The organism is Planomonospora alba, assembly GCF_039534085.1.
GTDB classification, from domain to species: Bacteria; Actinomycetota; Actinomycetes; order Streptosporangiales; family Streptosporangiaceae; genus Planomonospora_B; species Planomonospora_B alba.
Map to the genome: position 1 here is coordinate 1 of NZ_BAAAUT010000017.1, position 55,184 is coordinate 55,184.

General features: G+C 74.7%; 55 protein-coding genes (1 of these 55 running past the window's edge). 31 read left to right on the top strand and 24 right to left on the bottom strand.

Annotation, left to right across the window (positions count from 1 at the left end):
• The first annotated feature begins 56 nt into the window (after positions 1-56).
• Both ABD823_RS12360 and ABD823_RS12365 read left to right on the top strand, forming a co-directional pair.
• Positions 57-395 carry a type 2 periplasmic-binding domain-containing protein gene (locus tag ABD823_RS12360; RefSeq protein ID WP_344859151.1) on the top strand — a complete coding sequence of 113 codons (339 nt, stop codon included), beginning with the start codon at positions 57-59 and terminating at the stop codon, positions 393-395.
• Positions 396-688: 293 nt separating this feature from the next.
• A complete protein-coding gene (locus ABD823_RS12365; RefSeq protein ID WP_344858949.1) occupies positions 689-1,879 on the top strand; it encodes a coiled-coil domain-containing protein in 1,191 nt (396 codons plus the stop codon).
• 210 nt (positions 1,880-2,089) lie between these two features.
• Here the strand turns inward: ABD823_RS12365 and ABD823_RS12370 are convergent, their stop codons facing one another.
• On the bottom strand, positions 2,090-3,682 hold the full coding sequence (locus ABD823_RS12370; RefSeq protein ID WP_344858951.1) for an MFS transporter: 1,593 nt from the start codon (positions 3,680-3,682) through the stop codon (positions 2,090-2,092).
• A 309-nt stretch (positions 3,683-3,991) separates the two neighbouring features.
• Between ABD823_RS12370 and ABD823_RS12375 the strand changes: the two genes are divergently transcribed.
• Positions 3,992-4,585, top strand: a complete 594-nt coding sequence (locus ABD823_RS12375) for a helix-turn-helix domain-containing protein (protein ID WP_344858952.1) — start codon at positions 3,992-3,994, stop codon at positions 4,583-4,585.
• Between the two features lie 219 nt (positions 4,586-4,804).
• On the opposite strand, the gene ABD823_RS12380 is transcribed toward ABD823_RS12375, so the two are convergent.
• Entirely contained in the window at positions 4,805-5,500 is a 696-nt protein-coding gene (locus ABD823_RS12380; RefSeq protein WP_344858954.1) for a TetR/AcrR family transcriptional regulator, read from the bottom strand.
• Between the two features lie 109 nt (positions 5,501-5,609).
• On the opposite strand from ABD823_RS12380, the gene ABD823_RS12385 reads away from it, so the two are divergent.
• Both ABD823_RS12385 and ABD823_RS12390 read left to right on the top strand, forming a co-directional pair.
• Entirely contained in the window at positions 5,610-6,344 is a 735-nt protein-coding gene (locus ABD823_RS12385) for an SDR family oxidoreductase (RefSeq protein WP_344858956.1), read from the top strand.
• Between the two features lie 127 nt (positions 6,345-6,471).
• On the top strand, positions 6,472-6,678 hold the full coding sequence (locus ABD823_RS12390) for a tautomerase family protein (RefSeq protein ID WP_344858958.1): 207 nt from the start codon (positions 6,472-6,474) through the stop codon (positions 6,676-6,678).
• A 65-nt stretch (positions 6,679-6,743) separates the two neighbouring features.
• Here ABD823_RS12390 and ABD823_RS12395 read toward each other — a convergent pair whose 3' ends face one another.
• The gene (locus ABD823_RS12395; protein WP_344858960.1) at positions 6,744-7,208 is read right to left on the bottom strand and encodes a pyridoxamine 5'-phosphate oxidase family protein; all 465 of its coding nucleotides are present in this window, start codon (positions 7,206-7,208) and stop codon (positions 6,744-6,746) included.
• Here ABD823_RS12395 and ABD823_RS12400 point away from each other — a divergent pair.
• The gene (locus ABD823_RS12400) at positions 7,207-7,689 is read left to right on the top strand and encodes a MarR family winged helix-turn-helix transcriptional regulator (protein WP_344858962.1); all 483 of its coding nucleotides are present in this window, start codon (positions 7,207-7,209) and stop codon (positions 7,687-7,689) included. The two genes, ABD823_RS12395 and ABD823_RS12400, sit on opposite strands and share 2 nt — an antisense overlap.
• A gap of 243 nt (positions 7,690-7,932) precedes the next feature.
• On the opposite strand, the gene ABD823_RS12405 is transcribed toward ABD823_RS12400, so the two are convergent.
• Entirely contained in the window at positions 7,933-8,367 is a 435-nt protein-coding gene (locus ABD823_RS12405) for a hypothetical protein (RefSeq protein WP_344858963.1), read from the bottom strand.
• Positions 8,368-8,609: 242 nt separating this feature from the next.
• Here ABD823_RS12405 and ABD823_RS12410 point away from each other — a divergent pair, with 242 nt between their 5' ends.
• Positions 8,610-10,364 (top strand): GAF domain-containing sensor histidine kinase, encoded by a 1,755-nt coding sequence (locus tag ABD823_RS12410; protein WP_344858965.1) that lies wholly within the window; start codon positions 8,610-8,612, stop codon positions 10,362-10,364.
• A gap of 5 nt (positions 10,365-10,369) precedes the next feature.
• Here ABD823_RS12410 and ABD823_RS12415 read toward each other — a convergent pair whose 3' ends face one another.
• A complete protein-coding gene (locus ABD823_RS12415) occupies positions 10,370-11,182 on the bottom strand; it encodes a neutral zinc metallopeptidase (RefSeq protein ID WP_344858967.1) in 813 nt (270 codons plus the stop codon).
• Positions 11,183-11,286: 104 nt separating this feature from the next.
• Here ABD823_RS12415 and ABD823_RS12420 point away from each other — a divergent pair, with 104 nt between their 5' ends.
• Complete coding sequence (locus ABD823_RS12420; RefSeq protein ID WP_344858969.1) at positions 11,287-12,012, top strand: MerR family transcriptional regulator; 726 nt, start codon at positions 11,287-11,289, stop codon at positions 12,010-12,012.
• 187 nt (positions 12,013-12,199) lie between these two features.
• On the top strand, positions 12,200-13,240 hold the full coding sequence (locus tag ABD823_RS12425) for a sensor histidine kinase (protein WP_344859153.1): 1,041 nt from the start codon (positions 12,200-12,202) through the stop codon (positions 13,238-13,240).
• A gap of 305 nt (positions 13,241-13,545) precedes the next feature.
• Here the strand turns inward: ABD823_RS12425 and ABD823_RS12430 are convergent, their stop codons facing one another.
• Positions 13,546-13,959 (bottom strand): pyridoxamine 5'-phosphate oxidase family protein, encoded by a 414-nt coding sequence (locus tag ABD823_RS12430; protein WP_344858971.1) that lies wholly within the window; start codon positions 13,957-13,959, stop codon positions 13,546-13,548.
• A 291-nt stretch (positions 13,960-14,250) separates the two neighbouring features.
• On the opposite strand from ABD823_RS12430, the gene ABD823_RS12435 reads away from it, so the two are divergent.
• From ABD823_RS12435 to ABD823_RS12450, 4 genes are all read left to right on the top strand, one after another.
• On the top strand, positions 14,251-16,566 hold the full coding sequence (locus ABD823_RS12435; RefSeq protein ID WP_344858973.1) for a phosphoketolase family protein: 2,316 nt from the start codon (positions 14,251-14,253) through the stop codon (positions 16,564-16,566).
• Positions 16,567-16,765: 199 nt separating this feature from the next.
• Complete coding sequence (locus tag ABD823_RS12440; RefSeq protein WP_344858975.1) at positions 16,766-17,149, top strand: spore germination protein GerW family protein; 384 nt, start codon at positions 16,766-16,768, stop codon at positions 17,147-17,149.
• A gap of 355 nt (positions 17,150-17,504) precedes the next feature.
• The gene (locus tag ABD823_RS12445; protein WP_344858977.1) at positions 17,505-18,194 is read left to right on the top strand and encodes an alpha/beta hydrolase; all 690 of its coding nucleotides are present in this window, start codon (positions 17,505-17,507) and stop codon (positions 18,192-18,194) included.
• 66 nt (positions 18,195-18,260) lie between these two features.
• A complete protein-coding gene (locus tag ABD823_RS12450) occupies positions 18,261-18,515 on the top strand; it encodes a hypothetical protein (RefSeq protein ID WP_344858979.1) in 255 nt (84 codons plus the stop codon).
• Positions 18,516-18,714: 199 nt separating this feature from the next.
• Here the strand turns inward: ABD823_RS12450 and ABD823_RS12455 are convergent, their stop codons facing one another.
• Positions 18,715-19,383, bottom strand: a complete 669-nt coding sequence (locus ABD823_RS12455; RefSeq protein ID WP_344858981.1) for a class I SAM-dependent methyltransferase — start codon at positions 19,381-19,383, stop codon at positions 18,715-18,717.
• A 113-nt stretch (positions 19,384-19,496) separates the two neighbouring features.
• Between ABD823_RS12455 and ABD823_RS12460 the strand changes: the two genes are divergently transcribed.
• The gene (locus tag ABD823_RS12460) at positions 19,497-20,024 is read left to right on the top strand and encodes a DinB family protein (RefSeq protein WP_344858983.1); all 528 of its coding nucleotides are present in this window, start codon (positions 19,497-19,499) and stop codon (positions 20,022-20,024) included.
• A gap of 372 nt (positions 20,025-20,396) precedes the next feature.
• Here ABD823_RS12460 and ABD823_RS12465 read toward each other — a convergent pair whose 3' ends face one another.
• Together ABD823_RS12465 and ABD823_RS12470 are read right to left on the bottom strand one after the other, a co-directional pair.
• Entirely contained in the window at positions 20,397-20,756 is a 360-nt protein-coding gene (locus tag ABD823_RS12465; protein WP_344858985.1) for a hypothetical protein, read from the bottom strand.
• A gap of 215 nt (positions 20,757-20,971) precedes the next feature.
• Complete coding sequence (locus ABD823_RS12470) at positions 20,972-22,228, bottom strand: alpha/beta fold hydrolase (protein WP_344858987.1); 1,257 nt, start codon at positions 22,226-22,228, stop codon at positions 20,972-20,974.
• Between the two features lie 191 nt (positions 22,229-22,419).
• Between ABD823_RS12470 and ABD823_RS12475 the strand changes: the two genes are divergently transcribed.
• Complete coding sequence (locus tag ABD823_RS12475; RefSeq protein ID WP_344859155.1) at positions 22,420-23,424, top strand: tyrosine-type recombinase/integrase; 1,005 nt, start codon at positions 22,420-22,422, stop codon at positions 23,422-23,424.
• A gap of 46 nt (positions 23,425-23,470) precedes the next feature.
• On the opposite strand, the gene ABD823_RS12480 is transcribed toward ABD823_RS12475, so the two are convergent.
• Positions 23,471-23,725: a hypothetical protein gene (locus ABD823_RS12480; protein ID WP_344858989.1), complete on the bottom strand. Its 255-nt coding sequence runs from the start codon at positions 23,723-23,725 to the stop codon at positions 23,471-23,473.
• Between the two features lie 104 nt (positions 23,726-23,829).
• Between ABD823_RS12480 and ABD823_RS34620 the strand changes: the two genes are divergently transcribed.
• Genes ABD823_RS34620 through ABD823_RS12495 form a run of 4 tightly spaced genes read left to right on the top strand, consistent with a single transcriptional unit; the run spans position 23,830 to position 26,559 of the window.
• On the top strand, positions 23,830-24,012 hold the full coding sequence (locus ABD823_RS34620) for a DUF6203 family protein (RefSeq protein ID WP_425566600.1): 183 nt from the start codon (positions 23,830-23,832) through the stop codon (positions 24,010-24,012).
• 43 nt (positions 24,013-24,055) lie between these two features.
• Positions 24,056-24,976 carry an ABC transporter ATP-binding protein gene (locus ABD823_RS12485; RefSeq protein WP_344858991.1) on the top strand — a complete coding sequence of 307 codons (921 nt, stop codon included), beginning with the start codon at positions 24,056-24,058 and terminating at the stop codon, positions 24,974-24,976.
• An 18-nt stretch (positions 24,977-24,994) separates the two neighbouring features.
• Entirely contained in the window at positions 24,995-25,738 is a 744-nt protein-coding gene (locus ABD823_RS12490) for an ABC transporter permease (RefSeq protein ID WP_344858993.1), read from the top strand.
• 2 nt (positions 25,739-25,740) lie between these two features.
• Positions 25,741-26,559, top strand: coding sequence for an ABC transporter permease (locus ABD823_RS12495; RefSeq protein WP_344858995.1), 819 nt, complete (start codon positions 25,741-25,743; stop codon positions 26,557-26,559).
• A gap of 280 nt (positions 26,560-26,839) precedes the next feature.
• Here the strand turns inward: ABD823_RS12495 and ABD823_RS12500 are convergent, their stop codons facing one another.
• Positions 26,840-27,766 carry a zinc-binding dehydrogenase gene (locus tag ABD823_RS12500; protein ID WP_344858997.1) on the bottom strand — a complete coding sequence of 309 codons (927 nt, stop codon included), beginning with the start codon at positions 27,764-27,766 and terminating at the stop codon, positions 26,840-26,842.
• An 89-nt stretch (positions 27,767-27,855) separates the two neighbouring features.
• On the opposite strand from ABD823_RS12500, the gene ABD823_RS12505 reads away from it, so the two are divergent.
• Positions 27,856-28,515: a TetR family transcriptional regulator gene (locus ABD823_RS12505; protein ID WP_344858999.1), complete on the top strand. Its 660-nt coding sequence runs from the start codon at positions 27,856-27,858 to the stop codon at positions 28,513-28,515.
• Between the two features lie 144 nt (positions 28,516-28,659).
• Here the strand turns inward: ABD823_RS12505 and ABD823_RS12510 are convergent, their stop codons facing one another.
• Together ABD823_RS12510 and ABD823_RS12515 are read right to left on the bottom strand one after the other, a co-directional pair.
• Complete coding sequence (locus ABD823_RS12510; protein ID WP_344859001.1) at positions 28,660-28,980, bottom strand: DUF952 domain-containing protein; 321 nt, start codon at positions 28,978-28,980, stop codon at positions 28,660-28,662.
• Positions 28,977-29,576 carry a GNAT family N-acetyltransferase gene (locus ABD823_RS12515; protein WP_344859003.1) on the bottom strand — a complete coding sequence of 200 codons (600 nt, stop codon included), beginning with the start codon at positions 29,574-29,576 and terminating at the stop codon, positions 28,977-28,979. The genes ABD823_RS12510 and ABD823_RS12515 overlap by 4 nt, the downstream gene beginning before the upstream one ends.
• Positions 29,577-29,667: 91 nt before the next feature.
• Here ABD823_RS12515 and ABD823_RS12520 point away from each other — a divergent pair, with 91 nt between their 5' ends.
• On the top strand, positions 29,668-30,624 hold the full coding sequence (locus tag ABD823_RS12520) for a radical SAM protein (protein ID WP_344859005.1): 957 nt from the start codon (positions 29,668-29,670) through the stop codon (positions 30,622-30,624).
• Positions 30,625-30,838: 214 nt separating this feature from the next.
• Here the strand turns inward: ABD823_RS12520 and ABD823_RS12525 are convergent, their stop codons facing one another.
• On the bottom strand, positions 30,839-32,056 hold the full coding sequence (locus tag ABD823_RS12525) for a L,D-transpeptidase (protein WP_425566601.1): 1,218 nt from the start codon (positions 32,054-32,056) through the stop codon (positions 30,839-30,841).
• A 552-nt stretch (positions 32,057-32,608) separates the two neighbouring features.
• The gene (locus tag ABD823_RS12530) at positions 32,609-32,794 is read right to left on the bottom strand and encodes a hypothetical protein (protein WP_344859009.1); all 186 of its coding nucleotides are present in this window, start codon (positions 32,792-32,794) and stop codon (positions 32,609-32,611) included.
• A gap of 129 nt (positions 32,795-32,923) precedes the next feature.
• On the opposite strand from ABD823_RS12530, the gene ABD823_RS12535 reads away from it, so the two are divergent.
• Complete coding sequence (locus tag ABD823_RS12535; protein ID WP_344859157.1) at positions 32,924-33,382, top strand: MarR family winged helix-turn-helix transcriptional regulator; 459 nt, start codon at positions 32,924-32,926, stop codon at positions 33,380-33,382.
• Here the strand turns inward: ABD823_RS12535 and ABD823_RS12540 are convergent.
• Positions 33,369-34,157, bottom strand: a complete 789-nt coding sequence (locus ABD823_RS12540; RefSeq protein WP_344859011.1) for an SDR family NAD(P)-dependent oxidoreductase — start codon at positions 34,155-34,157, stop codon at positions 33,369-33,371. The two genes, ABD823_RS12535 and ABD823_RS12540, sit on opposite strands and share 14 nt — an antisense overlap.
• A gap of 109 nt (positions 34,158-34,266) precedes the next feature.
• Between ABD823_RS12540 and ABD823_RS12545 the strand changes: the two genes are divergently transcribed.
• Positions 34,267-34,842, top strand: a complete 576-nt coding sequence (locus ABD823_RS12545) for a TetR/AcrR family transcriptional regulator (protein ID WP_344859013.1) — start codon at positions 34,267-34,269, stop codon at positions 34,840-34,842.
• A gap of 14 nt (positions 34,843-34,856) precedes the next feature.
• Here ABD823_RS12545 and recD2 read toward each other — a convergent pair whose 3' ends face one another.
• Positions 34,857-37,076, bottom strand: a complete 2,220-nt coding sequence (recD2, locus tag ABD823_RS12550; RefSeq protein WP_344859015.1) for an SF1B family DNA helicase RecD2 — start codon at positions 37,074-37,076, stop codon at positions 34,857-34,859.
• Between the two features lie 127 nt (positions 37,077-37,203).
• A complete protein-coding gene (locus ABD823_RS12555) occupies positions 37,204-37,704 on the bottom strand; it encodes a winged helix-turn-helix transcriptional regulator (RefSeq protein ID WP_344859016.1) in 501 nt (166 codons plus the stop codon).
• 75 nt (positions 37,705-37,779) lie between these two features.
• On the opposite strand from ABD823_RS12555, the gene ABD823_RS12560 reads away from it, so the two are divergent.
• The 4 genes from ABD823_RS12560 to ABD823_RS12575 all read left to right on the top strand — a co-directional run bounded on the left by ABD823_RS12560 (position 37,780) and on the right by ABD823_RS12575 (position 42,437).
• Positions 37,780-38,376 carry a dihydrofolate reductase family protein gene (locus tag ABD823_RS12560; RefSeq protein ID WP_344859018.1) on the top strand — a complete coding sequence of 199 codons (597 nt, stop codon included), beginning with the start codon at positions 37,780-37,782 and terminating at the stop codon, positions 38,374-38,376.
• Positions 38,370-39,209, top strand: a complete 840-nt coding sequence (locus tag ABD823_RS12565) for an MBL fold metallo-hydrolase (RefSeq protein ID WP_344859019.1) — start codon at positions 38,370-38,372, stop codon at positions 39,207-39,209. The genes ABD823_RS12560 and ABD823_RS12565 overlap by 7 nt, the downstream gene beginning before the upstream one ends.
• A 272-nt stretch (positions 39,210-39,481) precedes the next feature.
• Positions 39,482-41,044 carry a hypothetical protein gene (locus ABD823_RS12570; protein ID WP_344859021.1) on the top strand — a complete coding sequence of 521 codons (1,563 nt, stop codon included), beginning with the start codon at positions 39,482-39,484 and terminating at the stop codon, positions 41,042-41,044.
• Between the two features lie 196 nt (positions 41,045-41,240).
• Positions 41,241-42,437, top strand: coding sequence for an NAD(P)/FAD-dependent oxidoreductase (locus ABD823_RS12575; RefSeq protein ID WP_344859023.1), 1,197 nt, complete (start codon positions 41,241-41,243; stop codon positions 42,435-42,437).
• Positions 42,438-42,494: 57 nt separating this feature from the next.
• On the opposite strand, the gene ABD823_RS12580 is transcribed toward ABD823_RS12575, so the two are convergent.
• Genes ABD823_RS12580 through ABD823_RS12600 form a run of 5 tightly spaced genes read right to left on the bottom strand, consistent with a single transcriptional unit; the run spans position 42,495 to position 47,169 of the window.
• Positions 42,495-43,100 (bottom strand): CbiQ family ECF transporter T component, encoded by a 606-nt coding sequence (locus ABD823_RS12580; RefSeq protein WP_344859025.1) that lies wholly within the window; start codon positions 43,098-43,100, stop codon positions 42,495-42,497.
• Positions 43,097-43,771 (bottom strand): energy-coupling factor ABC transporter ATP-binding protein, encoded by a 675-nt coding sequence (locus ABD823_RS12585; protein ID WP_344859027.1) that lies wholly within the window; start codon positions 43,769-43,771, stop codon positions 43,097-43,099. Before ABD823_RS12585 ends, ABD823_RS12580 begins: the two co-directional genes overlap by 4 nt.
• Positions 43,772-44,956: a thiolase family protein gene (locus ABD823_RS12590; protein WP_344859029.1), complete on the bottom strand. Its 1,185-nt coding sequence runs from the start codon at positions 44,954-44,956 to the stop codon at positions 43,772-43,774.
• A 1-nt stretch (position 44,957) separates the two neighbouring features.
• A complete protein-coding gene (locus tag ABD823_RS12595) occupies positions 44,958-46,448 on the bottom strand; it encodes an AMP-binding protein (protein ID WP_344859030.1) in 1,491 nt (496 codons plus the stop codon).
• Positions 46,449-46,455: 7 nt separating this feature from the next.
• Complete coding sequence (locus ABD823_RS12600; protein ID WP_344859032.1) at positions 46,456-47,169, bottom strand: biotin transporter BioY; 714 nt, start codon at positions 47,167-47,169, stop codon at positions 46,456-46,458.
• 240 nt (positions 47,170-47,409) lie between these two features.
• Between ABD823_RS12600 and ABD823_RS12605 the strand changes: the two genes are divergently transcribed.
• Entirely contained in the window at positions 47,410-49,782 is a 2,373-nt protein-coding gene (locus tag ABD823_RS12605; RefSeq protein ID WP_344859033.1) for a HelD family protein, read from the top strand.
• A gap of 69 nt (positions 49,783-49,851) precedes the next feature.
• Complete coding sequence (locus ABD823_RS12610) at positions 49,852-51,207, top strand: serine hydrolase domain-containing protein (RefSeq protein WP_344859035.1); 1,356 nt, start codon at positions 49,852-49,854, stop codon at positions 51,205-51,207.
• Here ABD823_RS12610 and ABD823_RS12615 read toward each other — a convergent pair.
• Positions 51,150-52,148: a LysR family transcriptional regulator gene (locus ABD823_RS12615; RefSeq protein ID WP_344859037.1), complete on the bottom strand. Its 999-nt coding sequence runs from the start codon at positions 52,146-52,148 to the stop codon at positions 51,150-51,152. The genes ABD823_RS12610 and ABD823_RS12615 overlap by 58 nt on opposite strands.
• Positions 52,149-52,225: 77 nt before the next feature.
• On the opposite strand from ABD823_RS12615, the gene ABD823_RS12620 reads away from it, so the two are divergent.
• Complete coding sequence (locus tag ABD823_RS12620; protein ID WP_344859039.1) at positions 52,226-52,933, top strand: CTP synthase C-terminal region-related (seleno)protein; 708 nt, start codon at positions 52,226-52,228, stop codon at positions 52,931-52,933.
• Positions 52,934-53,168: 235 nt separating this feature from the next.
• Positions 53,169-55,184, top strand: the 5' portion of a protein-coding gene (locus tag ABD823_RS12625; RefSeq protein WP_344859040.1) for a penicillin acylase family protein. Its footprint extends 393 nt past the window's final position; 2,016 of the gene's 2,409 nt are visible here — the first part of the coding sequence; the start codon lies at positions 53,169-53,171; its stop codon lies beyond the right edge, outside the window.

Below are 55,184 nucleotides of genomic sequence, written 5' to 3' on the forward strand. Positions count from 1 at the left end.
TGCTGCCGCGTAGCCGCAAGCCCTGATGTGTCTATCGAACCGGGGCAACTCCAGACCTGGCCGACGAGATCGTCATCGGCGGTGCCAAACCCGACTACTGGCGGCAGGCCCTCGTCCCCAGCCACACCCCCGGCGGGCGGCCGATCCGCGTGGGGCCGGCCGTCACCGCCGAGAGCGAACTGCTGCCGATCCTGTCCAACGGCGAAGCCGTCGCGCTCGTACACTCCCATGCCAGCCGTTACCACTCCCGGCCCGACATCGTCTACGTACCGATTCGCGACGCACCTCCAGCACGGTGGGCGCTGCTGTGGCGCACCGCCACCGAAACCGACCTGATCCGCTCCTTCGCTCACACCGCCCGCCAGGTCGGACCCAGCGTCGCCGGACACGAGTGACCTGCGGACAGCCGCCGGCGTGGTGTTCACCGTGCTGGCGGCGCTGCCGGGGCGGTGGCCGTGAAGGATCCCGATCACAGGAAACCGTCGGCGACCTGCGCATTGACACCTCATGCAGAGTCCTAGACATCCTGGTGCAGAGTCGCACTGACGCCTCGGTCGGACCGGTGGCCCGCCACCTTCCAACTTGCGGGAATTGTCATTCCCGGTAGTTGGTGAACACTTCCAGCGGCGCAACAGACCAGATTTGTTTATTTTTATTTTCCAGAAAAAAATAATGCTAGGCTGAGCCCATGACGGAGCAGACGGCTGCGGTCAGGCCGTGCAAGCACTGCGGGCGCCCGGTCGAGCAGCGGCCGGGGCGGGGACGGCCACGCTCCTACTGCCCGGACGGCGACTGCCAGGCCGCGGCCAAGCGGGAGCGGGAGCTGCGCCGGGCGACCCCGGGGCTGGAGGGGGCGCTGGCCCGGGCGGAGGAGTTCTACGAGCGCATGGAGAAGGGCATGGCGGCGGCCATCGCCCCGCTGGCCCAGGTGCTCGCCGAGGAGCTGAGCCCGGCCGGGGTGGAGGCGCGGATCAGCGCGGTGCAGGCCGAGGCGCACACCAGGGTGGCGATCGCGCGCACCGAACGGGAGCAGGCGTTCGAGCAGGTACGGCTCGCCCGCGAGGCCGCCGAGCACGCCCGCCGGGAGCGCGACGCGATGGCCGCGCAGGCGGCCGAGGCCCTGGCCGAGCGCGACACCGCGCTGCGCGACGCCGAGACCGCGCGCGAGCAGGCGCTGGCCGCGCTGCGCGAGGCGGCCGGCACCGAGCGCATGGCCAGGAAGGCCGAGGCGCAGGCGCGGCGCAGGGCCGAGCAGGCCGAGGCGGCGCGGGACGCGGCGGTGCGGGAGATGGCCGAGCGGGTGGAGGCCGCAGAGGCCGAGCGCGACGAGGCGCTGGCGCGGGCCGTACAGGACCGGGAGCGGGCGGAGCGGGCGCTGGCCGAGCGCGACGAGGCGCGCGCCGCGGCGGAGCGGGCGAGCGAAGCGAGGACCGAGGCCGAGCAGGCCGCCGCCGCCGCGGCGGCGCAGGCCGAGGCCGCCGCCGCCGAGCGGGACAGAGCCCTGGCCCGCGCCGACGAGCAGGCCCGGGCACGGGCCCAGGCGGAGATGCACGCGGTCGAGGCGCGCACCGCCCAGGCGCAGGCGCAGGCGCAGGCCGTACAGGTCGAGGCGGACGCGGCCGCGCGGGTCGCCGCGGCGGAGGAGTCGGCCGCCCGCCGGGTCGCCGCCGCCGAGCAGGAGGGGCGGGCGCTCCGGCAGGACGCCGAGCGGATGCGGGCCGAGCGTGACGAGGCACGCCTGGAGCTGCTGCTGGAGCGGTCGCGCGTGGCCGATCTGCGCCAGCAGCTGGAGGCCGCGCGGGCCGAGGCGGCCGGGCTGAGGGAACGGGCGGTCGCCGCCGAGCTGCGCGCCGCGCCGCCGCCGGAGACGCCGGGGTGACCGTCCGGTTCCCGGCGTCCCGGCCCGGTGCCGGCCGTGCCCGGCCGGCGGATCGGCGCAGCCGGCCTCGGCGCGGCAGGCTCCGGGGCTTTTCCGCGCCGGGTACGGGGGGCGACGGAGAGGACGGCGGCGGAAGAGCGATCGGAGCGCTCCGCGTCGCCGCGTGTCCCGGGCGCCCGCGGAGGGCGGCCGTTGCCCGGTGCCGTGCGGTCAGCGGGCGGTGACGGCCTCAGTGGCTTCCGCCTCGTCCTCGATCGCGGCAGGCGTGTTCTCGGGGCCGCGGAAGGCGATGTAGACGAGCAGGACGCCCATGACGGCGGCGCCCGCCCACATGGCCTGCCGCCAGCCGTCGACGAAGGACTGCTGGGCCGCGTGGAGCAGGTCCTGCGCGTGCAGGCCGGCGCCGCCCGCCGCTGCGACGGCGTTGGCCACGCCTTCCCGCGCGGTGTCGGCGGCCTCCTGGGGGACACCGTGCAGCCTGTCGTCGATGGCGCCGCGGTAGCCGGCGGACACGAGCGCGCCGAGCAGGGCGACGCCGAGCGCGGTGCCGAACTCGCGGGTGACGTCGTTGAGTGCGGAGGCGACGCCCTGCTTCCCGCGCGGCAGGGAGGCGGTGATCGCCTCCGTGGACGGGGTCATCGACAGGCCCATGCCGACGCCCATGGAGAGCAGGCCGGGCAGGACGGACGGGTAGCCGCCGCCGACGGAGGCGAACAGGGCCATGAGCGCCATGCCGACGCCGGACAGCGCGATGCCCGCCACCGCGGTCGAGCGAGCGCCGATACGCGCGGCCGGCCTGGGGGCCAGGCCGGAGGCCGTCATCATCATGACGGCCATGGGCATCATCGCCGTCGTGGACAGCAGGCCCGACCAGCCGAGTACGGCCTGCAGGAACGGGAAGAGGACCACGCCGATGCCCGCCTGGATACCGAAGACCACCAGCAGCGTGATCGAGCCGCCGGCCAGTCCGCGCTCCCGGAACAGCCGCACGTCCAGCAGCGAGGCGTCGCGGCGGTGCAGCTCCCAGGCCACGAAGCCGACGGCGGCCACGAGGCCGACGGCGAGGCCGAACAGCGTCGCGGGGGCGGTCCAGCCGCGTTCGGGGCCTTCCTGCAGGGCGAAGATGAGGCCGACCACGGCGACGGCGGAGACCACTGCGCCGATGGTGTCGAATCGGTGGGCCGAGGTCTGGCGGGAGTCGGGAACCGACTTCAGCGTCATGGCCAGGGCCACGAGGACCAGCACCGCCGGCAGGACGAACAGCCGGCGCCAGTCGGCGACGTCGACGAGGAGCGCGGAGAGGAACATCCCCAGGACGCCGCCGCCGCCGGCGATGCCGGTCCACACGCCGATCGCCTTGCCGCGCTGCTCTTCCGGGAAGGTGGAGGTGATGACGGCGAGCGTGATCGGCATGATCATGGCGGCGCCCACGCCGCCCGCCACGCGGGAGGCGAGCATCACCTCCGCCGTCGGAGCCAGGCCCGCGACGACGGTGGCGACGCCGAAGACGCTCAGTCCGGTGACGAGCACGGGCTTGCGGCCCAGGCGGTCGCCGACGGCGCCGAGCGGCAGCAGCAGTGCGGCCAGGGCGAGGGTGTAGCCGTTGATGATCCACAGGACCGTGCTCTGGGAGGCGTCGAATTCCACGGCCATGTGGGTCTGCGCGACGTTCAGCCCGGTCACCGAGGCGATGACCGCCATCAGGGCGATGGAGACGGTGATCAGGATCGTGCGCAGCCGGCGCGCGTCGGGGACGTCCCCGCCATCGGCCTGCGCGGCCTGTACGGGCTCGTTCGTACTCATGGGATTCCTCTCGAAATGGGCGTGCCGAGTCGGCGCCGGAGCATGGCCGGCCGCCGGGTGAAGGGGGGCGGGGCCCGGGCCGCCGCACACGTCGAGGCAGCGGCGGCTTCAGAGCGCCCGGGCCCCCGGCGCGGGCCCGCGTCCGGGCCGCCACAGCCGGGACGCGTCGACGGCCCCGCCGGGTGGTGCGTCGCTCGCGTGCGGAGAAGCCGTCGCAGTCGTGGCCTCCTGCCTTTCCCGGCCGGGCGTCGCGGACCGTCCGGACACGACGTTAAGCCGTGTTTGCGACTGAGGCATACGATGTTGCTCATGACGCAAGAAGATGGAGACCTGGACAGCCTCGTACGCAAACGCATCCGCGCCCTGCGGGTGGCGCAGGGCTGGTCCCTGGAGGAGCTGGCCTCCCGTGCCCGCATCAGCCAGTCCTCGCTGAGCCGCATCGAGAACGGCCGGCGCCGCCTGGCACTGGACCAGCTGGTCACCCTCGCCCGCGCCCTGGACACCACGCTGGATCAACTCGTGGAGACCGCCGCCGACGACGTCGTCACCAGCCCGGTGATCGACGGCGCCCGCGGCCGGATGCACTGGACCGTCAAGGCCGACCCCGGGATGAGCGTGGTGCGCCAGCGCATGACCGGGCCGCCCCCCGAGAACCCGGCGCGCATGCGCGCCCACCCGGGACGCGAATGGCTCGTCGTCCTGTCCGGCACGGCGGTCCTCATGCTCGGTCACCGCCGCTTCCGCCTCGAGACCAACCAGGCCGCCGAGTTCCCCACGATGATGCCGCACGCGATCGGCGCCGAAGGCGGGCCCTGCGAGATCCTGGGCATCTTCGACCGCGACGCCCGCCGCGGTCACCAGCGCGACGACGACGGCGACGACGCCCAGGGCGCTCCCGGGTGACGGCGCGGGCCGCGCCGCGGCCTGCGCAAGCGCGTCCGCGCCGCGGCCGGCCGCCTGCACGCCGGACGCGTGCCCCACCGCGGCGCCGGCCGTGCCCGACGCCGGCAGCCGCCGGCGTCACCGTCGGGAGCGGAGGCGCCACCACCGTCGGCATCGCAGGCTCCCGCAACCAAGCGATCGGCCGCTACGTCCTCGGCGTCCCGCGGCGCATCCGGCGGATCAGGGCTGTGCGATGCGTTCGAGCCATCGCTGCAGGAGAGCGGTTTCGGCCGGTTCGAGGGCGTCGGTGCCGCCGAGCTGGAGTTGTGCGCGCAGGCGCAGCGCGGCGGTCCGCAGAGGATCGGCGTCCTGCCGGGCGGACGTCTCGGTCAGCACGTGCGAGAACACGGCGTCGCGCATGCGGTGGGACAGCGCGGGGTCCTCGAACAGAGCGGGTCTGGCGATGTGGTCCAGCGCGGTCCCGATGTTCGCCGACAAGATCAGCTGAGCGGCGGTCCGCGGTTCGAGCTTCAGCGCGCCCACCGCCGCGCACCGGGTGAGCGCCGCCACCAGCAGGTCCATCACGCGATCTCGCGCCGTCGAGTGCGACCACGGCCGCGGAGTGAACATCAGCTGGTAGAGGGCGGGGTTCGCCCGCGCGAACGCCATGTGGCCGTCCCAGCCGGCGTGCAGGTCGGCGACCGGGTCGCCGGTCTGCTCCTGGGCGGCCTTGAGCGCGGCGTACCGCTCGTACCCGTGGTCGGCGACGGCGTCGAGCAGCCCGCGCTTGTCACCGAACAAGCGGTAGAGCACGGGCTGGCTCACGCCGACAGCCTCGCAGACCGCGCGCGTGGCGATCTCGTGGTCGGAGGAGGACGCCAGTTGCCGCTCCGCGGCCTCGATCATCGCCGCGCGGAGCGTGTCCGTCTCTGCCATGCGATCGATGATAGCGCCACCCGATAGCGGCGATACGAATCTGTGCTACCGTCGTCTTGTAGCGCCGATACGGCAGATCCATATCGGCGATAGGGGAGAGGAGTCCTCCATGAGTGATCAGCGCGTGGCCGTCGTCAGCGGCGGCTCGCGGGGGATAGGCAGGGCGATCGCGGTGGCGCTGGCGGCACGCGGCTGCGCGGTCGCGGTGGGGTTCCACGGATCGGCCTCCGCCGCGGCACAGGTGGTCGAGGAGATCACGGCGTCCGGGGGCCGGGCGGTACCGCTCCGGGCCGACGTGGCCGACGAGGGCGCCGTCGCGGAGATGTTCGACGCGGCGGAGAAGTCCTTCGGCGGAGTCGACGTGGTCGTCAACTCGGCGGGGCGGCTGTCGCTGTCCCCGATCGCCGACCTCGACCTGGACGAGCTGGACGCCCTGCACCGCACCAACATCCGCGGCGCGTTCGTGATGGCCCGGGAGGCCGCGCGCCGCCTGCGCGCCGGGGGCGCCCTCGTCAACCTGTCCACCTCCGTGGTCGGCCTGCAGTTCCCCGGCTACGGGGCGTACGCCGCGAGCAAGGGCGCCGTCGAGGCGATGACGCTGGTGCTCGCCCGCGAGCTGCGGGGACGGGACATCACGGTCAACGCCGTCGCGCCCGGACCGACCGCCACCGAACTGTTCCTGGACGGCAAGGACGAGGCGACGATCGAGCGGCTCGCCAAACAGCCGCCGCTGGAGCGGCTCGGCACCCCCGAGGACATCGCCGAGGTCGTCTCCTTCCTGGCGAGCCCGGCCGGACACTGGATCAACGGACAGGTCGTGCGCGCGAACGGCGGGATCGTCTGATCGCCGCACGGCGGGCCGTCGCCGTCGCCGGCGCCTCCGGGCCGGGCCCTACCGGTGCGCGGGCGCCGAGGGGCTGCCGTCCTCGGCCGCCTCACTCCGAATCACCATCGCACGAAAGGTAGTCATCATGCCGTTCGCCAACCTCAAGGTCCCCGCCGACACCCTGACCCCCGAATCCAAGAAGAAGCTCATCGACGCCGTCACCGACGCCTACGCCGAGGTGTACGGCGAGCGCGCCAGGGCGACCACTCTGGTCCTCCTCGAGGAGGTCCCCGACGGCGGCTGGGGCCTCGGCGGCGGCGTCCTCACCGCTGAGATGCTCGGCCGCAGCTGACCCGCCCGGAGGGCCGGGCGGGTCAGCTGCCCGGCCCAGCCCGGCGCGGACACCGCCGCCGCCGGTCAGGCGGGGCGCCGCCACGCCGCCTTGAGCGTGCTGAGCCGCCAGGGCGTCATCTTGAGCACGGTGATGCGCGCGTCCCGGTGGTCCTCGCCGCCCAGGATGCGCGGGTCGTAGCCGAGCGGCTCGTCCGCGTTCGCGAACAGGTCCCACACCTTCTTCCTCGTCGCCTCGTCATCGGCGAAGGCGGCCTCGCACTCGGCCACCGCCACCTCGTGGGCCGGATCCCAGTACGAGCACGACACGTACGGATGCTGCGACAGGTGCGCCACCTTGAGCGGGGTGGGACGGGTGAGGACCCATCCGACGACGCCGTCGCCGGTCCGCTCCCAGTACGGATGCATGACACGGGAGCGCGGCCGGCCGCGGCCGTCCACGGTGGCGAGGGAGCACCACACGATGCGGTGGGCGATTCCCACGAACTCCTCGAGCAGGTCGGCGGGCGGGACGGGAGAATTCACAACCATGGTTGTTAATTCTCGCACGGAGACGCTCGATCTGTCCCTGGTGGCCCTGTTCGCCGGCTGGGCCATGACGGACGAGGTGCGGCGCCGCATGGCCGACGACGGCTTCGGCGGCCTGCGCTTCAACGACGGCGTGGTCATCCAGCACCTCCTGCAGGCGCCGCTGTCCGTCACCGCCCTGGCCGAGCGCATGGGCGTCACCCAGCAGGCGGCGTCCAAGGCCGCCGGTGACATGGAGCGCCGCGGCCTGCTCACCCGTGAGCCCGCTCCCGGCGACGCCCGCACCCGCCTGCTTCGCCTGACACCGCACGCCGCGGCCGCCGTCGAGGCGGCCCGCGCCCACCGCGCCACGCTGGAGGCCGAGCTCGCCGAGCGGTTCGGCGCGGACCGGATCGCCGAGACCCGCGCGGTGCTCGCGGCCGTCCTGGCCCACCTCGACCGCGATGACGCCGTCCGCAACCGCAGGGTCCGCCCGCCCGCCTGACCTGCGGCCCGCCCCACGTCCGGGGCGGCATGGGCGTCGTCGGCGGCACGGTCTTCGCCGTGGGCGTGCCCTTCGCCGAGCCGGTTCCCGCCGCACCGCCGCTGCGCCCGGCGGCGGGGTTCGAGGCGGCGGCCGAAGGCCGGCGACGTCGAGGAGGCCGTACCCGCGCGCCGCGGTCCGCCGCCTCGCACGCGGGGGAGTCCCCGGCCGAGGCGGCCGGGGACTCCGGAGGCCGTTGGCCGCCTACTCGACGGTGACGGTGACGATGGGCCCGGTGGTGATGTCGCCGGTCTCGACGTCGCCGACGGTGATGGCGCCGGGCACCTCGGTCTCGGGCGCCTCGGTGCCGGGCTCCCCCGTCCCGGGCTCCCCCGTCCCGGGCTCCCCCGTCCCGGGCTCCCCCGTCCCGGGCGTCTCCGTCTCGTCCTCGCCGTTCTCGTCCTCGCCGGCGGCCGACGGGACCATGCTCGGGAAGGCCGGAGCGGTCGGGGCGGCCGGAGCCTGGGGCGGGATGAGGGCCGTGGCGGGGCCGGATTCGCACTGGCAGGTGACCCAGCCGCCGGTTCCGGGCAGGGCCGGGAGGTTGGGGTCGGGCTGGGCCGAGGCGGGGGTGCTGGTCAGCAGCAACCCGAAGCCGGTCAGTGCGGCGGCCGCGATCGGCCGGAGGTGACGGGACATGACGGTTCCCTTCTCTGACGGACGGTTTACACCGTTTATCCCATTTGTCCTTTCCGTCCCTGCCTTCCCGCTGCCGTCACCGGTCAAAACAGCCCACCCGGCACGCCCCGTACCGGTGCCGCCGGGACGCCCTGCCGCACCGGGCGTCCCGGCCGGTGCGGCAGGGCGCGGAAACCGCCCGACCGGCCGGCCGCCTCTCCCCGGAGCCAACGAGGTCCCGGCCGAGGTGCGAGACTCCCGGTATGACCGACAGGCAACGGCACGCCCTCAGCCCGCACATGCGCCTGGACGACCTGCTGGCGGAGCTGCAGAGCCGCCTGGAGGCGGTGTTGGCCACCCGCGACCGGGTGCACGCGCTGCTGGAGGCCGTGGTCTCGGTGGGCAGCGACCTCGATCTGGAGACCGTGCTGCGCCGCATCGTGGAGACCGCCGCCACCCTCGTCGACGCCGGCTACGGAGCGCTGGGCGTGATCGGGGAGGAGCGCGCGCTGGTGCAGTTCGTCCCCGTCGGGCTGAGCGAGGAGGAGATCGCCCGCATCGAGCACTGGCCGCACGGCAAGGGCCTGCTCGGCCTGCTCATCAGGGAGCCGAGACCGCTGCGCCTGGCCGACATCGCCGACCACCCCGCCTCCTACGGATTCCCGCCCGGCCACCCGCCGATGGGCTCCTTCCTGGGCGTGCCGGTCCGGGTGCGCGAGGAGGTCTTCGGCAACCTCTACCTGACCGAGAAGCGCGGCGGCGGGCAGTTCGACGAGGACGACGAGGCGATCGTCGTCGCGCTGGCCGCCGCGGCGGGCGTGGCGATCGAGAACGCCCGCCTGTACGAGGACACCCGGCGGCGCGAGACCTGGCTGCAGGCCTCCTCGGAGATCACCACCAGCCTGCTGTCGGGGACCGGCCCCCAGGAGGTCCTCACCCGGGTGGCGCGCCGGGCACGCGAGATGGCCGACGCCGACATCGTGGCCGTCATGCTCCCCGACGGCACCCGCGAGACGCTCCGGGTGACGGTGGCCGACGGCGAGGCCGCCGACCTGCTGGCCGACCACCGGGTGGCCGTGACCGGCTCGCTGTCCGGGGACGCCTTCCTGCGCGGGGAGCCCCTGATGTCCACCGACCTGTCCGACACCGACATGCTGACCGTGACCGCCGAGCACCTGGCCGTCGGCCCGGTGGCCGCCGTGCCCCTGGGCGCCGCGGGGGTCGTGCGCGGCGTGCTCAAGCTCGGCAAGCGCATCGGCCGCCTGCCGTTCAGCCAGGCCGACCTGCGCACGCTGCACGCCTTCGCCGGGCAGGCGGCCCTGGCCCTGGAGCTGGCCGAGGCCCGCCGCGACGCCGAACTGCTCGGCCTGCTGGAAGACCGCGACCGCATCGCCAAGGACCTGCACGACGTCGTCATCCAGCGGCTGTTCGCCGTGGCGATGACGCTGATGGCCACGGTGCGGAAGGTGGACCGGCCCGAGGCCGCCGGCCGCCTGCAGCACGCCATCGACGAACTGGACCAGACCATCCGGCAGATCCGCTCGACGATCTTCGCGCTGCAGACGCCCCGCGACACCGCCGAGCCCAGCCTCCGGGCGCGGATCGTGGAGCTGGTGGAGAGCTCACGCGGGCACCTGGGCTTCATGCCGGGCCTGCGCATGGAGGGCCCGCTCGACGCCGAGGTCCCCGCACCGGCCGCCGAGCACCTGCTGGCGGTCCTGCGCGAGGCGCTGACCAACATCCTGCGCCACGCCAAGGCCACCCGGGCCGAGGTCGCGGCGGAGGCCGCCGGCGGACGGCTGACCCTGACGATCAGCGACAACGGCGTCGGGCTGCCCGCCGGCACCGGGCGCGGCGGCCTGCGCGGCCTGGCGGAGCGCGCCGCCGGCCTGGGCGGATCCTTCCAGGCGGTGTCGCCGCCGGAGGGCGGGACCCGGCTGGAGTGGAGCGTGCCGCTCGGCGGGCCCGCCCCCGGTCCCGCCCGCCGACAGTCCGAGGGCGGGCCCGGGGAAGGCTGAGCGCCTCAGGACACCCAGGACCGTTTCGCGCTCCAGGTGTCGCAGGCCGACGGCGACAGCGCGCCGTAGCCGCGGGTGAACCAGCGCAGCCGGTCGGCGCCGTCGCCGTGCGTGACGGTGCCGTGGAGGCGGTCGGCCTCGTCGTCGCCGCTGCGGCGGATCGCCTCCGACAGCGCAGCCCAGTCCCGCCCGGTGCGGGGCAGCGAGTGCCGCACGCTGCCCAGGAACACCCCGGCCAGGCAATCCGCCTGCAGCTCGTAGCGGCGCTTGAGCTCGGTCAGCAGGGCGCCGCGGGCACGGGCGGCGCGCCTTTCGTAGGCGGCCCGGATCCCCGTGAGGCTCTGCAGGTGGTGGCCGTACTCGTGGGCCGCCTGCTTGAACGGGTACAGGTCGGTCCGGTCCTCGATCCACGGGCCGGTGAGCGGGAAGACCAGCGTGCCCTGCTCCGTGCAGTAGAAGGCGTCCGCGTGCGGCCACCTCTGCCCGCACACCCGCGCCACCGGCTCGTCGTAGAAGCGCACCCGCGGCGCGCGGAACCGCAGCCCGGCCCGGGCCAGATGGGCCGACCACGACCTGTTCAGGCACGCCACGGCCGCCGTCAGGTATTCGCGCGCGCGGGGGATCCCCCCATCGGTGATCGGCGGCTCCGAGCACTCCACGGCCGCCAGCCTGCCGGTCCTCACCAGCGGCGTGCCCGGCGGCTTCTCCGGCGGAGCGGCCTGCGCGGCGGCGCCGTACGGCGGAGCGGCCAGGCACACGGCCGCCGCGAGGATCCCGAGGACCCGGCGGGAACCGCCGGCGGGCAGGAGGATGCGCATGGTCGGACAGCTTAGAGCCGTCCGGCCGCGGGCCCGCACCTGGTAAAGATTGTCGCGGACGGCCCGCAGGCCGCCGGGGGCGAGGACGGAAGGGGCGGGCGAGGGTGGGCCGTACGGACAGGGCGCTGCGCCCGGTCGACCTGGCGCGGCTGGTGGGCATCTCGGCCCAGCAGGTCCGCAACTACGCCGACACCGGCGTCCTGCCGCCGGCCCCGCGCACCCCGAACGGGTACCGCAGGTTCGACGACCGGCACCGCCGGGCCCTGCTCGCCTACCGGGCCCTGGCCCGCGGATACGGGTCGGACACCGCCAGGTCGATCATGCAGGCCGTGCACACCGGGGACCTGCCCGGCGCGCTGGCGCTGGTCGACGCCGGCCACGCCGCGCTGCACGAGCAGCGCCTGGCCCTGCGCGCGGCGGGCGAGGCACTCGAGGCGGTGGCCGGGCAGGTTCCAGGCCCCCCGTCGCCGCGTGCGGGTCTGCGCATCGGAGAACTCGCCGCCCACCTGGGCGTGCGCGCCTCCGCGCTGCGTGTGTGGGAGGCCGCCGGGCTGCTGGCCCCGGGGCGCGAGCCCGGCACCGGCTACCGCCGGTTCGGCCCGGCCGAGGTCCGGGACGCACGGATGATCGCCATGCTCCGGCAGTCCCGCCACTCCCTGGAGCGCATCCGGCCCGTCCTGGAGGGCCTGCGCCGCACCGGCAGCACCGAGGCGCTGCGCGCAGCCATCGCCGAGCGCGGGGCCGAGCTGACCCGGCGGGCGGCGGCGATGCTGGAGGGCTCGGCCCGCCTGCACCACTACGTCACGGCCGAGGACCCGACCGCCCGGTGAGCGGGCGCTCACGGCACGGGCGCCATGGTCTCCAGGACGGCGCGGCGCAGGGTGAAGCACGATGCCGTCTCCCACCGGACGGCGGGCGCCCGTTTCCTCCGCCGCAGGAGGGAATGACCTGTCACCGGGGGAGCGAACCGATGGACGATGGAGCGCGAGCGTGAACGGCAGGCCGCTGATTCCGCACATGCGGCTGGACGACCTGCTGGCGGAGCTGCAGGAGCACCTGGAGACGGTGCTCGCCGCCCGCGACCGGATCCACGCGCTGCTGGAGGCCGTGGTCTCCATCGGCAGCGACCTCGACCTGGAGACCGTGCTGCGCCGCATCACCGAGGCGGCGACCGCGCTGGTCGACGCCCGCTACGGGGCGCTGGGCGTGATCGGCGAGGGCGGCACGCTGGAGCGCTTCATCCCGGTGGGCCTCACCGAGGAGGAGATCGCGAAGATCGAGCACTGGCCGCACGGCAAGGGCCTGCTCGGCCTGCTCATCGAGGACCCGCGGCCGCTGCGCCTGGCCGACCTGGCCGACCACCCCGCCTCCTACGGCTTCCCCGAGGGCCACCCGCCGATGCACTCCTTCCTCGGCGTGCCGGTCCGGGTGCGCGAGGAGGTCTTCGGCAACCTCTACCTGACCGGGAAGCGCGGCGGCGGCGAGTTCGACGAGGAGGAAGAGACCATGGTCGGCGCGCTGGCCACCGCGGCCGTCGTGGCGATCGAGAACGCCCGCCTGTACGAGCAGACCCGGCGGCGCGAGGCCGAGCTGGAGGCGTTCGCCGACATCGTCGCCCACGACCTGAAGAGCCCGCTCAGCGCGGTGCGCGGGTTCACCGAGCTGGCGCACGAGCAGCTCTCCGGCCAGCCCGGCCACGACCGGCAGGTGGGCCGCCTGGAACGGGCGCTGGCCGCCACCGACCGCATGAAGCACCTGATCGACGACCTGCTCGCCTACTCCACCGCCCGCGACGCCGTACTGCGGCCCGTCGAGGTCGACCTGGGCGCGCTGGTGCGCGGGATCGCCGACGAGCACGTGACCGCCGCCTCCGCGGGACCGGACACCCCCGTCCCGCAGGTGAGCGTCGGACCGCTGCCCGCCGTCCGGGCCGACCCGGTCCTGGTCCACCGGCTGTTCGCCAACCTGATCGGCAACGCGGTCACCTACACCCGGCCGGGCCAGGCCGCGCAGATCACCGTCACCCTGCCCGCCGCCCGGCCGCGGGCCCCGGCCTGACCGGGAACCCCCGGGGACCCGCGCCTTGCGGGCCCCGGTCACGGGCGCGGCCCCAGCCAGACCGCCTTCATGGGCGAGACGCTGCGCGCCCCGCTGATGACCGCCCACCGGGCCTGGCGGATCACCACCCTGTGGGGACCACCCGCCCACGCCGCGCTGCGACGTCTCATCGCGGCCCATCACTGATCGGTAGGCGCTCCAGCAGGCGTCCGTCACCCGTCGCGGACGCGGAACAAGCCACCCGCAGGTCCGCATCGCGCGGCAGCGGCGGACGAGCCCGCACCCCCGGCACCCGGCCGGGGCACTCAGCCGGGCTGCGTGAGCCGGCGCCCGGAGACCTGCTCGGTGGTGATGGCGATGAAGTGGTCACGGCTGCCCGGCGCCCACGGCGCCAGCGGCAGCGCCGCCAACCGCTCGATCTCCACCGGCTCCTCCACGGCCCGCGCGTGCCCCACCACGGTCACCGACCACCCGGTGCGCCCGGCGGGGTCGAACTCGTCGACCTCGAACGCCACGACGGTGCGGCGCGTGGCGGCGGCCAGCTTGGAACCGACCGTCGTGCGGATGACGATGTCCTCTCCGTCCAGGCAGAAGTTGACCGGCTGCACCGCCGGCAGGGCACGGTCGGTGAAGACGATCCGCCCGATCGGACGGGAGGCCAGCAGGCGGACGCACTCCTCGCGGGAGAGCACCTGCAGGCCGGCCGAGTCGAGTTTCATACCGTCCAGCCTGACGGAGCGCTCACCTGCACGGTTAGGGGCGAAAGTCACCTCGTCCCACGCCATCGGGCCCCACCGCGCTCGCGCCGGTTCCCGCGGTGCCACCACCGCGCTCACATCCTGCCGCCGCCGTGCCGCCGCCGTGCCCGGCAGGCTCCGGCGCGGCCGCCAGGCGGCTCCCGCCGGGCGGCCGCAACCGCCGAAAGCACCGGGGACACGGGCCGCAATCCTTGATCACCCGAGGACCTCGGCCCCTATATGATCAAGTGAAAAGCGGGAACTGTCATCCGCATGGAGAAACTGCAGCGAATCGACGCCTACTGGCGAGCCGCCAACTACCTGTCCGTCGGGCAGATCTACCTGCTGGACAACCCCCTGCTGACCGATCCGCTCGCGCCCGAGCACATCAAACCCCGCCTCCTCGGACACTGGGGCACCACACCCGGACTGAACTTCTGCTTCGCCCACCTCAACCGCGTCATCACCGAGCGCGACCAAGAGATGATCTACATCGCCGGCCCCGGGCACGGCGGCCCCGCCGCGGTCGCACACGCCTGGCTGGAAGGCTCCTACACCGAAAAATACCCCGACATCACCCAGGACGCCGACGGCATGCGCAAGCTGTTCCGGCAGTTCTCCTTCCCCGGCGGCGTCCCCAGCCACGTCGCCCCCGAGACCCCTGGATCCATCCACGAGGGCGGCGAACTCGGCTACGCCCTCGCCCACGCCTACGGCGCCGCCTTCGACAACCCCGGCCTCGCCGTCGCCTGCATCATCGGAGACGGCGAGGCCGAGACCGGCCCCCTGGCCGCCAGCTGGCACTCCAACAAGTTCCTCGACCCCTACCATGACGGCGTCGTCCTGCCGATCCTCCACCTGAACGGCTACAAGATCGCCAACCCGACGGTGCTGGCCCGCATCCCCGAAGACGAACTCGTCAAACTCATGGAGGGCTACGGCTACCGCCCGCACATCGTCGCCGGCGACGACCCCGCCACCATGCACGAGCTGATGGCCCGCACCCTCGATGTCGTCTTCGACCAGATCGCCGAATTCAAGAACGGCCAGGCCGAGCACCTGCCGATGATCATCCTGCGCACGCCCAAGGGCTGGACCGGCCCCCGCGAGGTCGACGGCAAACCCGTCGAGGGCACCTGGCGCTCCCACCAGGTGCCGATGGGCGACGTCCGCGGCAACGACGACTACCGGCGGCTGCTGGAGCAGTGGATGCGCTCCTACCGGCCCGAGGAACTGTTCGACACCGACGGCCGCCCCGTGCCCGAGATCCTGCAGACCGTACCCGAAGGCCCGCGCCGGATGAGCGCCAGCCCGCACGCCAACGGCGGCGAGATCCTGCGCCCGCTGGCCCTGCCCGACTTCCGCGACTACGCCGTCGAGGTCAAGGCCCCCGCCACCCAGCACAGCGAACCCACTCGCGTGCTCGGCGCGTTCCTGCGCGACACCATCACCGCCAACCCGCACAACTTCCGGCTGATGGGCCCCGACGAGACCGCATCCAACCGCCTGTCGGCCGTCTTCGAGACCACCGGCCGCGCCTGGAACGCCGAGACCCTGCCCACCGACGAGGACCTGGCCCCCGGCGGACGCGTCATGGAGGTCCTCAGCGAGCACCTGTGCCAGGGCTGGCTGGAGGGCTACCTGCTGACCGGCCGACACGGCCTGTTCAACTGCTACGAGGCGTTCATCCACATCGTCGACGCCATGTTCAACCAGCACGCCAAATGGCTGGACGCCTGCCACGACATCCCCTGGCGCCGCCCCGTCCCCTCACTCAACTACCTGCTGTCGTCGCACGTGTGGCGCCAGGACCACAACGGCTTCAGCCACCAGGACCCCGGCTTCCTCGACGTCGTGGTCAACAAGAAGGCCAAGGTCGTGCGCGTCTACCTGCCGCCGGACGCCAACACCCTGCTGTCGGTCGGCGACCACTGCCTGCGCTCGCGCGACTACGTCAACGTCATCGTCGCCGGCAAGCAGCCCGTGCTCGACCTGTTCAGCATGGACGAGGCCATCGCGCACTGCACCCGAGGCCTGGGCATCATCGAGTGGGCCAGCAACGACGCGGACACCGACCCCGACGTGGTGCTCGCCTGCGCCGGAGACGTGCCCACCCTGGAGACCCTGGCCGCCGCCTCGCTGCTGCGCCGGTACCTGCCCGACCTGAAGGTCCGCGTCATCAACGTCGTCGACCTCATGCGCCTGCAACCGGACACCGAGCACCCGCACGGCCTGTCCGACGCCCACTTCGACGCCCTGTTCACCCCTGACAAACCCGTCATCTTCGACTTCCACGGCTACCCGTGGCTCATCCACCGCCTCACCTACCGACGCCGCGGCCACCACAACATCCACGTGCGCGGCTACAAGGAGGAGGGCACCACCACCACACCGTTCGACATGGCCATGCTCAACGACATCGACCGCTTCCACCTCGTCATGGACGTCATCGACCGGGTGCCCGGCCTGAGCACCAGCGCCGCCCACCTGCGCCAGCAGATGTCCGACGCCCGCCTGCGCGCCCGCGCCTACACCCGCGAGCACGGCGAGGACCTGCCCGAGATCCGCGACTGGACCTGGACCCACTGACCCGGGACCGCAGTCCCCGGCGCCCCCGCCCGGCCGCAGCAGACCCCTACGAGCCGGGCGCGCCCATGCCCGGCCCCCGTCGGCGTCCTCCGGTACGGCCCGCCGCACGCCACCGGCCCCACGAGGCATGATCGTGGGGACAGCAGCACCGGACCGCCGCCCTCCGGGCGGCCCCCGACCAGCCGGGAGGACCACCACGATGGACATCACGAAACTGGCCGAGCAGGCCCGCGACATCACCGCCGCCAGCCGCGTGTTCGGCGAGCCCATCACCCGCGACGGCGTCACGGTCATCCCCGTCGCCAAGATCGCCGGAGGCGGGGGAGGAGGCAGGGGCAAGGGCGGCGGCAGGCAGCAGGACGGCGGCCACCCCGCCGAAGGCACCGGGGAAGGCGCCGGAGGCGGATTCGGGCTCGGCGCCGCACCCGCCGGCGTGTTCGTCATCAAGGACGGCGAGGTCCGCTGGCAGCCCGCCCTCGACGTCAACCGCATCGTCCTGGGCGGCCAGATCGTCGGAGTGGTGCTGCTGCTGACCATCCGCACCGTCATCCGCCTGCTGGCCCGCCGGCGCGGCAAGCGCTGACACCCCGGACCAGGGGAGCGGGATCCCGGCCCCCTGGTCCGTCCGCGAAGGCGGCGGCGCCGCACCCGGCCCGGCGCCCCGGGCGGAACCCGATCCGGGGGACCGGGCCGCAAGCCCCGGAGGGCGAGGACTCCCAGGAGACCGGGCGGTGCCGTATCACCGGCGCCTGACGGAGCAGGCCCGCCCTGGTCAAGCGGCTGCCGCTGAACACGGCGGACCGGCGGGCGACCGGAGCGGAGGTAAGAACCCGCCACGATTACTGAAATATGAAGGTACGCACCCTTTCATTCCAGCGGCAGCGGGCAGGGGAGGAGCACCCGACGGACACCCACACCGGAAGGTGATCACAGTGCCGGTGCCGGAGACAGCCCCCGCCCACGCCCACCCGGACGAGGGAGCCCGACACGGCCGCCTGACCGCCCGTCCCGCCCTCACCGCCTCCACCGCCGAACCCGGCACCCACCACCTGACCGGGCAGGCCCTGCTGCACGTCCCGCAGACCCCCCACCCGCCCACCCGCCTGGCCGTCGTCCTCCACGGCGCCGGCGGCACCGCCGAACAGGCCCTCGGCTGGCTGTCCCCCCACGCCGCCACCGCCCACGCGATGCTGCTGGCCCCCCAGTCCATCGCCTCCACCTGGGACATGATCACCGGAGGGTACGGACCCGACGTGACCCGGCTCGACGCGGCCCTGCACGAGACCTTCACCCGCACCACCGTCGAACCCGGCCACGTCGCCGTCGCCGGCTTCTCCGACGGAGCCTCCTACGCCCTGTCCCTCGGCGTGTCCAACGGCGACCTGTTCACCGCCGTCCTGGCCTTCTCCCCGGGCTTCATGGCCCCCCTCGTGCGCCACGGCCGCCCCCGCTTCCACATCTCCCACGGCACCGGCGACCGCGTCCTGCCGATCGAACGCTGCAGCCGACGCCTCGTCCCCCAGCTGCGCAAGAGCGAATACCCCGTCACCTACGAGGAGTTCACCGGCGGCCACGAAGTACCCCGACAGACGGCCGCCGCCGCCATGCGCTGGTGGACCGGCGGCTGAACCCCCCACCCCACGACCGACCCGCACCACCCACACCGAGAAGGAAAAAAAAGGGGGAGAGCAGAGATGGTCCGCAAGAAGATGGAGGGCAACGAGCAGCAACGCCGCGCCGCCGCCCGCAAGGCCCGCCAGTCGGGCAAGAGCCCCAGCGAGGAGAACGCCACCACCGGAGGCTCCAAGCAGCGCCACTCCCGGCCCAAGAGCGAACCGCACCACCACGAGGAACGCACCGCCTCACTGCACAGGGGCAAGCAGCAGGGCGGCCAGCAGCAGGCCAGACAACCGCACACGCAGACCGGCTACCACAGCCCGGACCGCTGAACGACCCGCCCCGGCACGGCGCGGCCCCGGAACCCCGCACGGAGCCCCCCGGGGCCGCGCCCGTACCCGCCACCGCACGCCCCGGGGGAGCGGCGCCGGATCCGTGATGCTGGACGCCGTACCCGCCACCGCACCGCACGCCCCGGGGGAGCGGACCCCGGCCCGCCGGAGGCCCCCGCCACCCGCACCCCGCGACCGCTCACCCGCCCAGACGCCGCACCTTCAGCACGTTGTCCGTGCGCGTGACGACCCGCCCGTCCGGAGCCGTCTGCATCCGCTCGTACTCCTCACAGCGCAGCACCTCCCACCGCCCCTGCGGCAGCTCGAGGTCCTCCAGCACCTCCCGCGCCGTCGGCAGCCGCACCCCCGGATAACCGTCCGGATCCCACGGCGGAGGACCCGCGTGCCCCGCGATCAGCAGCACCCCACCGGGCGCGACCGCCGAGGCCGCCGCCCGCAGGATCTTCTCCCGCGGCATACCCTCCTCGGGCGAGTGCAGGAAATGCGCCGAGACCAGATCGAACTCCCCCTCGGGGAAGGACACCCCGAGATCGTGCCGCTGCCAGTCGACCCGCCCGGCCACCCCCGCCTCCGCCGCCTGCCGCGCCGCACGCTCCAGCGCGACCCCCGAGACGTCCACCGCGGTCACCCGCCACCCCCGCAGCGCCAGCCAGATCGCATCGGCCCCCTCGCCGCACCCCAGGTCCAGCGCCCGGCCCGGCGCCAGATCCGACACCTCGCGCACCAGCGCCACGTTGGGATCACCGCTCCACACCCGCTCGCTCCCGCCGTACCGGGCGTCCCAGAACTCCTCGGCCGACATGCCGTCATGCATCACCCGCGTCTCCTTCCACGCATCTCCGTCCACCCCCGATCCTCGGCCACCCCGCACCACCCGGCAAACTTTCTTGCCGACCCGGCAAACACCAGACTCGCGAAAACCGTTTCCCCGCCGCGGCGACGCCGTGCCAGCATCGGCCCGTGCACGCATCCCGACGCGATCTGCTGCGCTGGCAGTCCGACCTGACCTGGTCCCTGTTCGAGTACCACCTGGAGCGGCTGGAACCCGACGACTTCCTGTGGGAACCCGCCCCCCACTGCTGGACGGTGCGCCGCGACACCGGCGGGACCTGGACGCCCGACTGGGCCGACACCGAACCCGACCCCGTGCCCGTCCCCACCATCGCCTGGCTGACCTGGCACATCGGCTGGTGGTGGAGCGTGGCCACCGACCACGCCCGAGGCCGCACCCCGCGGGACAGGACCGACATCACCTGGCCGGGCGGCGGCGAAGCCGCCATCGCATGGCTACGCGCCCTCAACGCCGACTGGCTCGCCGCACTCGACCGGCTCACCGACGCCGACCTCGACGCCCCCGCCCCGTTCCCGTGGCCGCCGGACTCCGGCCACACCGTCGCCCACATGGCCGCCTGGGTCAACGCCGAACTGATGAAGAACGCCGCCGAGATCGGCCAGCTCCGCCTGCTGCGCGCCGCATCCCCGACCTGAACACCCCGCCGGCCGACGACCGGCGCCGACCGTCAACGCGTGGACGGGCCCTGGTCGCTCTCAACAGCGGCTCCCCGGCCGGGCCCGGCCCGCCGACAGGGGGCGACGAGCCGCGCGAGGTGCCTGCCGACGATCTTCGGCGGTGATCCGGCGCACCCAGAGCCGGTCCCGGCGGGGGAGGGGCGGGCGCGGCCGTCCGGTCACCGTCGGTCCGCGCGGACGGCGGGGAAGGGCCGGGGCGGCCCCAGCGACGACATATCACTCATCGAGTGACACTAAAGGACATCAATCCCTATACCAGACAGAATTCAGCTTCTGTCTGGTATAGGGATGGAACCGGCAAAAGCGGTCCCGGGGGTGGCGGCGCCAGGACTAGCGCAGCCACCGCAGAGCCGCGTCCGCGCAGTCCTCGGGATCCCTGTTGAAGGCGATGGCCGCATCGGGTGCGTGTCGGCGCACCAGGTTCACCGCCTTCTCGAGGAGTCCGAGCAGCGATTCATCCTTGCGGATGCCGGCACCGATCACCACGCAGTCATGATCCGCGCGGGTCAGCGCGTTCGCGATCGCCTCCTCGGGATCCTCGTCGAGCGCCACCAGGCACCAGTCGGCCTCGATGCCGTGGTCGTCGAAGCGGGCCCGGCCGCGTGCGATCGCCGCCTGGACCGGCTCCGGGTCCCAGCCCTGGAGCTTGGCGGGATCGAGACCGATCACCAGCACCCGTGTCGCGGTCACGCGGCCTCCTCGTGGGGCGTCTCCCTGCCGGTCCGCCGTCGTCGGCTACTCCACGGCACGTTATCCCGATTCCGCCGCGTGCGCTCTGCGGGACGTCCGCGGCGGAGCGGCGCCCCTGCCGCCTGCCGGTCAAAGCACGTTTGATGCATAATTTTACTTATGCATCACTTGGGGGCGTCTCCCCCCGCCGCCGCATGGCGCGTGTTCCGGTGGGCTCACACGTGCCCGGCGACCATGTCCATGAGCCGGGCCAGGACGCGTCCGCCGGAGACGCGGACGCCGTCGTGCTCCCACTCGTTGGTCACCCAGGTGCGCAGGTTGCCGACCGCGCCGGCGGTCCCGGCGGACAGGCGCTCGTCGACGTACATGTCGTCGTAGTAGACCGCGGCGGCCACCGGGACCCGGTTGGCGGCCAGCCGCGCCGGGTCGTAGAGGGCGGGCCAGTCGCCGGCGGCGGCCAGGATGTGCGCGGCCTCCTTGAAGGGGCGCAGCGCGGCGATGTCGTCGAACATCCAGGGGTAGATCATCTCGCCGGTGGGCAGCAGGGGGCGGGCGGTGTCGGCGAACTCCTGCGGCAGCAGCCGGTGCGCGGCCCAGTCGGTGGCGGCGCCCTGGGCGTAGATGGACTCGTGCATGACGGCGTAGAGCGGGTTGCCGGTGAAGCCGGTGGCGTTCATGACCCCGTAGCGGAAGGCGTCGGACAGCTCGCCGCCGGTCCAGGCGTCCTCCAGGAGCCAGTGCAGGCGGTGGGGGCCGTCGCCGGTGCCCAGGTCCGTGCCGAGGGTCTGCAGGCGGCGGACGGTCAGCTCGTCGCCGTCGGGCAGCAGGACGCGCCGGTCGCGCAGGTGGTCGGCGATGGCGTCCAGGCGGGCGCGGTCGGCGGGATAGCGGGTGAAGTAGCGGTCGGCTTTAGCGCGCACGCGCGGGTAGGTGCGGGTGTAGACGTCGTCGGCGGTGGCGGTCAGGCCGGGCAGGCCGCCGGTGATGTAGCAGGCTTCGAGGCCTTCGGGGGCCTGGGACAGGTAGGTGAGGGTGATGAATCCGCCGTAGCTCTGGCCGAGGGTCTCCCAGGGGCGGTCGCCGATCAGGGTGCGGCGGATGTGCTCGGCGTCGGCGACGATGGCGTCGGCGCGGTGGTGGCGCAGGCGGGCGGCGGTCTCGGCGGGGGCGGCGGTGAGAGTCGCGGTGGTGACGGGGGTGCTGCGGCCGGTCCCCCGCTGGTCGAGCAGGAGGACGCGGTGGGTTTGGAGGGCGCGGCCGAGCCAGCCGTCGGCGGCGGTGGGGCGGGGTGACCTGCCGCCGGGGCCGCCCTGGAGGAACAGCAGCCAGGGCAGGTCGTGGTCGCGGCGGGCGGGGTCGACGGCCTCGCGGGCGAATATCTCGATGGTCTCCCCCGCCGGGTCGGTGTGGTCGAGGGGGACGGTGAAGGTGTGGTCGGTGAGGGCGAGGCCGGGTAGCAGGACGGTGCTCATGGCGGCAACCTACCCGCGGTGGTGCGAGGGGCCGGGGTGGCGGGTCCCCTCCCCCGCCCGGCCGGGCCGGGGCGGCGGGCGGGTCGCCGGGGGGCCGGGGCACGGGTGCGATGCATAATTTCACCCGCGTGCCGTTGGGGACCGTCGTGCGGATGGAGGCCGGGGTGGGCGATCGTGATGCGCTGGTGCTGATGCGGGTGCCGGAGGCGGTGGCGGAGTTCGTCGGGTCGCTGCGGACGAAGAAGCTGTCGGTGAACACCGTGGCGGGGTACGAGCGGGATCTGCGGCTGGTGGCGGAGGCCGCGGCGGGGCTGGCGGGTGTGCCGGTGGCGGAGCTGGAGGTGCGGGCGCTGTCGGGGCGGCTGGTGCGGGCGGCGTTCGCGGAGTTCTCGGGGCCGCGGTCGCCGGCGAGTGTCAATCGTGCGTGGAGTGCGTGGAACCAGTTCTTGACGTTCTGCGTGGCCGAGGGGCTGCTGGAGGGCAATCCGATGGCGGCGGTGCCGCGGCCGCGGCAGCCGGCGAAGGCGCCGAAGCCGTTTCTGGGGGACGGTACGGCGTCGGTGACGTTGCTGGAGCGGATCGCTGCGGGGGCGCGTAAGGCGCGGGATCCGTGGGTGGAGCGGGACCTGGTGGTGCTGGCGCTGGCGCTGGTGACGGGGATGCGGTCGGCGGAGCTTTTGGGGTTGACGCTGGGGTCGATCGGGGGGTCGCCGGGTGATCGGCGGATCCAGGTGGTGGGCAAGGGCGGCAGGACGCGGTCGTTGCCGATCGAGCCGCCGGTGGAGCGGTTGGTGGAGCGGTATCTGCGCAGTCGGATGGAGCGGTTCGGGGTGGCGTCGCTCCCCCGGTCGGCGGCGTTGCTGGTGGACACCTCGGGTGAGCCGTTGCGGCGGGGTGGGCTGCAGTATCTGGTGCGGCAGTGCTACCGGTACGCGGGTGTGCACGATCGGGTGCAGCGGGGGACGCTGGTGCACGCGTTGCGGCACGAGTTCGCGACGCGGCTGGCGGAGCGGGGGGCGTCGGCGCACGAGCTGATGGAGTTGCTGGGGCATTCGTCGATCGTGACGGGTCAGGCGTATGTGGCGTCGACGGCGCGGGAGGTGCGGCGGGCGGCGCAGGGCAATCCGGCGTACGGCGTGCTGGGCCGGTTGGCGGCGGAGGACGGCGGCGGTGCGGGGGCGGCCGGGGGTTCGTGAGGGGTGTGGCGGGTGGTCGCAGGGGGCCGGGGCGGGCGGGGCGGCGTCAGTGGATCTTGCGGACGAAGCGGGTGGCGGCGCGGTGGCTCATCCCGGTCTCGCCGCGCACCATGAAGACGGCCTGGTCGAACTGGCCGGTGGCTTTGAGTTCGCGGACCTGTTCGACGAGTTCGGGGCTGAGGCTGCTGCCGAGCAGGGCGTTGCGGGGGCGCTGGGCCAGCCGTACCGCGAGCACGATGAGGCCGATGACCAGCACGGCGAACACCGCCGTCAGGAAGGTGATGACGATCAGGTTCGACATGGGGTGAGCGTACCGTCGCGGGGGCCTCGTGCGGAGGGGTCCGGGGGGTTGGGTTGGGGTGGCGGGTGGGTGTGCGGGTCGGCGGTGGGGGCAGGGGGCGGTGCATGAAGAGGTTCGTGAAGCTGGTGGCGGCGCGGTGGTTGTCGCGCACTCCCCTGGGGTTGGCCGTGCTGGGTGCGGGCTGGTTGCTGGGGCGGCGCAGGAGGAGGCGGGCGGTCGCGGAGCGGGGGGTGCCGCCGGGGCGGGGGCGGCGGGGTGCGGCGGGTCGGCGGCCGGTGGCGCGGTAAATCGTTTGCGGAACCGCCGCAGGGGTCTGTTACGGTCGCGGGCGTGTCTGAGCGACCCCTCATCTACGCGCGTGGCCTGGTCAAGCGGTTCGGTGACTTCACCGCGGTGGACGGCATCGATCTGGAGGTGGCGCCCGGTGAGGCGTTCGGCTTTCTGGGGCCGAACGGCGCGGGCAAGTCCTCGACGATGCGGATGATCAGTTGTGTGTCGATGCCGACCGCCGGGGAGCTGCGGATCCTGGGGATGGATCCGGTGCGGGACGGGTCGAGGATCCGGGGGCGGCTGGGGGTGTGCCCGCAGCTGGACAATCTGGATCCGGATCTGACGGTGCGGGAGAATCTGACGACGTACGCGCGGTATTTCGGGTTGTCGCGGGCGGAGGCGCGGCGTCGGGCGGATGAGCTGCTGGATTTCGCGCGGTTGCGGGAGAAGGCATCCAGCATGGTGGAGCCGCTGTCGGGGGGGATGAAGCGGCGGTTGACGATCGCGCGGGCGCTGGTGAACGAGCCGGATCTGGTGCTGCTGGACGAGCCGACGACGGGGTTGGATCCGCAGGCGCGGCATCTGCTGTGGGAGCGGTTGTTCCGGCTCAAGCAGCGGGGTACGACGCTGGTGCTGACGACGCACTACATGGACGAGGCCGAGCAGTTGTGCGACCGGCTGGTGGTGATGGACGGCGGGCGGATCGTGGCGGAGGGGTCGCCGCGTTCGCTGATCGAGACGTATTCGACGCCCGAGGTGGTGGAGTTGCGGTTCGCCGACGAAGCCGATCACACGGGCAAGCTGGAGGGGATCGGGCGGGTCGATCCGCTGCCGGACCGGATCCTGGTGTACGCCGAGGACGGGGACGCGGCGGTGGCGGAGGTGCACCGGCGGGGGCTTGCGCCGTCGAGTGTGCTGGTGCGCCGTTCCTCGCTGGAGGACGTGTTCCTGCAGCTGACCGGCCGGACGTTGGTGGATTGAGCGATGGTGCGTCCGGCGGTGGCGGTGCTGGAGCGCCACTTGTGTCTGTACCGGCGGCTGTGGCGGGCGTCGGTGTTCTCTTCGTTCGTCCTGCCGGTGCTGTTCTTGGTGAGCATCGGGATCGGGGTCGGCGGTTATGTCGGCGGGATCGGCGGGGTGGACTACCTGGCGTGGATCGTGCCGGGGGTGCTGGCCTCGACGGCGTTCCAGATGGCGGCGGGCGAGTCGACGTACTCGGTGCTGGGCGACTTCAAGTGGACGCGGGGTTATCACGCGATGCGGGCCACGCCGGTCGGGATCCGGGACATGGTGGCGGGCTGGTTGCTGTACATCCTGCTGCGGGTGGAGATCGCGGTGGTGGTGTTCCTGGTGGTGACGAGCCTGTTCGGGGCGTTGCGGTCGCCGTGGGCGGTGGTGACGCCGCTGGTGGCGGGGCTGGTGGCGGTGGCGGCGGCGGCGCCGGTGACGGCGTTCGCGGCGAGCATCGACCATGACAGTTATTTCGCGTTGCTGTTCCGGTTCGTGATGATCCCGTCGACGTTGTTCGCGGGGGTGTTCTTCCCGGTGGAGCAGTTGCCGGGGGTGGTGCGGCCGCTGGCGTACGTCTCGCCGCTGTGGCATGGGGTGGAGCTGTGCCGGGCGGCGACGCTGGGGACGGCGCCGCCGTGGCCGGCGGTGGTGCATGTGGTGTGCCTGCTGGCGTTCGCGGCCGCGGGGTTGGTGTGGGCGGGTGCCGCCTTCCGTAAGCGACTTCGGGATTGAGCATGGTGACGACGATGCTGGCCGCGCGGGTGGTGGCGTTGAGGGTTTCGCCGTCGCGGGTGGGTGCGGTGCTGGGCCGCAATGTGGGGGCGTTGCGCAGCGGGCCGTCCTACTGGCTGGTGCTGGTGTCGGGGTTCTTCGAGCCGGTGCTGTATCTGCTGTCGATCGGTGTCGGGGTGGGGGCGCTGGTGGGGGCGCTGCCGCTGCCGGGTGGCCGGGTGGTGGAGTACGCGGTGTTCGTGGCTCCGGCGATGCTGGCGGTGTCGGCGATGTCGGGGGCGTTGTCGGAGACGACGTTCAACTTCTTCTTCAAGATGAAGTACGCCAAGACGTTCGAGGCGGTGCTGGCGACGCCGGTGCGGCCGTTGGAGATCGCGCTGGGTGAGCTGGCGTGGGCGCTGGTGCGCAGTTGCGTCTACACGGGGGCGTTCTTGGTGGTGATGGTGGCGCTGGGGCTGGCGGCGCCGGTGTGGGCGCTGGCGGTGTTCCCGGCGACGCTGCTGGTGGGGTTGGCGTTCGGCGGGGTCGGGATGGCGATCAGCACGCTGATGCGGGGCTGGCAGGATTTCGATCTGCTGAGCACGGGGCAGTTCGCGTTGTTCCTGTTCTCGGGGACGTTCTCGCCGGTGCAGGACTATCCGGTGGCGATGGAGGTGCTGGTGGCGGCCACGCCGTTGTTCCACGCGGTGGAGCTGGTGCGGGGGCTGGTGCTCGGGCAGCCGGGGTGGGGGCTGCTGGGGCATGCGGCGTATCTGGTGGTGATGGCGGCCGCGGGGTTGCTGTTCGCGGCGCGGCGGATCCAGCGGACCTTGTGCGGGTGAGGTCGTGTGGGGGCGGGTCCGGCGCGGTGTCAGGACGGGGTGGCGGGGTGACGGCGCGGACGGGGATGGGCCTGTGAGGGTGGAGACGTGAGTCTTCCCCGCCGTGCGGGCAGTGTGTCGGCCGGTGGTCCGGGTCGGGGGGCGGCGCCGTCCGGTTCTGGTCGGAGGGATGCCGGGGAGGGGCGGCTGCCCGATGGAGCCGGCCGGTTCCGCTGAAGGCGGCGTGGTGGTCAGGCGGTGGGCCGGACTCCGTCGGGAGGCGTTCGCTGCGTCCTGGCCGTCAGTCGATCTCGAGGACGGCCTTGCCGTGCAGGCGGCGGCCGAGCAGGAGGCCGACGGCCTCGGCGGCCCCGCTCCAGGAGCCCCGCCACGAGATCTGCGGGTTCAGCCGCCCGGCGGCCACGGCGCCGGCCAGCCATGTCAGATCGGGTCCCAGGTCCCGGTGGGCGGCCAGGAAGAAGGTGGTGATCGAGCGGTCCTGCCGGCCCTGGTCGCCGCCGAAGGCGCCGAAGGGGAAGGCCTCTCCGTCGCCCGCAGCGTGCCCGACGGAGACCAGGGTGCCGCCCGCGGCCAGGCGGTCGTAGGCCGCCACGAGCTGTCGGCCGCCCACGAAGTCGACCACGCCGTCCACCGGTTCGGTGAGCACGGCGGGATCGGGGATCACCTCGTGCGCGCCGAGCGTGCGCAGGCTCTGGGCGTGGGCCGCCGGATCACCGGTGGAGGCGACGACGTGTGCGCCGCCCAGGCGGGCGAGTTGTACGGCGTAGCGTCCGGCTCCGCCGGTGGCGCCGGTGATCAGGATGCGCCTGCCGAGGGTGGGTCCGATCCGGTGGAGCGCGCGCAGCGCGCTGGCGCCCGCCACCGGGACGGTGCTGATCGCGCCGGGATCGGCGTTCTGGGGTACGACGCCGATCCAGTCGGTGTCGACGGCGCGCAGCTCGGCCCACGCGCCGTCCAGGCCGAGGGTGACGACCTGGGTGCCGGCGGCGGGGCCGGACCCGTCCTGGGCGGCGCGCTCGATGGTTCCGGCGGCGTCCCAGCCCAGTACGGCGCCCTGCGGGGCGGTGCCCAGGCCGGCGACCTCGCCGTGGTTGAGGGAGGTCGCCGTCACCCGGATCAGCGCCTGGCCGGGGGTGGGGACGGGTTCGGGCGCCTCGCCGAGCCGCAGGCCGCCGGGGGCGGAGTGGTCGATGATCAGTGCTCGCATCGGTCACCAAAATTCACTTAGGGGCTTATGTCACTCAGTGGCACAATAGCGCATGGGCGTTCGTCCCCGTCCGGGTACAGTGAGCGGCGATGAGCACTGTGACCCCTGGAGAGCTGACCCTGCGCGAGCGCAAGAAGCTCCGCACCCGTGAGGCGTTGATCGACACGGCGCTGAGGCGGTTCACCGCTCAGGGCTTCGACGACACGACGCTCGACGAGCTGTGCGCCGAGGTCGAGATCTCCAAGCGCACGTTCTTCCGCTACTTCGCGACCAAGGAGGACGTCGCGACGGCGCCCACGCAGGACATGTGGGCGCTCTTCCTGTCCGGTCTGGGAAGCCGCCGTCTTCCGCGGGGCGGCCCGCTGATGGAGCTGCTCGGACGGGAACTGCTGGCGACGGTGGAGGAGATGCCCGCCGGGGGCTGGGCTGAGCACGCCGTGCTCAGCTGCCGCCTGGCCGCCGCCACGCCGTCGATGAGCGCGCACAGCCTGCAGTTCTGCGACCGGACGACCCGAGCCGCGCTCGCGGTCCTGCGGGAGCGCTTCGGGTTCGATCCGCGTGATCTGCGGCCGAGGCTGGCACTCGACCTCCTGGTCGCGGCCTTCCACTGCGCGCTGGAGGAGTGGACGGCCCGTCCCGGGCCCGCGAGCCGGGAGGGCCTCGCCGCCTGCCTGCGGGAGGCGCTGTCCGCGGTGCCCGGTGCCGTCACGCTGGAGGTCGCCGACCGGCAGGGTCCGGGCGGGGGCTGAAGACCGCCCGGGGCCGGGCGGGGCCGGGCGGTCGCGGCGCGCCGGGTCCGGCGGAGGTCGTGCGGGTGGCCTCGGGCCGCGGGTGACCGTGGCGCGCCGGGCGGTGTCCCGCCCCTTCCCCGCGGGTGCCCGGCGGGGCCGGTGTCAGGGCGGGGTGTACGGGGTGGCGGAGACGACGGCGCGGACCGGGATGGGCCCGTAGACGTGGGGGAAGGCCTCGCCGGTGTCGGGGGCGGCCTCCAGGCGGACGTCGAGGCCGGCGGGGTCGATGGTGAGCAGGGTGAGCGGTTCGGTCACGCCGCGGTAGAAGCGGCGGGCGACGCCGGCGAGCTGGGCGTGGTCGGCGCAGGCGTGGATGAAGCCCTCCTGTTCCAGGGTGCGGCCGCGGGTGGAGACGCGGTACTCCCCCGCCGTGCGGGCGGCCTGCCAGTCGGCGGTCAGGGCCAGGTGCAGGATGGGCGTCACCGCTCGCCGTCCCGGCCGCCGTGCCGCATGCGCCATTCGCGCTGCAGGATCGCGTAGACGACCTCGTCGGTCCACTCGTCCTTGACCCACTCGTTCTCCACGAGGTGGGCTTCGCGGCGCATGCCGAGGCGTTCCAGGACGCGGGCGGAGGCGGTGTTGCGGGCGTCCAGGCGGCCGGTGACGCGGTGCAGGTCCAGGCCGTCGAAGCCGAGGCGCAGCAGGGCGTGGCCGGTCTCGGTGGCGTAGCCGCGGCCGTGGTGGCCGGGGTGGAAGACGTAGCCGATCTCACCGGAGCGGTGGGTGCGGCTGTGCCAGAACAGCAGGGCGTCGCCGATCAGCTCGCCGGTGGCGGCGATCTCCACGGCCAGGGACAGCGCCTGGCCCTCGTCGCGCAGCGCGGTCTGGGTGGTCTTGGCGTGGAGGGCCTCGCGGGTCTGCTCGCGGTCGCGGGGACCCCAGTACAGGTAGCGGGCGACCTCGGGCAGCGACTGGATGGTGTGCAGGGCGTCGAGGTCGTCGGGGGTGAAGGGGCGCAGCAGGAGGCGCTCGGTGCGGATGGGGTAGGCGGGTTCGAGCACCGTTTCAGCGTAGATCACGGGCCGGGGGCTCGGGGTGTGCGGGCGCGTGATGCGGGTGGCCGGGTGAAGTGGTTGCGAGTGGAGTCGAAAGCGTGTTCCACTGGGCGGTATGGGATGGGACTCCCCTGCGCTGGTGGCCGAGGTGCCCGACACGCGGCCGCGGATCGAGCGCACCGCGGTGACGCGGGTCCATGGTGCGTTGACCTGCTACGAGGTGCGGGCCCGCACGGCGCTGGAGGCCGTGCCGGGCGGCTGGGCGGTGAGCCCGTACCGCGGGTGCGCGCAGGCGTGCCGGTACTGCTCGGCCCGGCGGGGTCACCGTTATCTGGGGCTGGACTCGGGCGGCGACTTCGATTCGCGGATCGTGGTGCGCACCGACATCGCGCGGCGGCTCCGCGGTGAGCTGGCCCGCCGGTGGGACGGGGCGCCGGTGGCGGTGGGGATGGCGGGCGACTGCTACCAGGCGGCGGAGGAGATCTACCGGCTCATGCCGGGGGTGGTGGCCGCGCTGGGCGAGGCGGGGGCGGAGTTCGCCGTGCACACCAAGAGTCCGCTGGTGCTGCGGGACGCCGGGGCGCTGGCCTCGCTGGCCGGGGCGAGCGTGGTGGTGTCGGTGGCCTTCGTCGACGATCAGGTGCGCCGGGCGGTCGAGCCGGGGGCGCCGAGCGCGCAGAAGCGTCTGGAGCTGGTGGCGGAGCTGGCCGAGCGGGGGGTGCCGTGCGGGGTGGCGATGGCGCCGGTCCTGCCGTTGCTGACCGACTCCCCCGACCAGTTGGCCGCGACGGTGCGGCGGATCGCCGCGGCGGGGGCGTCCGCGGTGGAGGCGCGGGTGCTGCGGCTGCCGCCGGGGGCGCGGGAGTGGTACCTGTCGTGGCTGGGTGAGCGCCATCCGGGGCTGGTGGCGCGCTATGCGGAGCTGTACGCCGCGGGGCCGGAGGCCGAGGCGGGTTACGTGGAGCGGGTGACGGGTCAGGTGGCGGGGCTGGCGGCCCGCTACGGCCTGGCGTGGGGGGCGCCGCGGGCGCGTCCGGCGGTGGCCGCGGCGCGGCAGTTGTCGCTCATCTGAGGTCGCGGGCCGCCCTGGCGGGCCGGGGTGGCCGGGCGATACGGACAAGACAGTGAGGGGGCCTTTGGCCAGGCTCCTATGAGGTCACGCGCCGCGTCCGGTGAGTGCAGACGAACGCCTCCCGGACGGGGCCGGCAGATCGCGCTGAAGACACCGTGGTCAGTCAGGGCAAGAGCCGGGCTCCACCGGGAGGCGTTCACCTCCATCCTCACTGTCAGGACAGGGCGCTGCCCTTCTTCCACTCCTTGAACGACAGCTCCCAGTAGCTCCAGCCGTTGTTCCACTCGATCTGGCGGTCGGTGCCCTTGATGACGATGACGTCGCCGCGCTGGGCGATCTCGTAGAACCACTTGGCCTGGTCGGGGCGGGCGTTGATGCAGCCGTGGCTGACGTTGCGCCGGCCCTGGGCCCAGACGTTGTCCTTGGCGTGGACGTACTCGCCGCTGTTGGAGAACCGGACGGCATGGTTGATCATGACGTCGTAGTACTCCGGGTGGCCCTTGGGGAAGCCGGGTGAGATCATCCGCTCGGGGTTGGACTTGCCCATGACCAGGTGCACGCCGCTGGTGGTGGTGTAGGCGCGGGTGGTGGCCATGCCGGCGCTGATGAGCATCTTCTTGACGACCTTGCCGTCCCGCTTGACGATCATGGTCTTCTTGCGGGTGTCGACGGTGGAGATCTGCTCGGCGCCGATGCGGATGGTCTTGGTGACGTCCTTGGTGCCGTACATGTCCTTGCCGCCCTGCACGCCTTCGAGGTGGGCGGTGAAGGTGACCTTCTGGTAGGGCTTCCAGAACTTGGCGGTGCGGTAGATGACGGTCTTGTCGTCGATCCACCGCCAGGCGCCCTGGACGGGCTTCTCCGAGGTGACCTCCAGGGCGCGCTCGACGTTGGCCTTGCCGGCCTTGGCGGTGATCGGCTGGTTGAAGGTGACGATGATCGGCGCCCCCACGCCGACCTTCTCGCCCTTGACCGCCGGGGTCACGTCCGCCACGGCGAGTTCGACCTTCGGCTTCAGCGTGGTGAAGGAGCTGGTGGCGGTGGTGCCGTCGGCGGCGCGCGCCGAGACGGTGTACCGGCTGGAGGGCTTCAGCGGCGCCGTGGAGACCCACTTGGTGCGGGCGGCGTCGAAGGAGCCCTCCACCTGCTCGCCGTCGCTTTCCACGGTGACCTGCTCGAGGGTGCCGCCGTCGGCGGTGACGACCACCTTCTTGCTGGGCCGGACGCCGCCGCTGCCCTCGGCGGGGCTGATCTTTATCACGGCGGCGGCCGGCGCGGTCTGGGCGCTCCCTCCGCTGCCGGCGTCCTTGCTGTCGGCGACGGGTGTGGTGCCGGCCGTGCCGCTGGAGCAGGAGGCGACGAGCACGGCGGTGGCCGCCGCGGTCAGTCCGGCCAGCGGCGCTCTGAGGCGTCGAGATCCGACGTTCAACACAACTCCATCCCCCATAGTGCAGCAAAGTGCGTCTAAAAACCCTAATAGGAGATGCGTGTGGGGTGTCCAGGGTTCAGCCCGGGAAAGTCACATTTCAGTAACCTTCGGGGGTGAAGCGGCCGTTGACGGCGTGTCACGCCGCCGTCAGGATGACTGCGGCCCGGCACGGCCTCGCCGGTCTGCGCCTTCTCCCCCGCCGCTCCCGGCCGCCCCGTGTCCGGCCCGCCCCGCGCGCCCTGGCGCACCGCCGCCCGCCGCCGTCGCCTCCCCCGCCGGCTGGATTGCGCGCGGGCGCCGGGGTGGCTGCTGCCGGACGGGTTCGGCCCTGCCGGGCAGCTTCTGGTGACGCCGCTGCCCGCGCTGGATCCACCCGTCGGCCGCCGATACGGCGGCGGATCTGCTGCAGGAGGGCCCGCCGCGGCCGCCGGCGCGGCAGGTGCCGGAGCGTCAGGCCGGTGAGGAGTACGTGCTGCCGGCGCGGGCCGTACCGGCCGCGGGCGCCGGCGCCGCCGGGGCGCAGACGGAGACCGCGGCGGGGGCCGGGCCCCGCGGTCAGGTCTCGGCGGCCATGACGATGAGCAGCCCGACGATGTGGATGAGCACGATGAACACCATGACGAAGACGAACAGCCACTTGGCCGGCCCGTGCTCGAAGTGCTTGCCCTCCTTCAGAGGAGGCCGCTGCGCCTGGCGGTCGGCGATCCGCTCTTCCAGGCTCTTCCTCTTGCGCTCTGCCATGGCGGTTCCTCGGGTGGGCGGGGCGGAGACGTGTGCCGTCGGCGGCACCGTTATTTAGCATACTGATGATTAGGACACTAAATTACCTGCTGTGGGAGATCTCACCCGGTGGAGGGGCCCGTGACCGACATGAGGGATATCGCTGATCCGCTGTCGCTGGAGAACCAGGTGTGCTTCGCCCTGGCGGTCGCCTCGCGGTCGGTCATCGCGCTCTACCGGCCGGTGCTGGAGCCGATGGGGCTCACCCACCCGCAGTATCTGGTGATGCTGGCGCTGTGGCAGCACGCGCCTTCGTCGGTCAAGGACCTCAGCGAGCTGCTGCGCCTGGAGCCGGCCACGCTGTCGCCGCTGCTCAAGCGTCTGGAGGCCGCGGGCCTGGTCGAACGCCGCCGCGCCAGCGCCGACGAGCGCTCCCTGGCGGTCGTGCTGACCGGCAGGGGCCTGGCGCTGCGCGAGCAGGCGCTGGAGGTGCCCGCGGCGATCGTCGAGCGCCTGGGCATGGAGGCGGCCGAGCTGCAGGACCTGCACCGGGCGCTGACCCGGGTGATCGCCGCCGCCGGCGGCGCCGGTGCGCTCAGACCGTCTTGACCGCGCCGCCGTCGATGACGTAGTCGGCACCGGTGACGCTGCCGGCGTGGGGTGAGGCCAGCCAGGTCACCAGCGCGGCGACCTCTTCGGGCTCGACGAGCCTGCCGGTGGTCATCCCGGTGCCCGCCGGCAGGTCCTCCAGGAGCCGCTGGTGCTCCATGCCGAGCGCGGAGGCCAGCGCCGCGCCGTACCCGTGGGGGGACTCCCACATCGAGGTGCGGGTGGCGCCGGGCGAGACCGTGTTGACCCGCACGCCCCGCGGCCCGAACTCCTCGGCGAGCGCCTTGCCGAAGGCCGTCAGCGCCGCCTTGGCCGTCGTGTACGTGACCGGCCCGGCGTGCGGCAGGCGCGCGCCGTTGGACGAGATGTTGATCACCGTGCCTCCGCGGCGCAGCAGGCTGGGCAGGGCGGCCCTGGTGGCGCGCACGGCGCTGAGGAAGTTCAGCCCGTGGTCGCGCAGCCATTGCTCGTCGGTGAAGTCCAGGAAGCCGCCGACGTGGCCGTCGCCGCCGTCGCCGCCGCCCACGTTGTTGACCAGGAGGTCGAGTCCGCCCAGCTCGGCCACGGCCCGTCCGATCAGTTCGGCGGGGCCGTCCGGGGTGGACAGGTCGGCCTGCAGCGTGATCGCGCCGGTCTCCCGCAGTGCGGGCGGGATCGTGCGGGCGGCTGCGGCGACCCGCACGCCTTCGGCGGTGAGCGCCCGCACGATCGCCAGCCCGATGCCCCTGCTGGCGCCGGTCACCACGGCGGTCGTGCCGGTGAGTCGCATGTCCATGGCGTTCCCCTCCAGTCATTTGCGTCTATGTCGATGCGGAAACATTAGAATATGCAACATCAATGATGCAACTTCTGGGTGAGTGGCGACGAAGCCCTACTCTGGAGAGATGAGTGGGACGACACGGGCACTGAGGTCCGACGCCGAAAGGACGGTGCGCACGATCCTGGTTGCCGCCGAGCGGGTGCTCAGCGGCAACCCGGCGGCGAGCATGGAGCAGATCGCCGAGGCCGCCGGGGTCGCGCGCACGACCGTGCACCGCCGCTTCGCCTCACGCGAGGCGCTGGTGGCCGCGATGGCGGCGTGGGCCACGCGGCAGTTCGCCGAGGCCGTGGACGCCGCCCACCCCGAGACCACGCCGCCGCTCGTCGCGCTCTACCAGGTCACGGCCAACGTGCTGCGCGTCAAGATCGACTGGGGCTTCGCCATGAGCCGGGCGCTGATCACCGACCCCGACGCCGCGGCGGTGCACGCGCGCGTCGAGGAGCGCTGCGAGCGGCTCTTCGCCCGGGCGCGGGAGGCCGGAGTGCTGCGCGCCGACGTCGACCTCCACTGGGCCAGGCGGGTCTACTACGCGCTGATCCACGAGGCGGCGCAGGCCCGCGACGACGACACCGAGGCGCTGGCGGCCCGGCTGGTGGACACGCTCCTGCGCGGCCTGGGCACGGGGCAGGGCCTGGGCTGAGCGGGCCGGCCCGCTCAGCCCAGGCGCAGCCGGTGCGTCAGGCTGGTGTGGCGGCGCCCGGCGCCGCGGGTGCGCACCGCCTGGCCCAGCGCCCGGCGCGAGCCGACGACGACCACGAGCCTCTTGGCGCGGGTGATCGCGGTGTAGAGCAGGTTGCGCTGCAGCATCATCCACGCGCTGGTGGCCAGCGGGATCACCACCGCGGGGTACTCGCTGCCCTGCGAGCGGTGGATGGACACGGCGTAGGCGTGGGCGAGCTCGTCGAGCTCGTCGAAGGAGTACTCGACGTCCTCGTCCTCGTCGGTGCGCACCAGCAGCCTGTGGTCGTCGGGCCGGATGTCGGTCACCACGCCGACGGTGCCGTTGAACACCCCGGCGGCGCCCTTGTCGTAGTTGTTGCGCAGCTGGGTGACCTTGTCGCCGATCCGGAAGACCCGCCCGCCGTAGCGGCGCTCGGGCATGCCCTCGCGGGCCGGGGTGAGCGCCTCCTGCAGCACGGTGTTGAGGTTGCCGGCGCCGGCCGCGCCGCGGTGCATCGGCGCCAGCACCTGCACGTCGCGGCGGGCGTCGAGACCGAACCGGCGCGGGATGCGGTTGGCGACCACGTCGACGGTCAGCGCCGCGATCTCCTCGGGGTCCTCGCACGGGAACAGGAAGAAGTCCTTCATGCCCTCCAGCGCGGGCATCAAGCCGCTGTTGACCCGGTGGGCGTTGGTGACCACCCCGGACTCCTGGGCCTGGCGGAAGATGTGCGTCAGGCGCACCCGCGGGATCTCGTCCTCGGCGGCCAGCAGGTCGCGCAGCACCTCGCCGGCGCCGACCGACGGCAGCTGGTCGACGTCGCCGACGAACAGCAGGTGCGCGCCGGGGGCGACGGCCTTGACGAGCTTGTTGGCCAGCAGCAGGTCCAGCATGGAGGCCTCGTCGACGACGACCAGGTCGGCGTCGAGCGGGTTGTCGCGGTCGAAGGTGGCGTCGCCGCCGGGGCGCAGCTGCAGCAGCCGGTGCACGGTGGTCGCCTCGTGGCCGGTCAGCTCCGCCAGGCGCTTGGCGGCCCGGCCGGTGGGGGCGGCCAGGATGACCTTGGCCTTCTTGGCGCGGGCCAGGGTGACGATGGAGCGCACCGTGAAGCTCTTGCCGCAGCCGGGGCCGCCGGTCAGCACCGCGACCTTCTCGGTCAGCGCCAGCCGTACCGCTTTCTCCTGCTCGGCGGCCAGGTCGGCGCCGGTACGGCCGCGCAGCCACTGCAGCGCCACCGCCCAGTCGACGCCGGCGAAGACGCCCAGCCGGTCGTGCTCGCACGTCAAAAGCGCCCGCAGCGAGCGGGCCAGCGACAGCTCGGCGCGGTGGAAGGGCACCAGGTAGACGGCCGGGATCGTCACCTCGCCGGCGGGCAGCTCCTCGCGGACCACGCCCTCGTCGGCGACCAGCTCCTCCAGGCAGCGGGCGACCAGCTCGGCGGGCACGTCGAGGATCTTGACGGCGTCGCCGACGAGGTTGGGCGCCGGCAGGTAGCAGTGGCCGTCGTCGGCGGCCTGCGACAGGGTGTAGCGCAGGCCCGCCTTGACCCGCTCGGGGCTGTCGTGGGGGATGCCGACGGCCTGGGCGATGGTGTCGGCGGTCTTGAAGCCGATGCCCCACACGTCGTCGGCCAGCCGGTACGGCTCGCTCCTGACGACGGCGATGGAGTCCTCGCCGTACTGCTTGAAGATGCGCACCGCGATGGAGGTCGACACCCCGACCCCCTGCAGGAAGATCATCACCTCTTTGATGATCTTCTGTTCCTCCCAGGCGGCCGCGATCATCTTGGTGCGCTTGGGCCCCAGGCCGGGGACCTCGACCAGCCGCTCGGGAGCGGTCTCGATGACGTCGAGGGTGGCGGTGCCGAAGTGCGCGACGATCCGCTCGGCCATCTTCGGCCCGATGCCCTTGATCAGTCCGGAGCCGAGGTAGCGCTGGATGCCCTGGACGGTGGCCGGCAGCACGGTGGTGTAGGACCACACCTCGAACTGGCGGCCGTAGCGCGGGTGCGAGCCCCACCGGCCGGTCAGCCGCAGCGACTCGCCGACCTGGGCGCCCAGCAGCGGGCCCACCACGGTCAGCAGCTCCGAGCCCGACCGCTCGGTGGCCACGCGGGCGATGGTGTAACCGGTCTCCTCGTTGGCGTAGGTGATGCGCTCCAGCACCGCCTCCAGCACGGTGCCGGGCGGACGCTGCGCCTGCGCGGTGGTCATGGCGGGTATTGTGCCGCAGATCTGCGGCACCGTCCCCGCGCGGGCCCCGCAGGCCTCCCCGCTCCCCCGCCGCGCCGCGCGCCCTGCGCCACCGCGCCGGCGGCCGGGGGCCCGGTGGGGTCCGGGTTCACGACGGCCGGTCGGCGTGCGCGGCGGCCGCGGCGCAGGCGGCGTCGAGGCGCTCGGAGGGGCGTGGACCGTCGTGCGGCTTCGGCGGGGCGCCGAGGTGGCGGGCGCGGAGCTCGTCCATGAACTCCTCGATGAACGCCGGACCCGCATCGCGCATGAACCGCTGCCGGCTTCGGAGCTCGTCGCTGCCCGGGCACCAGTCGAGCCCCCAGTTGCCGAGGGCATAGATGATCGGAAGAGTCTGGATGCCGGCTTCGGTGAGGCTGAAGCGTGCGCGCTGCCCCCGCACAGCGGTGCCGCGGGTGAGGATCCCCGCGTCGATGAGGCGCTTGAGGCGGTCGGCGAGGATGTTCGAGGCGATGCCCTCGATCGACCCGGTGAGCAGCGCGCGGAAGTGGCGGCGGTCGCCGAAGACGATGTCGCGCAGCACGAGCAGCGACCAGCGATCTGCGAGCACCTCGACTGCGGCGTTGATCGGACACCCCGACCGTGGTTCCACGATTCCTCCTTGACGGATGGTCCACCCCCAATATAGTGGTTGCAGAATGCAATCACTATACGGGAACGAGGACTGATGGGCCGCTTCGTCTATTCCATGCAGGTCTCCCTCGACCTGCGGATCGAGCAGGTCCCGGGGGACAACGGCGCCGGCGAGTGGCTGCGCCTCGACGAGGAGCTGCACCGCGAGGCCAACGCGCAGACGCAGGCGCTCGCGCTCATGGTCCACGGCCGGGCCTACTACGAGGTCATGGAGGAGTGCTGGCCGCGGGCGCGCGAGGACGCGTCGCTGCCGGACTTCATGCGCGAGTACGGCGAGATCTGGACCGCCAAGCCCAAGGTGCTCGTCTCCCGCACCCGCCGCAGCGCCGATCACAACACCCGGATCGTCGGCGGAGACGACGCGATCGAGCGGCTCGCCGCCCTGCGGGCCGAGACGGACGGCAGGATCAGCGTGGGCGGCGCGGCCCTCGCCACGCAACTGCTGCGGGCCGGGCTTCTCGACGAGCTGCTGCTCTTCACCCACCCCGCGGTCCTCGGCTTCGGCAGGCCGCTGTTCGACGACTACGACCGGCCGATCGACCTCGGCCTGCTGGAGCAGCGATCGTTCGAGCAGGGCGTCACGATGCATCGCTACGCCGTCCTGGACGCGAAGGAGGCGAGCCCGTGCTGAGGCAGATCGCCGAGGGTGTGCTGGTCCACCAGAGCGGATTCGTGCAGAGCAACGCCGTCGTGGTGCAGGGCCGGGCCGGTGTGCTGCTCATCGACCCCGGCGTGACCGGCTCCGAGATCGAGTGCCTCGCGGACGATCTGGCCGCGTCGGGCCGGCCCGTCGTGGCGGGGTTCTCCACGCACCCGGACTGGGATCACCTGCTCTGGCACCCCCGGCTCGGCGCAGCGCCCCGTTACGGCACGGCGCGCTGCGCGGCCGCCACCCGAGAGCAGCTGTCGGACGCAGACGCGAAGGCCCGCATCGCCGACCACCTGCTCGAGACGGAGATCGCCGGGCAGGTACCGCTGGACCTGCTCGGCCTCATCACCGGCCTGCCCGCCGGAACCGCGCGGATTCCGTGGGACGGCCCCGACGTCCGGATCATCGAGCATCAGGCGCACGCCCCGGGCCACGCGGCGCTGCTGATCGAGGAACGCGGGGTTCTCGTCGCCGGCGACATGCTGTCCGACGTCCTGGTCCCGATGCTCGACTGGGACACCGCCGCCGACCCGATCGAGGACTACCTGGCCGCGCTGCAACTGCTGGAGGAGGCGGCGGACGGCGTCGAGGCCGCCGTCCCGGGCCACGGTTCCGTCGCCGGATCCGGCCGGGTGCAGGCACGGATCGACCAGGATCGGGCGTACGTGCTCGCGTTGCGGAACGGCCAGGTCCCCGCCGACCCACGGATCGGCCCCTCGGCCGAGCCCGGCTGGGAGTGGGTGAGCGACGTGCACGAAGGGCAGCTCCGCAGCCTCGCCCGAAGAAGCGGGCGCGACGGGGCGCCCCGCCGGTGATCGGCGCGCGGCGGGGGGCGTGAGCAGCGACCGGACGGCCGGTGACGTCCGCCGTACCGGTGGGAAGGCGGCCCGGACGGGCCGGCCGTCGGGTGCGGGTGATCGGCCCTCCCGGCTCCGGGACGCGCGCCTTCCGGCTCCGGAGAAGCCGCAGATCCGGCCCTCCCGCAACATCTGGGGTCTTTCCCGCGTCGAACCGGCGGGATAGGAACGAGGCGGCGCCGCGGATCCGCAGCCGCGCGCACCACCGACACCTCCAACGGGGAGACTCCATGACCAGACAGATGATCATCGAGCCCGCCGGGCAGGCCGGGCTGACGGCCGAGCGCGTGCGGGAGGTGGTCGCGGCGCATCCGGCGGTGGCGGCGCACCTGGGAGCCGCCGACCCCGGCCGGCTCATCGTCGGCGGGGCCGCCGTGACGGGCCGCGACGCGGCCGGGGACGCGGCCGGGCGGGCACCGTTCCGGGCGAGCGTGTTCGATCCGGTCGCCAACCGGGGGGTGGAGCTGCGCGGCACCGTCGCGGCGCCCGAGCGGGCCGAGGTCGCCCCCAGCGCCTGGCGGCCCACCCCGGGCCCGGACGAGCTGCGGGCGGCGGCGCAGATCCTGCGGGCCGACCCGCGCTTCCCCGCCTCCGGCGACGTGGTCGTCTACCAGCCGATGCCGCCGCTGGCCGACCTGGAGCGCCCCGACGGCACCACGACGCGCCGCCCCACCCTCGGCCTCTACACGCCCGGTGAGGACGTCGAGCACCGCATCGTCGCCGTCGACACCGCCGCCGGCACCGTCGACTGGTCCCCGGCCGGGGTCTCGCCGGCCATGCACCCCGGCGACTGCGAGTCGCACCTGCCCGAGCCGGTGGAGAGCCTGCGCGACCGGGGCGGCCCCGACGCGGTACGGCTGCGCGTGCTCGACGGCGGCACCGAGCTGTGGAACCTCATCGTGGTACGGCCCCGCGCCTCCGCGCCGCAGAACCCCGGCGACGGCTCCGGGGTGGAGCTGCGCGAGGTCCGCCACCGCGGCCGGCTGGTCTTCCGCCAGGCGCACGTGCCGATCCTCAACGTGCAGTACGAGGAGGACGGCGTCACCTTCCGCGACTGGCAGAACCAGGAGACCCGCTTCTCGGCCACCGGCACCGACCCGGTCGGCTGGGGCTGGCGGATCTGCACCCGGCCGCCGCGCACGATCCTGGAGCGCCCCGACAACGACGCCGGCAACTTCCAGGGCGTGGCCTTCCACGACGCCGGCGGCGAGGTGCGCATCGTCAGCGAGATCGCCGCCGGCTGGTACCGGTACGTCTCCGAGTGGCGCCTGGCCGACGACGGCACCGTCCGGCCCCGCTTCGGCTTCGCCGGGGTCCGCAACCCGCGCACCTGCATGCGCCACCGCCACCACGTCTACTGGCGGTTCGACTTCGACGTCGAAGGCTCCGACAACGACGTGATCGAGCAGTTCGACGAGGTCGCCCCCGGCGTGCTGAAGGCCACGCCGATCCTGCGGGAGACCTCCCGCAGGCGGCGGGGCACGGCCCGGTTCTGGCAGGTCACCGACGCCGCGAGCGGCCGCGGCTACCGCATCGTGCCCGGGGGGCACGACAACACCGCCGACCCCTACGGCATCGCCGACCTGTGGTTCCTGCGCCGCCGGGCGAGCGAGCTGTACGACGGCAACCCCGACGGCGACAACCGGGCGATGCTCGACCGGTTCGTCGACGGCGAGGACATCGGCCGCACCAACGTCGTCGTCTGGTACGCCGGGCACTTCCGCCACGACCAGAACGCCCCCCACCCCCACCAGGGCCACATCGTCGGCCCCAACCTCGTGCCCGTCCGCTGACGGCGGCCACCGGGCCGGCTGATCGGGCGGGCCCGGCGCCCCGTGGCCCCTGGCGGGTGAGCGCTCGCGTCCGCTGGAGCGATGGCCGGGCCCGCGGGCAGGGCCGTGCCCCCACCGGGGGCCGGGGGCGGGGACCGGTCCGCGCGCCCGGCACGGGCCGGTTTGGCCCGGCCCGTGCCGTGGCAGACCCACAAGGGTGGACGGCGTGTGGGACCTGGTGGTCGTCGGCGGCGGTCCCGCCGGGGCGGCGGCGGCCCTGCGGGCCAGGCAGCTGCGGCCGCACGCGCGGGTGCTCCTGCTGGACCGGCAGGCCTTCCCCCGCGACAAGGCGTGCGGGGACGGCATCGCCGCGCACGGCCTCGACGAGCTCGACCTGCTCGGCGTGGGCGGCCTGCTCGCCGACTACCGGCCGGTGCGGCGCCTGACGGTGGTCTCCCCCGGCGGCCGGTGCGTGCACGCCACCGTCGCCCGCCCCAACCTCGTCGTGCCGCGCCGGGTCTTCGACGCCCGCCTGGTGGAGGCCGCCCGGGCCCGCGGCGTCGAGGTCCGCCGCCACCGCGTCCGCGCCCTGGCCGACACCGGCGGCCGTGTCGTCCTGGACGGCCCCGCCGGCCCGGACGGCGTCACCGGCGTCACCGGCGGCCGCGGGGACGGCATCGTCGCCCGCGCCGTGGTCGCCGCCGACGGCGCCAACTCGACGGTGCGGCGCCTCATCGGGGTGCCCGCGACGGCCGACCGGCACACCGCGCTGGCGGTGCGCGGCTACACCGACGTGCCGGCCGGCGACGACACCCAGCTCATCGTCATGCGCAGGGAGGGCTGGCCCGCCTACGCGTGGTCGTTCCCGGTCGGCGACGGCAGCGCCAACGTCGGCTTCGGGATGCTGCTGCCCCGGCTGCGGGCCGCCGGAGCGCCCGTGCGGCGGGTGCTGCACGACGGGCTCGCCGACCTGCTGCCCGGCCTGCCCGCCCGGGACCTGCGCGCCCACCGGCTGCCGCTGTCGTGCGGCCGGCCGGTGCCCGGCGCGGGCCGGGTGCTGCTGGCCGGCGACGCGGCCAGCCTGGTCAACCCGCTCACCGGGGAGGGCATCTACTACGCGCTGCTGTCGGGCCGGCTGGCCGCCGAGGCCGCGCTGCAGGCGCCCGGCGACCCGCTGCCGGCCTACCGGCGCGCCCTGCGGCGGGTGCTGGGGCGGCACCTGCGCACCACCGACGCGCTGGCCGTGGCCGCGCGCTTCCCCGGCTTCATCGACGCCGCGATCTCCACCGCCGCCCGGCGCCGGGAGGTGTTCGACGTGCTCGTCGAGGTGGGGCTGGGCTCGGGCACCGTACCGGCGCCGCTGCTGTGCGCGGTGGCCGGCCGCTGGCTGGCGGGCGTCCTGCCCGGCCGCTGAGCGCGGCCCGCAGCCAGGCAGCCCCGGAGCGGACGGGCGGACGGTGCGCGGCGGCCGTCAGTCGTCCAGACCGCGGGCGGCCAGGGCCTCGCCCAGCGCGTCGGCGTGCCGCAGCGCGCCGACCACCAGCGGGACGGCGAAGGCCCGCGCGCTGCGCTCGACCCCCCGGGCGCGGGCGGCCTCGCGGACCCGGGCGGCCAGGGCCGCGACGACCGGCACGCTGCGCAGCGTCAGCGACAGCAGCAGCGACAGCCGGAACGGGTCCAGCCCCACCAGCCGCACCGGGGACAGGACCCGCTCCAGGCAGGCCAGCACCGCGGCGGTGCGGGTGGTGAGGGTGACCAGCCCCGCCAGGGCGACGGCCAGCACGACCCGCGCCGTCGCCGCCACGGCGCCCGGCAGGTCCGCCACCAGCAGCTGCGCGCCGAACAGCACCACGGCGAACCAGCGCACGGGCCGCACCTGCGCCCAGGCGGCCGCCGCGCCCACCCCGGAGGCGGCGTACAGCGCCGCCACCGCGGCCGCGGCGCCGGCCATCACCGCGGGCGAGCGCACCAGCACCAGCGCCGTGCAGCACACGGCCAGGGCGGCGAGCTTGACCCCGGCGGGCAGCCGGTGCAGGACCGAGGCGCCGGGCACGTAGGCGCCGGTGAGGGTGTTCACGCCATCAGCTCCCGGTAGCGCTCCAGCGCCGCGGCGGGGGCGCCGTCGGCCACGACCCGCCCGTCGTCGACCACCAGCACGCGGTCGAAGTCCTCCAGCAGCGCCAGGTCGTGGGTGACCGCCACCACCTGCTGCGGCAGCTCGCGCAGCAGCGCGGCGACCTGCCGGGAGTGGCGCAGGTCCAGCAGGGTGGTCGGCTCGTCCATGACCAGGATCTCGGGCTCCAGCACCAGGATCGAGCACAAGGCCAGCAGCTGCTTCTGCCCGCCGGACAGGTGGTGGGCCGGGTGGTCGGCGTGCTCGTGCAGACCGTAGCGGACCAGCACCTCCCGCACCCGCCGGTCGGCCTCCTGGCGCGCCAGCCCCCGGCGGCGCAGCGAGAACGCCACGTCCTCGGCGACCGTCGGCATCACGATCTGCGCGTCCGGGTCGGTGAACAGGAACCCGACGCGGCGGCGGATGCGCGCGGCGTGGCGGCGGGTGTCGAGCCCGGCCACGGTGACCGTGCCCGACGTCGGCAGGACCAGGCCGTTGAGCAGCCGGGCCAGCGTGCTCTTGCCGGAGCCGTTGGCGCCGACCACGCCGATGCGGCGCTCGGTCAGCGAGACCGTGACGCCGCGCAGCACGTCCCGCTGCCCGAGCCGTACGTGCACGTCGGTCAGCTCGATCACTCACACCACCTCGAACAGGGCGGCGACCCCCAGGCCGCCGCCGACCGCGGCCGCAGCCAGTCCCAGCGTCCCGGGCGGCGCCGCCGCGCGCACCAGCCGGGAGAACAACCGCACGACCGCCACCGCGCCGCTGGCGCCCCACGGGTGGCCCAGGGCGAGCGCGCCGCCGTCGGGGCAGACGCGCCCGTCGTCGGCGCCCAGCGGGTCCAGGCCCAGGGCGTCGGTGACGGCGAGCGTCTGGGCGGCGAACGCCTCCACGATCTCCACCGCCGCCACGTCGCGCAGATCCGCCCCCGCGCGTTCCAGCACCCGCCGGACGGCGGGCACCGGCCCCCAGCCGGGCAGGGCGGGGTCGCAGCCGACGACCGCGCCGGCCGCCAGCCGCAGCCCGGGCAGGCCGGCGGCGGCGCGCAGCCGGTCCGGCACGACGGCCACGGCCGCCGCGCCGTCGCTGATGGGTGAGGAGTTCCCTGCGGTGACCGTGCCGCCCGGCACGAACGCCGCCGGCAGCCGGGCCAGCGTCTGCGGGCGCAGGGGGCGGGGCCGCTGGTCGTCGGTGCGGCCGCCGACGCCGACGATCTCGCCGTCGAAGCGGCCGGCCCGCCGGGCGGCCAGCGCGCGGGCGTGGCTGCGGCAGGCGTAGGCGTCCTGGCGCTCGCGCGTGACGCCGCGCGCGGCCGCCAGCGCCTCGGCGGCGGGCCCCATGTCCGGGTCGGGGTGGCCGTCGGGGGCGAACGGCGCCCGCGCGTACGGCTGCGCCGCCGCGACGTCGTGCGGGGCGGCGGGGTCGCGGCGGGCGCGCAGCGGCGCGGTGGAGGCGCTCTCGACGCCCCCGGCCAGGACCAGGTCCATCGCGCCGCTGCCGACGGCCTGGGCGGCCACGAGGACCGCGGCCAGGCCGCTGCCGCACTGCCGGTCCACGGTCAGGCCGGGCACGCCGTGGCCGAGACCGGCGGCCAGCGCCGCCACGCGGGCGAGGTTGCCGCCGGGCCCGGTGCAGTTGCCCAGCACCACGTCCTCGGCCGGGACGGGCAGCACCGGCGCCAGGTCGCGGGCGAGCGCGGCCAGGACGGGCGCGGCCAGCCGGTCGGCGCCGACCTGTTTGAAGGCGTGCCCGGCGGTGCCGATGGGGGTGCGCAGGGCCGCCACCACGACGGGCCGGCCGGCGGGGGGTTCGTCTCGCATGTCAGCCGAGCTTACGGATGCCGGGCTCGCCGCCCGCCAGGCGGGCGGCGAGCAGGCCGCGCCGCGGCTTGCCCGACGGGGTGCGGGGCAGGCGCTCGGCCGCGTACCAGCGGCGGGGCCGCTGCGCGGCGTCCAGCTCGGCGCGGGCCACCTCCTCCAGCGCGGCCCGGCGCACTCCGGTGCCCTCGACGACCGCGGCGACGACCGCGCCCAGGTCCGGGTGGGGCAGGCCCACCACCACGACGTCGCCGACGCCCGGTGCCTTCCTGAGCACCTCCTCGACGTCCTCGGGCACGACGGTGGCGCCGCCGGTCTGGATCGCGCCGCCGCCGCGGCCGCGCAGCCGCAGCACCTGGCCGCCGCGGTACGGCCCGGCCAGGTCGCCGACGGTCATCCAGCCGCCGGCGTCGGTGCGCAGCGGCCCGTCGGCTCCGGCCAGGTAGCCGTCGGCCAGGTACGGCGAGCGGGCCCACACCTCGCCCAGCGGCACCCCGTCCGTGGCAGCGCCGGCGGTTCCGCCCGCAGCACCGGTGGAGGCCGCCGCGCCGGGCACGGCCCGGACCTCGATCTCGACGCCGGGGAAGGGCCGCAGCCCGCAGCCGTCGGCGTCGGCGGCGACGAACGACAGCTCGGTGGCGCCGTAGTAGGCCAGCACGTGCACGTCGGCGTCGGCGGCCCGCTCCCGCACGCCGGCGGGCAGGGCGGCGCCGCCGGCCACGACGCTGCGCAGGGGCCCGCCGGAGCGCCGCAGGACCTCCAGGACGGCCGGCAGGTGGTGCGGGACCAGGTGGACGGCGGTGCAGGCGCGCAGGTGCGCCTGCAGCCCGGCGGCGGGCCAGCGCCCCGGCAGGACCGCCGTCGCGCCCACCGCCAGGGTGTGCACGGCCGCGAAGCCGTACAGGGAGGAGCTGAGGGGGCCGGGGACCAGCACGGTGTCGTCGGGGCCGATCCGGGCCAGGTCGCTCAGGTGGGGGAAGGAGTCCGTCCACGAGGCGCGGGTGCGCACCACGGCGCGGGGCCTGCCGGTGCTGCCGGAGGTGAAGCAGGCCCAGGCCCGGTCGTGCGGCGCGCCGGCGCGGGCCGCGGGCGGGTCCGCGGCCGCGGGCCCGCGTTCTTCGGGCCGCGCCGCCGGTGCCGGGCGGGCGGCTCCGGCGGCCGCGGGCCCGACCGGCAGCGGCCGCTCCACGCGCAGGTCCACCGGGACGGCGCCGAGCAGCCGGGCGCGCCGCTCGGCGCCGGCGGCCGCGTCGCACACCAGCGGGGTGGCGCCGGCCAGGTCGGCCGCCAGGACGGCCACCAGCGCCTCCACCGGGTCCTGCAGCGCGATCGCGGCCGGCGCGCCGGGCGCGGCGCCGCGCGCCGCCAGGAGGCGGGCGGCGCCGTCGATGCGGCGGGCGAGCAGGTCGTAGGTCGTCTCGCCGTGCGCGCCGCGCACCGCGACGCGGTGCGGGTGCGCGGCGGCGTGCTGCATGATCTGGGCTGCCACCGGCATGGGCGGATCAGTTCCCTCCGGTGCGCAGGCGGCCGGCCGCGGGGACCGCGCCGGGGTAGGCCCGCTGCGTGCCCCGCGCGATGAGGGCGGCGAGCACGGCCTTGGCCAGGTCGCCGGGCAGGAAGGCCGCGGCCAGCAGCGCGGTCTGGGCGAGCGGCAGGCCGGTGACGGCGGCCTGCACGGGGACGCCGATGAGGTAGATCACCGCGACGCCGCCGGCCAGGCAGGCGGCCACCAGCCGCACGGTGCCGGGGGCGCGGCCGCCGCGTTCGACGATCCAGCCGGTCACGGCCGCGCCGGGGATCCAGCCGAGCAGGAACCCGGCCGACGGCCCGGCGAGCACGCCCAGCCCGCCTCTGCCGCCGGCCAGCAGCGGCAGGCCCGCCAGCACGAGCACGATCAGGACGGTGACGGCCAGCGCGGCCCGCCAGGAGCCGAGGATCGCGCCGGCGAGCATGACGCCGAGGGTCTGCAGGGTGATCGGCACGGCGTTGCCGAAGACGTTGAGCGCGCCCGGCAGGCCGAGCACGGCGATCAGCGCCGCGAACACGCTGACGCGGGCCAGGTCGGCGCCGGAGAAGGCGCTGGGGGCCGCCGGGGGCGGGAGCCGCACGCCGCCGGCGGCGTGCGCGGCTGCGGGGCCGGGAGCGGCGGAGGTGTCCCCGGATGCGGCGGAGGGTGCGCCGTCGGGGCGTGGCGGAGTCTTCCCGTCATCTGTCATGGGGACGATCCCACACCACGGGGCCGGGTCGGCGCATGCCGGGATCCCACAACATTCGGCGGCGGCGTCTGGGGGAGGCAGCGATGGCGTCACGCGGGCATCACGGTGACGGTACGGCGGCGGCGCGGCCGGCGCGACGGGGGCGGGCACGCGGAGACAGGCGTGCACCGACACGAGCGGACGGCTACAATCAATCAGCCAAAACAAAAACGTCCACTCATACAGGAGTCTACCAGAGACATGGGACGCCGTCAATCCGGAACCGCCCGATCCGGTGCCCGCGAGCACACCCCCGGCCGCAGCGGCCCCGACTCCACCGCCGAGCACACCGCCGGGCAGGGCACCGCCCTGCGGGAGGCGATCCGCACCGAGCAGGCCCGCCTGACCCGCCTGTACCACCGCCTCGACGCCGCCCGCGAGCACACCCGCACGGCCCTGGCCGCCGAGCACGCCCGCGGCGGCGCCGGCGGCACCCACCAGGCCCGCCTGGAGCGCGACGTCTCCGCCGCCGAGCACGCCCGCCGCCTGGCGCAGCTGGACGGCGTCGAGCACGGCCTGTGCTTCGGCCGCATCGACGACACCGACGGCGAGACCTGCTACATCGGCCGGATCGGGCTGCGCGACACCGACGGCGAGATCATCCTCACCGACTGGCGCGCCCCCGCCGCCCGCCCCTTCTACACCGCCACCCCCGCCGACCCCGGCCCGCTGGTGCGCCGCCGCCACCTGCACACCCGCGACCGCACCGTGGTCGGCATCGACGACGAGGTCTTCGACCTCGACCGGCTCGGCGAGGGCGAGCGGCGCACCCTGGTCGGCGAGGCCGCGCTCCTGGCCTCGCTGCGGCGCGGCCGCACCGGCCGGATGAGCCAGGTGGTCGCCACCATCCAGGCCGAGCAGGACCGCGTCATCCGCTCCGGCCTGGCCGGCGCGCTGGTCGTCGAGGGCGGCCCCGGCACCGGCAAGACCGTCGCCGCGCTGCACCGCGCCGCCTACCTGCTCTACACCCACCGCGACGTCCTGTCCCGCCGCGGCGTCCTCGTCGTCGGCCCCACCGCGCTGTTCGCCCGCTACATCGGCCAGGTGCTGCCCTCCCTCGGCGAGACCGACGTGGTCGTGGCGACCGTGGGCGAACTGCACCCCGGCGTGCGCGCCACCGCCGCCGACACCCCGGCCGCCGCCGTCGTCAAGGGCGACCTGCGCATGGCCGGGGTGGTGGCCGCCGCCGTCGCCGACCGCCAGCGCCTGCCCGACGGCGACCTGCAGATCGCCGTCCCGGTGCGGACCTCCCTGCGCGACGGCGTCGAGGTCGTGGTCGAGGAGATGACGATCGCCGCCTCCCACGCCGCCTGCGCCGCCGCCCGGACGCGGGCCCGCCGCAGCGGCCTGCCGCACAACACCGCCCGCCGCCTGTTCCTGCTGGACGTGCTCACCGCCCTGGCCGCCGACGAGGCCGCCCGCCTCGACGCCCCCGCCGACGCCGACGACCTGCGCCACGCCCGCAAGGTCCTGTGGGCACGGCCCCAGGTGCGCCGCGCCCTGGACGACCTGTGGCCCCACCTGACCCCCGAGCAGCTGGTCGGCGACCTGCTGTCGGACGCCGCCGCGCTGCGCCGGGCCGCGCCGGAGCTGTCCCCGGCCGAACGCGACGCGCTGCTGCGCCCGCCGGGCTCGCCGTGGACGCCCGGCGACGTCCCGCTGCTGGACGAGGCCGCCGAGCTGCTCGGCGTCGACGAGGCCGCCCTCCACGCCGCCCGGCGGGCGGCCGAGGCCGAACGCCGCGAGGAGGAGGCCTACGCCCGCGGCGTGCTGGAGTTCACCGGCCTGGCGGAGGACGAGATGATGGAGGCCTCCGCACTGGCCGAGCGCCACCACTGGTCCGGCCCCTACCGCACCACCGCCGAACGGGCCGCCGCCGACCGCACCTGGGCCTACGGCCACGTCATCGTGGACGAGGCGCAGGAGCTGTCGGCGATGGCCTGGCGCACGATCATGCGCCGCATCCCCGCGCGCTCCCTGACCGTCGTCGGCGACCTGGCGCAGACCGGCTCGGCCGCCGGCGCCCGCTCCTGGGGCGAGATGCTCGACCCCTACCTCAAGGGCCGCTGGCGCGTCGAGAGGCTGCTGGTCAACTACCGCACCCCCACCGAGATCATGGAGGTCGCCGCCGACGTGCTGGCCGCCGTCGCCCCCGGCCGCACGCCCCCGGAGTCGGTGCGCACCGGCGGCGACGCCCCGCGCGCGGTCCGCGCCGCCACCGCCGACCTGCCCGCCCTGGCCGCCGCCGAACTGGAGGCGATCGGCGAGGGGCGGCTGGCGCTCATCGTGCCCGACGCCCGCCGCGACGAGGTCGCCGGCGCCGTCGCCGCCCGCTGGCCCGACCCGCACGACGGCTCCGACGCGCTGGAGCGCCCGGTGGCCGTGCTGACCACCGGCGAGGCCAAGGGCCTGGAGTTCGACGCGGTGATCGTGGTCGAACCCGGCGAGATCCTCGCCCAGTCCCCCATGGGCGGCCACGACCTGTACGTCGCCGTCACCCGCGCCACCCGGCGGCTGACCGTCGCCTGCCGCGGCACCCTCCCGCCGATGCTGGCGCGGCTGGCCTGCCGTTAACGTGGACAGTCCGGCCGCCCCCCGGACGGGAAGGGGCGGCCGCGGGACGCCGGGGAAGGGAGCACGCCGATGTCACCCGTACGGGACAGCACGGCCCGCGCGCTGCTGCACAGGGTCGCCGCCGAGCAGGCGGGCTCGCGGCTGCCGTCACTGGCCGCGGCGGTGGTGCGCGAGGGGGAGATCGCGTGGTTCGGCGCGCGCGGCCGGGCCGAGGGCCGCCCGCCCGCCCCCGACACCCAGTACCGGATCGGGTCGATCACCAAGAGCATGGTCGCCGTCGTCGTCATGCGGCTGCGCGACGAGGGCCGCCTGGACCTGCTCGACCCGATCGGCGAGCACATCCCCGGCACCCCCGCGGGCGAGGTGACGGTCGCCCAGCTGCTGTCCCACACCGCCGGACTGACCGCCGAACCGCCCGGCCCGTGGTGGGAGCGCACCCCCGGCGCGCCCTTCGGCGACCTGCTGGCCCGGCTCGGCCCGGGCACCTCCCGCCACCGGCCCGGCCGCCGCTACCACTACTCCAACCTCGGCTTCGGCCTGCTGGGCGAGCTGGTGGCCCGCCACCGCGGCACCGGCTGGGACCAGGCCGTGCGCGAGGAGGTGCTGCGCCCGCTCGGCATGACGGGCACCACCACCCGGCCCCGCGAGCCGTACGCGCGCGGCTACGCCGTCCACCCGTGGGCCGACGTGCTGCTGCCCGAGCCCGAGCACCACGCCGCCGCCATGGCCCCGGCCGGGCAGATCTGGTCGACCCCGGCCGACCTGGCCCGGTGGGCGGCGTTCGTGGCCGGCGACACCGGCGACGTGCTGGACGCCGCGACGCTGGCCGAGATGCGCGAGCCCGCGGCCGTCGACGACGGCGACACCTGGACCGGCGGATACGGCCTGGGCCTGCAGCTGGCCCGCGCGGGCGGGCGCCGCCTGGCCGGGCACACCGGCTCCATGCCGGGCTTCCTGGCCGCCGTCTGGGCCGACCCCGCCGACCGCACCGGCGTGCTGTTCCTGAGCAACTCCACCTCCGGCGCGAGCCGCACCCTGCCGATGGACCTGCTGGCGATCCTCGACGAGCACGAGCCGCGCCTGCCCGCCGAGTGGCGGCCCCGGCGGGTCGACGCCGACCTGCTGGAGCTGGCCGGCCTCTGGTACTGGGGGCCTGCCCCCTACGCGCTGCGGCTGACCGGCGGCCGGGACCTGTCGCTGGACCCCGTCGGCGGCGCCGGCCGCGCCTCCCGCTTCGCCGCGCGGCCCGACGGCACCTGGCTGGGCCTGGACGGCTACCACGCCGGGGAGACGCTGCGCGCCGTCCGCCGCCCGGACGGCTCCCTCAGCCACCTGGACCTGGCCACGTTCGTCTTCACCCGCACCCCCTACGACCCGGACGCCGACGTGCCCGGCGGCGTCGACCCGGGCGGCTGGCGCAGCTGATCCACCAGGTCGGCGGCGGGGCCGCGCAGCGCGCCGTACAGCACCTCCACCCGGTGCACCACGCGCGGCGCGGCCAGCGGCACCGCGCGGATCCCCCGGCCGCCCTCCCGGCCGGGCACGCCTCCGGCCCCGCCGCCGGGAGAGCCGCCGCTCCCCTGCGGTCCCGCGCCGCCCGGACCGGCCGGCGCCCCCGCCGCGACCGAGGCGGGCAGCAGCGCCAGGCCGTGCCCGGCGGCCACCAGGTTCAGCACCGTGTTCAGGTCGTGGCCGTCGTAGCCGGAGCCGGCCCGGAACGCCTGCGGTCCGGCCGCGCCCGCCAGCTCGCGCAGCCGCTCCGGCTCGACCACCGCCGGCGCCCGCAGCCACAGCGCTCCCGCCAGATCCGCCAGCGCCAGGCCGCGCCGCCCGGCCAGCGGGTGCCCGTCCGGCAGGGCCACCACCAGCGGCTCGGCGACCACCCCGAAGGCCGACAGCGGGCCTGCGTCCGGCAGGCGCAGCGGATCGCTGGGCGCGGCGATCCCGTCCAGCAGCCCCACGTCGGCCGCACCGGAGGCGACCTGCTCGGCCACCTCGCGCCGCACGGCGGTGCGCACCGTCACCCGCACGCCGGGCGCGTGCAGGGCCCGCGCCAGCGCGGGCGGGCAGCCCAGCGGCGAGACGGCCACCTGCAGCGTGCGCGGCGGCGCCCCCGCGGCACGCAGCACGTCGGCGCGGGCCGCCCGCAGGCGCAGCAGCAGCGGGCCGGCGTGCTCCAGCAGGCGCGCACCGGCCGCGGTGGGCTCCACCGGGCGGCGCCGCAGCAGCGCCGTGCCCAGGTCGGCCTCCAGCGCCGCGATCTGCTGGGAGACCGCCGACTGGGTGTAGCCGAGCCGGTGCGCGGCGGCGGAGAAGGAACGCAGCTCGGCGACGGCCGCGAAGGTGCGCAGCAGATGCGGGTCCACGGCCCATCAGTATCGCTTATCGCACCAGCAGCAACCATCGTTGGCGCTTACCGGAGGCGGACCTCCAGGATGGGCTCATGACCTCCGCGACCGCTTCCGCGACCGTCGCCCTCGTCGGCGACCGCTCCCCCCACGTCCAGGCCCACGTCCGCGTGCCCGCCCTGCTGGCGGCGCTGCAGGAGCGCGACGGGCTGACCCTGGACGCCTACTGGATCCCCACCACCGACGCCGGCGGCCTGGAGGGCTTCGACGGGATCTGGCTGCTGCCCGGCAGCCCGTACGCCAGCGAGGCCGGGGCGGTGCACGCGGTGCGCACCGCCCGCGAGCACGGCATCCCGTTCCTGGGCACCTGCGGCGGCTTCCAGCACGCCCTGCTGGAGTACGCCCGCAACGTCGTGGGCACGGCCGCCGCGCACGCCGAGAACGACCCCGGCGCCGCCGACCCGCTGCTCGTACCGCTGGCCTGCTCCCTGGTCGGCCACGAGGACACCGTACGGCTGGCACCCGGCTCGCTGGCCGAGCAGGCCATCGGGGCGAGGCGGACCGTCGAGCGCTACTCGTGCGCCTTCGGCCCCGCCGCCGGCCACCTGCCGGCCCTGGCCGCCGGCGGCCTGCGCTTCACCGGCCACGACGAGACCGGGGCGGTGCGCGTGGCGGAACTGCCCGGCCACCCGTTCTTCCTGGCCACCCTCTTCCAGCCGGAGCTGGCCGGCGACGGCACCCGGCCGCACCCGATCGTCACCGCCTTCGCCGCGGCCGCCGCCGCCCGCGCCGCCGGAGCCTGACCCGCACCCGCCCCGCACCTCCGCGTGCGGGCCGCGGGGCCCGGACCCCGCCGGACCCCGCCGGAACGGCCCCGGACCGGTCCGGCCTTCCCGGCGCGCCCCTCCACCCCGTATCCGGGCCAGGCGCACGCCGCGGCCGTCAGGGGGGCGCTACGGGGTGACCGCACCGCCGCCGCCACGCGACATTCGTCGCAGGACGACAGGACCACGATCACGGCGCGGCGAGGAGAACGACATGCGACCGACGGCGGGGAGAGGCAAGAAGGTCTCGGCGGTGGTGCTCCTCGGAGCGCTCGGCGCGGGCCTGGCGGCGCAGACGCCCGTGCACGCCACCGGGGAGCCCCGGCCGGACGGGCAGGCCGGCGCGTCCGTCCATCGGATCGCCGGGCTGCAGCGCCCGGTCCGGCTGCTGGTGGACCGCTGGGGCGTGCCGCACATCTACGCCTCCGGCACCGACGACCTCTACCTCGCGCAGGGCTTCAACGCCGCCCGCGACCGCCTGTTCCAGATCGACCTGTGGCGCCGGCGGGGCCTGGGCCTGCTGTCGGAGGTCCTCGGCCCCGCCCACGTCGAGCAGGACCGGGCCGCGCGGCTCTTCCTGTACCGGGGCGACATGCGCAAGGAGTGGGCCGCCTACGGCGCCGGCGCCGAAGCGGCCGCCACCCGCTTCGCCGCCGGGATCAACGCCTACATCGACTGGCTGGAACGCAACCCCGGCGCCATGCCCGCGGAGTTCCGCCGTCTCGGCTACGCCCCCGCCCGCTGGAGCCCCGAGGACGTGGTGCGCATCCGCAGCCACGGCCTGTCGATGAACCTGCAGTCCGAGGTCGGCCGCGCCCAGGCCGTCTGCGCCGGCGGCATCGGCGTCGAACCGCTGCTGAAGAAGACGCAGCCGGAGTGGAAGACCACCGTGCCCGCCGGGCTCGACCCGTGCTCCCTGCCCCCGGACGTGCTGGCCACCTACCAGCTGGCCACCCAGGGCGTCACCTTCCAGGCGGCCACCGGCACCGTGCAGGCCGCGCCCACCCCGCCCGCCGCCGAGGGCAGCAACGCCTGGGCCGTCGCGCCGCGCCGCACCAGCACCGGTCGGCCGATCCTGGCCAGCGACCCGCACCGGTCGATGACGGCGCCGGCGCTGCGCTACATCACCCACCTGTCCGCGCCGGGCCTGGACGTCATCGGCGCCGGCGAGCCGTCCCTGCCGGGCGTGTCCATCGGCCACAACGGCACCGCCGCCTTCGGCCTGACCATCTTCGGCGCCGACCAGGAGGACCTGTACGTCTACGAGCTCCACCCGGACGACCCGGGCCGCTACCGCTACGGCGACGGCTGGGAGCGCTTCACGACCGTCACCGAGACCGTGCCGGTCGCCGGCGGGCAGCCCCGGCAGGTCGAGCTGTCCTTCACCCGCCACGGACCCGTGATCAAACTCGACACGGCCGGCGGCCGCGCCTACGCCCTGCGGACCACCTGGCTGCAGCCCGGCACCGCCCCCTACTTCGGCAGCCTCAAGTACATGAGGGCCCGCACCTGGCGCGAGTTCACCGCGGCCATGCGCACCTGGGGCGGCCCGCCCGAGAACCAGGTCTACGCCGACACCCGCGGCGACATCGGCTGGGTGCCCGGCGGCCTGGTCCCCCGGCGCAGGGGCTACGACGGCCTGCTGCCCGTGCCCGGCGACGGCCGCTACGAGTGGGACGGCTTCCACGACGGCGCCGAACTGCCCCGCTCCCTCAACCCCGCCGAGGGCTTCGTCGCCTCCGCCAACGAGTACAACCTGCCCGACGGCCACCCGGTGCGGGCGGGCTTCGACTCCTGGGCCGCCCCCTACCGGCACCAGCGCATCACCGAGGTGCTGGCGGCCACGCCACGCGGCTCGGTCGCCGACTCGGCGGCGCTGCAGAACGACCGGCTGTCCATCCCCGCCCGGCGGCTGGTGCGGCTGCTGGACGGCCTGCGCGGCGACGAGACCACCGGGCGGGCCCTGGAGCTGCTGCGCTCCTACGACGGAGTCGCCGACGCCGACTCCGCCGCGGCCGCCCTGTTCGAGGTGTGGTTCACCACCCACCTGGGACCGGCCTTCGCCCGCGAGGTGATGCCCGCGCAGGTGGCGGCCATGGTCTACCTGCCCGACCCGGTCCTGCTGCTGGACGCGGTGGAGAACCCGCGGCGCTGGTTCGGCGCCGACGGCACCGACGGCACCGCCGTCCGCGACCGCCTCCTGCTGACCTCGCTGGCCGCCGCCTACGCC

Excerpts from the sequence above, each read along its gene's own strand:
- ABD823_RS12365 (WP_344858949.1), top strand. The coding sequence starts at position 689 with ATGACGGAGCAGACGGCTGCGGTCAGGCCGTGCAAGCACTGCGGGCGC.
- ABD823_RS12370 (WP_344858951.1), bottom strand. The coding sequence starts at position 3,682 with ATGAGTACGAACGAGCCCGTACAGGCCGCGCAGGCCGATGGCGGGGAC.
- ABD823_RS12375 (WP_344858952.1), top strand. The coding sequence starts at position 3,992 with ATGACGCAAGAAGATGGAGACCTGGACAGCCTCGTACGCAAACGCATC.
- ABD823_RS12380 (WP_344858954.1), bottom strand. The coding sequence starts at position 5,500 with ATGGCAGAGACGGACACGCTCCGCGCGGCGATGATCGAGGCCGCGGAG.
- ABD823_RS12385 (WP_344858956.1), top strand. The coding sequence starts at position 5,610 with ATGAGTGATCAGCGCGTGGCCGTCGTCAGCGGCGGCTCGCGGGGGATA.
- ABD823_RS12390 (WP_344858958.1), top strand. The coding sequence starts at position 6,472 with ATGCCGTTCGCCAACCTCAAGGTCCCCGCCGACACCCTGACCCCCGAA.
- ABD823_RS12400 (WP_344858962.1), top strand. The coding sequence starts at position 7,207 with ATGGTTGTTAATTCTCGCACGGAGACGCTCGATCTGTCCCTGGTGGCC.
- ABD823_RS12395 (WP_344858960.1), bottom strand. The coding sequence starts at position 7,208 with ATGGTTGTGAATTCTCCCGTCCCGCCCGCCGACCTGCTCGAGGAGTTC.
- ABD823_RS12405 (WP_344858963.1), bottom strand. The coding sequence starts at position 8,367 with ATGTCCCGTCACCTCCGGCCGATCGCGGCCGCCGCACTGACCGGCTTC.
- ABD823_RS12410 (WP_344858965.1), top strand. The coding sequence starts at position 8,610 with ATGACCGACAGGCAACGGCACGCCCTCAGCCCGCACATGCGCCTGGAC.
- ABD823_RS12415 (WP_344858967.1), bottom strand. The coding sequence starts at position 11,182 with ATGCGCATCCTCCTGCCCGCCGGCGGTTCCCGCCGGGTCCTCGGGATC.
- ABD823_RS12425 (WP_344859153.1), top strand. The coding sequence starts at position 12,200 with ATGCGGCTGGACGACCTGCTGGCGGAGCTGCAGGAGCACCTGGAGACG.
- ABD823_RS12430 (WP_344858971.1), bottom strand. The coding sequence starts at position 13,959 with ATGAAACTCGACTCGGCCGGCCTGCAGGTGCTCTCCCGCGAGGAGTGC.
- ABD823_RS12435 (WP_344858973.1), top strand. The coding sequence starts at position 14,251 with ATGGAGAAACTGCAGCGAATCGACGCCTACTGGCGAGCCGCCAACTAC.
- ABD823_RS12440 (WP_344858975.1), top strand. The coding sequence starts at position 16,766 with ATGGACATCACGAAACTGGCCGAGCAGGCCCGCGACATCACCGCCGCC.
- ABD823_RS12450 (WP_344858979.1), top strand. The coding sequence starts at position 18,261 with ATGGTCCGCAAGAAGATGGAGGGCAACGAGCAGCAACGCCGCGCCGCC.
- ABD823_RS12470 (WP_344858987.1), bottom strand. The coding sequence starts at position 22,228 with ATGAGCACCGTCCTGCTACCCGGCCTCGCCCTCACCGACCACACCTTC.
- ABD823_RS12475 (WP_344859155.1), top strand. The coding sequence starts at position 22,420 with ATGCGGGTGCCGGAGGCGGTGGCGGAGTTCGTCGGGTCGCTGCGGACG.
- ABD823_RS12480 (WP_344858989.1), bottom strand. The coding sequence starts at position 23,725 with ATGTCGAACCTGATCGTCATCACCTTCCTGACGGCGGTGTTCGCCGTG.
- ABD823_RS34620 (WP_425566600.1), top strand. The coding sequence starts at position 23,830 with ATGAAGAGGTTCGTGAAGCTGGTGGCGGCGCGGTGGTTGTCGCGCACT.
- ABD823_RS12495 (WP_344858995.1), top strand. The coding sequence starts at position 25,741 with ATGGTGACGACGATGCTGGCCGCGCGGGTGGTGGCGTTGAGGGTTTCG.
- ABD823_RS12500 (WP_344858997.1), bottom strand. The coding sequence starts at position 27,766 with ATGCGAGCACTGATCATCGACCACTCCGCCCCCGGCGGCCTGCGGCTC.
- ABD823_RS12505 (WP_344858999.1), top strand. The coding sequence starts at position 27,856 with ATGAGCACTGTGACCCCTGGAGAGCTGACCCTGCGCGAGCGCAAGAAG.
- ABD823_RS12520 (WP_344859005.1), top strand. The coding sequence starts at position 29,668 with ATGGGATGGGACTCCCCTGCGCTGGTGGCCGAGGTGCCCGACACGCGG.
- ABD823_RS12530 (WP_344859009.1), bottom strand. The coding sequence starts at position 32,794 with ATGGCAGAGCGCAAGAGGAAGAGCCTGGAAGAGCGGATCGCCGACCGC.
- ABD823_RS12535 (WP_344859157.1), top strand. The coding sequence starts at position 32,924 with ATGAGGGATATCGCTGATCCGCTGTCGCTGGAGAACCAGGTGTGCTTC.
- ABD823_RS12540 (WP_344859011.1), bottom strand. The coding sequence starts at position 34,157 with ATGGACATGCGACTCACCGGCACGACCGCCGTGGTGACCGGCGCCAGC.
- ABD823_RS12545 (WP_344859013.1), top strand. The coding sequence starts at position 34,267 with ATGAGTGGGACGACACGGGCACTGAGGTCCGACGCCGAAAGGACGGTG.
- recD2 (WP_344859015.1), bottom strand. The coding sequence starts at position 37,076 with ATGACCACCGCGCAGGCGCAGCGTCCGCCCGGCACCGTGCTGGAGGCG.
- ABD823_RS12560 (WP_344859018.1), top strand. The coding sequence starts at position 37,780 with ATGGGCCGCTTCGTCTATTCCATGCAGGTCTCCCTCGACCTGCGGATC.
- ABD823_RS12570 (WP_344859021.1), top strand. The coding sequence starts at position 39,482 with ATGACCAGACAGATGATCATCGAGCCCGCCGGGCAGGCCGGGCTGACG.
- ABD823_RS12590 (WP_344859029.1), bottom strand. The coding sequence starts at position 44,956 with ATGCGAGACGAACCCCCCGCCGGCCGGCCCGTCGTGGTGGCGGCCCTG.
- ABD823_RS12595 (WP_344859030.1), bottom strand. The coding sequence starts at position 46,448 with ATGCCGGTGGCAGCCCAGATCATGCAGCACGCCGCCGCGCACCCGCAC.
- ABD823_RS12600 (WP_344859032.1), bottom strand. The coding sequence starts at position 47,169 with ATGACAGATGACGGGAAGACTCCGCCACGCCCCGACGGCGCACCCTCC.
- ABD823_RS12605 (WP_344859033.1), top strand. The coding sequence starts at position 47,410 with ATGGGACGCCGTCAATCCGGAACCGCCCGATCCGGTGCCCGCGAGCAC.
- ABD823_RS12610 (WP_344859035.1), top strand. The coding sequence starts at position 49,852 with ATGTCACCCGTACGGGACAGCACGGCCCGCGCGCTGCTGCACAGGGTC.
- ABD823_RS12620 (WP_344859039.1), top strand. The coding sequence starts at position 52,226 with ATGACCTCCGCGACCGCTTCCGCGACCGTCGCCCTCGTCGGCGACCGC.